The organism is Pseudomonas sp. Emmai (assembly GCF_055179735.1).
In genome coordinates, this window is sequence record NZ_CM143685.1 from 6,370,344 (window position 1) to 6,425,961 (window position 55,618).

The window sequence follows — 55,618 nt, forward strand, 5'->3', positions numbered from 1 at the left end:
GGAACAATTTCCCCCATGCCTGGAACACCGAATATGAACAAAACCAATTTCGCACCATTGACCCAGTAGTAGCCCATTGCAATCAATCCATGCTGCCGATTTTATGGACTGAAGACGTTTTCTCCCGGACGCCGTGGCTGTGGCAAGCCTTGCAACAACAAGGCCTGCAACACGGCTGGTCGCAATCCTTCCATGACGAGGAAAGCGGTCTGTGCAGCATGCTGAGCCTGGCGAGAAGCCACTGCCCGATTACCGCGTATGAGCTGTATGAAAACCTCGGTTTCACGGTGTTCATTGGTCGTCATTTGCACACTCTGGCAGCCAAGGGCCTGCCGAAAAAAATACCGAGACCGAGTACGCCGCCGTTGTCGGTCCGTGAAGTCGAGGTGTTGCGACTGTCCGCCGACGGCAAGACCGCGTACGAAATCTCCAGAATCCTTAACCTGAGCGAGCGTACGGTGAATTTCCACGTGCACCGTGCCATCGAGAAACTGGGGGTCTGCAACAAGATTGCCGCGGTGTGCGCAGCGACAAGGGCCGGCGCCATCTGAAACCGCTTGATCCCGGGAAAACCTGCGGGTAATCCACTGGAAAAAAACGTACCATTTGCGATCCTTCCTGAGTGTTGACGTGTGAAACTTCACGCCGCAGTCCACTCGGTCGGTTCCGCCCGCTACATCGCCCCAGGGCCGCGGGATACCCGTTGATTTTCCAGAGCCCCCGCCCCATGCCCTTGCTCGAAACACCCTTCGCCCGACTCGACCTCATCCGCCAACCCGAACAGCAGAACGAACCGCTGCAAGCCTTCGATGCGGCTGACGAATACCTGCTCAATCATCTGGCCGAACAGCAACCGACAGCCGATGCGCGGGTACTGGTGCTCAACGACAGCTTTGGCGCGTTGGCTGCCAGCCTGGCGGGCAAGGTTCGGGTCACCAGCAGCGGCGACTCGTTCCTGGCGTTCCAGGGACTGGAAAAGAACCTGATCCGCAACGGCCTGGCTTTCGACGCCGTACCGAGCGTGCCAGCCAATGAAGCCTTCGTCGGACCATTTGACCGGGTGTTGATCCGGGTGCCAAAAACCCTCGCCTTGCTCGAAGAACAACTGATTCGTCTGCAAGGCCAACTGGCCCCGGGCGCCCAGGTGATTGCGGCGGCGATGGTCAAGCACTTGCCCCGCGCCGCCGGGGATTTGCTGGAGCGCTACATCGGCCCGGTTCAAGCCTCGTTGGCGGTGAAGAAGGCGCGGTTGCTGATCGCCACGCCCGAAGCCAAAACACCGGCCGTCTCGCCCTACCCTTCGCGCTACTTGCTCGATGATCCGGCGATTGAACTGCTCAACCACGCCAACGTGTTCTGCCGCGAAGGACTGGACATCGGCACCCGCGCCTTTCTCCCGCACTTGCCGAAGAACCTCGGCGCGGCGCGGGTGGCGGATCTGGGTTGCGGTAACGGCGTGTTGGCCATCGCCAGCGCCCTGCAAAACCCTGAAGCCCATTACACGCTGGTGGACGAGTCGTTCATGGCGGTGCAATCGGCCCGCGAAAACTGGCACGCGGCGCTGGGTGAACGCGAGGTGATTGTGCGCGCCGGCGATGGCCTGGCCGGGCAGGAACCGCAGTCGCTGGACGTGGTGCTGTGCAACCCACCGTTTCACCAACAACAAGTGGTCGGCGATTTCCTGGCCTGGCGCATGTTCCAGCAAGCCCGGGAGGCGCTGGTGGTCGGTGGCGCGTTGTACATCGTCGGCAATCGCCACCTGGGTTATCACAGTAAGCTGGCGCGGTTGTTTCGCGGCGTCGAACAAGTGGCGGCGACGCCGAAATTCGTCATTCTCAAGGCCCGCAAATAATCGCGCGCAAAAAAAAGCCCTCCGTCAGGAGGGCCACACAACCGTGCCGCGAGGCAACGGGATGGGAATTCAGTGGGTGGTCAGACCTGCGGCATTCATGAACATGCGCATCAGGCTGGCCACGATGAACAGCGCCACGACGCTGCCGGTCCAGATCATCGCCAACCATCCGAGCCGCTGCCACAGCGGCTTTTTTTCGGCCTGTTGAATGTCGTGCAGGGTGGGTTTGGTGGACATGCTGTCGATCCTCTCTTGAAGTGATGGCGTCTGTGAGGACGCCTTCGCAAGCAAGCTGTGCTCCTACAGGGGTTCCTGGCGTGGCGCCTGGGCTGGCGCCATCGCGGGCAAGCTTTGCTCCTACAGGGGTTCCTAGTGGTAACCGTCTTCGTGGGTGACCTTGCCGCGGAACACGTAGTAGCTCCAGAAGGTGTAGCCCAGGATGAACGGGATGATGAACAGCGTGCCCACCAGCATGAAGCCCTGGCTTTGCGGCGGTGCGGCGGCGTCCCAGATCGAGATCGACGGCGGCACGATGTTCGGCCACAGGCTGATGCCCAAGCCGCTGTAGCCGAGGAAGATCAGCACAAGGGTCAGCAGGAATGGCGTGTAGTGGGCGTTGCGAGCCACCGCGCGGATCAGGCCGTACATGGTCACCAGCACCAGGATCGGCACCGGCAGGAACCAGAACAGGTTCGGCAGGGTGAACCAGCGCGCTGCAATCTCGGCGTGGGCCAGCGGGGTCCAGATGCTGACGATGCCAATCACCGCCAACACCACGAACGCCAAGGGCCGCGCCAGGTTGTGCATCTGTTCCTGCAACTTGCCTTCGGTCTTCATGATCAGCCAGGTGCAACCGAGCAACGCGTAAGCAATCACCAGCGCCAGGCCGCAGAACATCGTGAATGGCGTCAGCCAGTCCAGTGAACCACCGGCAAACTGGCGATTGACCACCGGCAGCCCATCAATGAACGCCCCCAGCGCCACGCCCTGGAAGAAGGTTGCAGCCACCGAGCCACCGATAAAGGCCTTGTCCCACAGGTGACGCTTGTCGTCCTTGGCCTTGAAGCGAAACTCGAACGCCACGCCGCGGAAAATCAGCCCGATCAGCATGAAGATCAGCGGCAGGTACAACGCCGAGAGCACCACCGAATAGGCCAGCGGGAAGGCGCCGAACAACGCCGCGCCGCCCAGTACCAGCCAGGTTTCGTTGCCGTCCCAGACCGGTGCGACGGTGTTCATCATCACGTCACGGTCGGTCTTGCCAGGGATGAACGGGAAGAGAATCCCGATGCCCAGGTCGAAACCGTCCATGACCACGTACATCATGATGCCGAAGATGATGATCACGGCCCAGATCAGCGGAAGATCAATACCCATGATTCAAATCTCCTTGGTCGTGGTGTGATCAGCATCGGCGTGATCGTCGTCAGCCGCGGACAACGGACGGGCCGGCGTGCGTTTCTGGCCAGGCCCCCCCTCGTTGGTTTCCTTGCCTTCGTCGATCTTCGGCCCTTTGCGCACCAGGCGCATCATGTAGCCAAGACCGGCGCCGAACAGCGCGAAATACACCACCACAAACAGCACCAGCGTAATGCTCATCTGCGCGAAGCTGTGATTGGAGGACGCATCCGCCGTGCGCATCAACCCGTAGACCACCCACGGCTGCCGCCCGATTTCCGTGGTGAACCAACCGGCGAGGATCGCGATCAGGCCGGATGGGCCCATCCACAACGCCAGGTACAGGAACGGCCGGGAGGTGTACAACTTGTCACGTTTGCGCAGCCACAGGCTCCACAAACCAGTGAAGATCATCAGGAAACCGAGGCCGACCATGATCCGGAACGACCAGAACACGATGGTCGAATTCGGCCGGTCTTCGGGTGGGAAGTCCTTGAGTGCCGGCACCTGTTTGTCCAGGGAGTGGGTCAGGATCAGGCTGCCCAGGTAAGGAATCTCGACCGCGTATTTGGTCTTCTCGGCTTTCATGTCCGGCCAGCCGAACAGGATCAGCGGGGTCGGTTCATCGCCGACGTTTTCCCAGTGCCCTTCGATCGCGGCGATTTTCGCCGGTTGATGCTCAAGGGTATTGAGGCCGTGGAAGTCGCCGATCACGGCCTGGATCGGCGCCACGATCAAGGCCATCCACATCGCCATCGAAAGCATGGTGCGGATCGCCGGGTTGTCTTTGCCGCGCAGCAAGTGCCAGGCTGCCGAGGAGCCGACGAAGAACGCGGTCGCGACGAATGCCGCCGTCGCCATGTGCATCAGGCGATAGGGGAACGACGGGTTGAAGATCACCGCCAGCCAGTCGACCGGAATCACTCGGCCGTCGATGATTTCAAAGCCTTGTGGCGTCTGCATCCAGCTGTTGGACGCGAGAATCCAGAACGTCGAGATCAGCGTGCCGACGGCCACCATGACGGTGGAGAAAAAGTGCAGGTTGCGTCCGACCTTGTTCCAGCCGAACAACATCACGCCGAGGAAACCGGCTTCGAGGAAGAACGCGGTGAGCACTTCATAGGTCAGCAACGGCCCGGTGACGGCGCCGGCGAAGTCCGAGAAACGGCTCCAGTTGGTGCCGAACTGATAGGCCATGACGAGGCCGGAGACCACGCCCATGCCGAAGTTCACGGCAAAGATCTTCGACCAGAAGTGGTACAGATCGCGGTAGGTGTCGTTGTTGGTTTTCAGCCACAGCCCTTCGAGTACCGCCAGGTAACTCGCCAGGCCAATGGTGATGGCCGGGAACAGGATGTGGAACGAGATGGTGAACGCGAACTGCATCCGGGCGAGATCAAGTGCCTCCAAACCGAACATAAGTCTTCCTCTGTCAGGTAATACCGGCTGTAGGGCTTATGACCCTGCACCCACTCTGCCCCCACGGATATGGAGTGTGGCGAATTCCAATTCGTTCTTTTTTTAGAAACATCACAACGTAGGGAGTCTGGCCATCAGGCCGCCGGATCAATTCCTTGCGGGGTCTTGATCTGGATCAAGCAACGTAGAAAGAGTAGTCCCATTTTTGGCGATGGACGGTGTGGTCTTTTGACGCGTGACAGGTTGCCTCATTGCTCTGCTTACGTGCTGAAACACATTCACTGCGGGAGCAGGCTTGTTGTGGCGAGGGAACTTGCTGTGGTTGTGGTTGTGGTTGTGGTTGTGGTTGTGGTTGTGGCGAGGGAGCTTGCTCCCGCTTGAGCGCGAAGCGCTCACAAGGTCTTGGGGCCGCTTCGCAGCCCAGCGGGAGCAAGCTCCCTCGCCACAGCAAGCCCCCTCGCCACAGTGATCGGCGCTGGGTTATGGAGATCGATGTCTAGCTACCTAAAATTTTTGTCAGCGCAACTTCTTGTTACAGCTTGGTGATAGTCTCACCCCTCCCCTCGCTTAAGACCTGCCGTCAGATGCCCAGCCAAGCGCCCCTGCTGTTACGTCATCACCGTCCTTTCATTGCGTTCTGGCTGGCTCGGGTGTTTACCGCCAGCGGTTTCCAGATGCTCACCGTGGCCATCGGCTGGAACCTGTACCAATTGACCGGCAACGTGCTGGACCTGGGCCTGGTGGGTTTGGTCGAGTTCGCCCCGCGGGTGCTGTTCATGTTGCACACCGGGCATGTCGCCGACCGTTACGACCGACGCAAGGTCGCGGCGATCTGCCAGTCCCTGCAAGCCTTGATCGCCCTGTCCCTGGCCATCGGCAGCGCCACCGATCACGTCACCCGGGAAATGATCTTCATCCTCGCGTTCCTGCTCGGTGCCGCGCGCTCGTTCGAGATGCCGACCACCCAGGCCCTGCTGCCGAGCATCGTGCCCAGCGCCCTGTTCCCCCGCGCCGTGGCCGCCGCCCAATCGGCACAGCAATCGGCCACCATCGTCGCTCCGGCACTTGGCGGTTTGCTCTACGCGTTCGGCAGCGTCTGGGTCTACGGCCCGACGGTCATTCTGTACATCATCGCCTGCTGCTTGATGCTCAACCTGCCGGCCCGGCAAACGCCACTGAACAAGGGCAAGGCGACGATGGATTCGCTATTGGCCGGGATTCGTTTCATCCGCAGCCGTCCGGACATTCTCGGGGCGATTTCCCTGGATCTGTTCGCCGTGCTGTTGGGCGGCGCGACGGCGTTGCTGCCGGTATTCGCCAAGGACATTCTGCTGACCGGCCCTTGGGGCCTGGGCCTGCTGCGTTCGGCACCCGCGGTGGGCGCGCTATTGATGTCGTTGTTCCTGGCTCGATTTGCCGTGGAACGTAAAGTCGGGCGGGTGATGTTCACCGCCGTCGGCATCTTCGGCGTCGCGACCATCGCCTTCGGCCTGTCCACTTCGTTCTGGTTCTCGCTGGCGGTGCTGGTGGTGCTGGGCGCGGCGGACATGATCAGCATGGTGATCCGCGCCTCCTTCGTGCAACTGGAAACCCCGGATGAAATGCGCGGCCGGGTCAGCGCCGTGAACGGCCTGTTCATCGGCGCTTCGAACCAGTTGGGCGAGTTCGAATCCGGCCTCACCGCCCATTGGTTCGGCACCGTGCCGGCCGTGGTCATGGGCGGCATCGGCACGCTGGTGGTAACCGGCACCTGGATCAAACTGTTCCCGACCCTGGCCAACCGCGACCGCATGCATGTGGCCAAGGAAGAAGCCAAGGTCTAGAGCAACTTATCGAGGGTGATGGGGAAGTCCCGCACCCGTTTGCCGGTGGCGTGATAGATCGCATTGGCCACCGCCGCCGCCACGCCGACGATGCCGATCTCGCCGACGCCCTTGGACCCGAGGGCGTTGACGATCTCGTCGTTTTCTTCGACGAACAGCACCTCAATGTCGCCGATATCGGCGTTAACCGGGATGTGGTACTCGGCCAGGCTGTGGTTCATGTGCCGGCCCAGGGCGTGGTCGGTTTGCGTCTCTTCGTGCAACGCCATGCCAATGCCCCATACCACGCCGCCGAGAATCTGGCTGCGGGCCATTTTCGGGTTGACCACCCGGCCGGCGGCGATGGCGCTGACCACTCGGTTGACCTTCACCGTGCCTAAATCCTCATCCACCAACACCTCGACGAACACCGCCGAGTGGGTGGCCGTGGCGTAGGCGTCGCGTTTCTGGTCGGGTTGGGCGTCAACCTGGACCTCCAAAGTTTCTTCGCCGCTGTCTCTGGCGAGTTCCGCCAGCGAAACCCGCGCGTCACCGAAGGACAACTGCCCTGCCTCGAACGTCGCCTGCTCCAGCGTGACACCGCCGAAGGCCGGACAGGTCTGGCGTGCCACCGCCAACAGTTTTTCCTTGAGTGCTTCACACGCCTGCTGCACCGCTGTTCCGACCGACGACACGGTGAACGACCCACCCTGCAACGGCGCGGTGGGCAATGAAGAGTCGCCGAGGATAAAGGTGACGTCCTTGTGCGAAACGCCCGACGCCTGGGCGGCGATTTGCGTCATCACCGTGTAGGTGCCGGTGCCGATGTCCGTGGTCGCGCTGCTGACGGTGAGTTTGCCATTGTGATCAAGCGATGCCTTCGCGCTGGCTTTCTGTTGCATCGCTTCCCAGACCCCGCCGGCCATGCCCCAGCCCACCAGTTGTCGGCCTTGGCGCCTGCTGCGCGGCTCCGGATCACGCGCTTCCCAGCCGAAACGTTTCGCACCTTGGGCATAGCATTCGCGCAGTTCTTTGCTGGAATAGGGTTTGTCTTCGTTCTGATTGCGCTCTGAATAGTTGATCAGGCGCAGTTGCACCGGATCGATGGCCAGGGCACAGGCCAGTTCATCCATCGCGCATTCCAGCCCAATCAGCCCCAGCGCCGCACCGGGGGCCCGCATGTCCAGCGGCGTGAATACGTCCAGCGGCACCAGTTTGTAAGTCAGTTGCACGTTGTCGCAGTGATAGAGCATGCCGCTCCACTCCACCACATGTTCGGTGAAGTCCTCGAAGCGCGAAGTCTGGCCGATGGCGGTGTGGGCCACCGCGAGCAAGCGTCCGTTGGCCGCCGCGCCCAGTTGCAGACGCTGCAAGGTGCGGGGGCGATAGCCGAAGGTGAACATCTGCTGGCGCGTCAACGTCACTCGCACCGAACGTTTGAGGTGCAACGCCGCCATCACCGCCAGCGGCAGCTGATATTGCGGGCGCAGCCCGGAACCGAAAGCGCCGCCGACATAGGCGGCGAAAATCCTGACCTGCTCTTTTTGTAATCCGAAGACCTTTTGCACGTAGGACTGACAGTTCTGCGGGCCTTGGGTCTTGTCATGGATGTGCAAGCTGCCATCGGCCTGGAACAACACCGTACTGGCGTGGGGTTCCATCGGATTGTGGTGTTCGATGGGGGTGCTGTAGCTCAGGTCCAGGCTCATGGCCGCGCCGGCAAACTCGGCCTGAAAATTCCCACGGGGTTTCGGGAGTTCGGCGGGTGCCGGGTGGGCTTCGTCCTGCAGGCTCAGCAGATCGGTCTGATGCGGCTCGGCCTCGTACTCGATGTCGATCAATGACCCGGCGTAACGCGCCAGCTCAAGGTTATCCGCCACCACCAGCACCAGCGGCTGACCGCTGTACAGCACCCGATCGTTGTACAAAGGACGAAACGGCGAGCCCTCGGCCGAGTCGGCGTCTTCGTAGTCTTTGTCGTAACTGGCGATCTTCGGGCGGTTGCCGTGATCGATCACCGCGACCACGCCGGGCAGCGCGAGGGCTTTGGACGCGTCGATGCGGGCGACCCGACCGCGGGCAATGCGGCTGGACACTACACTGCCGTGCAGCAGGCCGTCCTCGGGAAACTCCCCGGCATAACGCGCCTGGCCGGTGACTTTGAGATGACCGTCGACGCGATCCAGCGGCTGGCCCATGGGCTTGGTGAAGGTAGACATCAGGCTTGCACTCCCGGCGCGGCATCGCTCAAGGCGCGGATGATGGCCCGGCTTGCCAGTTTGACTTTGAACCCGTTGTGTTCGAGGGGCTGCGCGTTTTGCAGTAACGCGTCGGCAGCAGCCGTGAAGGTTTCGCGGCTGGCCGGTTTGCCCACCAACCATTGCTCGACCGCTTCGTCACGCCACGGTTTGTGGGCGACCCCGCCGAGGACAAGACGTGCCTCGCGAATCACCGGCCCGTTCATTTCCAGCGCCGCGGCCACCGACACCAGCGCGAACGCGTAGGACGCACGGTCGCGAATCTTCAGGTAATGGCAGTGCTCGGCGAAACCGGCGGCGGGCAGTTCAATGGCGGTGATCAGCTCATCGTCGGCCAATTGGTTGTCGCGCTCGGGGTGGTCACCGGGCAGGCGATGAAAGTCAGCAAACTCGATGGTTCTTGCGCCATTGCGCCCGTGCACATGGACCACCGCCTCCAAAGCCGCCAGTGCCACGCACATATCGGACGGATGGGTGGCCACGCATTGCACGCTGGCGCCGAAAATTGCATGAATCCGGTTCAATCCGTCCCGTGCCGGGCAGCCACTGCCGGGTTCGCGTTTGTTGCACGGCACATTGGCGTCGTAGAAGTAGTAGCAGCGGGTGCGTTGCAGCAGGTTGCCGCCGGTGCTGGCCATGTTGCGCAATTGCGGCGAGGCGCCGGCCAGAATGGCTTGGGACAGTAGCGGGTAACGCTGTTCGATCAACGGGTGCCAGGCCAGGTCGGCGTTGCTGACCAATGCACCGATCATCAGCCCGCCGTTTTGCGTTTGCGTGACCTCACGCAATGGCAGTCCGGTGATGTCGATCAGATGTTCTGGGCGGGTGAGGTTTTCCTTCATCAAATCCAGAAGATTCGTACCGCCGGCGATGAATCGAGATGCGGGACCGGCTAGGTGCACAGCGTCCTCTACTGAATTGGGTTTGCTGTAGTGGAAGGGCGTCATTGGTCGCCTCCTTGCTGGCAGGCGGGCAAGGCTTCTTCAATGGCATCGCAAATATTGCTGTAGGCGCCGCAGCGGCAGAGGTTGCCGCTCATCAATTCCTTGATCTGCTGCGTGGTCTGCGCCCGGCCTTCATTGGCCAGCCCCACCGCCGAACAGATCTGCCCCGGCGTGCAATAACCACACTGAAAGGCGTCGTGCTTGATGAAGGCTTGCTGCATCGGGTGCAGCGCCTCGCCATCGGCCAGGCCTTCGATGGTGGTCAACTCGGCGCCGTCGCACATCACCGCCAGGGTCAGGCAGGCATTCACCCGCTTGCCGTTGAGCAATACCGTGCAGGCCCCGCACTGGCCGTGGTCGCAGCCCTTTTTGGTGCCAACCAGATCCAGTTGCTCGCGTAGCAGGTCCAGCAATGTGGTCCACGGCAGCACATCAAGCTCACGGACCTGGCCGTTGAGCCGCAGGCGCAGCGGATGACGGGTGAACACCGACGGCGCAGCGTCGGGAGTGATCGCGCTCATAAACACCTCACGGTTGGTCGTACCTTCGCGGCGTTTTGGCAAACCGCCGTCATTAAGGGGTACGACTTCGGGGGTGGGATGGGCGTTCAAAGGAATTGATCTGTGGCGCAATACCACTCAAAGCACAAAAGTGCCGACCAAGTGCGATACATAGATACCGCATCGAGTGTAATGTATCGCCTTACACTTCCCCCATGATCAAATCCTTTCAGCACAAAGGCCTTCGTGGCTTCTATGAAACCGGTTCGACTCGTGGGATTCGTGCAGACCCTGCGAAACGGCTGTCCCGAATGCTGCAGTTCATGGACCGCGCATTGGTGCCTGGCGATCTTGATCTTCCAGGATGGCGGTTACACCCGCTCAAAGGAGAACTGGCCGAATATTGGTCGCTCAGCGTATCGGGGAACTGGCGGGTTATTTTTCGTTTTATTGGCTCGGATATCGAACTGGTCGACTATCTGGACTATCACTGACAGGAGGCAGGACCATGCCCATGCACAACCCGCCGCACCCTGGCGAAACATTGTTGCAGGACGTCTTACCCGAGCTTGGCATCAGCGTCACTGAATTGGCCCGCCATCTCGGTTTTGCCCGGCCACACCTTTCCAGGGTGTTGCACGGCCACGCGCCGATCAGCCCGGACCTGGCGGTACGTCTGGAACGGGCAGGCATCGGTAAAGCCAGAATGTGGCTCGGGGTTCAAACCGACTACGACCTCTGGCAGGCGGAACATCGTGAGCAGCCGGCTATCGAGCCCATTGCCGCCCACGTCTGATCGTTTCTAAACCAGCAACTCCCCCGCCACTGCCGCTCGAATGGCTTTACCACAGAGTTGTTCCACCAGCGCCAGCGCAAACGGCAACGCGGCGCCCGAGCCTTGGGCGGTGATGCAGTTGCCGTCGACCACCACCGGTTGATCGACGAAGGTGCAGCCTGACAATTGATGGCTGGCGGAGGGCAGGCAGGTCATGCGGCGTTGACGCAGAACCCCGAAGGCTTGCAGCGCCAGCGCCGGGGCTTCGGCGATGCCGGCGAACAGGCGCCCGGCGGCGGCCTGGTCCTTGATCAGTTGTTCCAGGGGTTGGTGCGCCGCCAGGTGTTGCGCGCCAACGGCGCCGCCGGGCAGGGCAATCAGGTCGAACGGTTGGGCCAGCAGGTCTACCAGCATGGCGTCGGCGGTCAGGCGAGTGCCGCGAGCGCATGTGAGCATGCGCCGGCCCTCGATGCTGGCCACCACCACTTCAATCTGAGCGCGGCGCAGCACATCAATCAGGGTCACGCATTGCAGGTCATCGATGCCCTCGGCGAGGGTAATCAGGGCTCTAAAGGTCATGGGCACGGTCCACGGGATGATTCTTAAAGCGTAGTCAGCTTTAGTGTCCCTTGTTCGTGTCTGCCGTTACTTGATGTAAAGCTGCGTCGAAACGACGTTGCCCGGCGCGTTGATCGAGCGGTTACTGAAGCTGAACGTCCCTTCCTGCCTGCCCCCCAAGTCAAAGACGTACAGCGTGCCGACGACCCTTGTCTCGGTGGCGGTGCATTCGGTCGGGTTGCCATTGCCATAGGCACAGACTTTTTGCTGCGCCCCGGCGAGGTTGAAGCCGTCGAGCTGGACGGTCGGCTTGCGGCCATACCCCATCTCCAGCACATACACCTTGATGTCTGCGCCGCCGTGGTCGCATGTCGTGCGCTCTTGTCCGGCGGAAATGTTTTCAATCCCGCACGCCGCCGACTGCACCTTGAGCACCTGAACGTTGGTCAACGGCGGTGCCGACGCTGCCATCACGGCAGGCGCACCCGCCATACACGCGAAAAACAGCCCCAACGACCGAACGATGTTGCGCTTGTCACCCACCATGAACACTCCCCCAAAACAGGCGCGCAGTATGGCGCAGTTCAGCCAACCGCAAAACATCGCCGACGATCGCAGCCATTACCCCACGCGGCTGGTATGATGCGCGGCTTTTTCCGACCCACAGAAAATTCCCGGGCGCCTTGGGCGGTCTGTGCTTTGCTGTTGAGGTCGATACATTCACGGCGCCCTGCGCGCCACGGGGAGCAGACATGCTGGAAAGGCTGTTTCAACTCAAGGCACATAACACCAACGTGCGCACCGAGATTCTGGCGGGCGTCACGACCTTCCTGGCCATGGCCTACATTCTGTTCGTCAACCCGAGCATTCTCGGCGAGACCGGCATGGACAAGGGCGCGGTGTTTGTCGCGACCTGCCTGGCCGCGGCCTTCGGCTCGACGGTGATGGGCCTGATCGCCAACTACCCGATCGCGCTCGCGCCGGGCATGGGCCTGAACGCGTTCTTCACGTATACCGTGGTCCTGCACATGGGCCATACCTGGCAAGTGGCGCTGGGTGCGGTGTTCATTTCGGCCGTGTGCTTCTTCCTGCTGTCGATCTTCCGCATCCGCGAATGGATCATCAACAGCATCCCGCTGCCCCTGCGGTCGGCGATTGCCGCCGGTATCGGTCTGTTCCTGGCCTTGATCGCCCTGCACAACGCCGGCATCGTGGTCAGCAATGAGGCGACCATGCTCGGCCTCGGTGACTTGAAAAAACCGGCTCCGATCCTCGCGACCCTGGGTTTTGCCCTGATCGTCGCCCTCGAAGCCCTGAAGGTTCGCGGCGCGGTACTGATCGGCATTCTGGCGGTGACGGTCGTCTCCATCGCGATGAATGTCACCCCGTTCGGCGGCGTGATGTCGATGCCACCGTCGCTGGCCCCGACCTTCCTGCAACTGGACATCAAAGGCGCATTGGACATCGGTCTGGTCAGCGTGATTTTCGCCTTCCTGTTCGTCGACCTGTTCGACAACTCCGGCACCCTGATCGGCGTCGCCAAGCGCGCCGGCCTGATGGGCAAGGACGGCCACATGCCGAAAATGGGTCGTGCGCTGATCGCCGACAGCACCGCGGCCATGGCCGGTTCGCTGCTGGGCACCTCGACCACCACCAGCTACATCGAATCCGCCGCTGGCGTGAGTGCCGGTGGTCGTACCGGTTTGACGGCTGTCGTGGTGGCGATCCTGTTCCTGCTGGCGCTGTTCTTCTCGCCATTGGCCGCCAGTGTTCCAGCCTTTGCTACCGCACCGGCACTGCTGTTCGTCGCCGTGCTAATGACTTCCGGCCTGGCCGAAATAGACTGGGACGACATCACCGTGGCCGCACCGGTCGTGGTCACTGCCCTGGCCATGCCGTTCACCTATTCCATCGCCAACGGCATCGCCTTCGGTTTCATTTCCTGGACCGCGATCAAGTTGCTGTCCGGGCGTGCCCGTGAGCTGAACCCGGCGCTGGTGATTCTGTCGATTCTGTTTGTGATCAAGTTGGGTTGGTTCAGCGCATGACTTTTGATTCCCAGGCCTACGCCGTACAGCTCGAAGAAAAGGTCACGCGCCTGCGTGACCTGCTGGCCCCGTTCGGTGCGCCAGAACCTGAAGTGTTCGACTCGCCGCTGCAAAACTTCCGCCTGCGCGCCGAGTTTCGCCTGTGGCGCGAAGGCGGCGACCGTCACTACGCGATGTTTGCCCAAGATGACAAACGCACGCCGATCCTGATCGAAGAATTCCCGATCGCCAGCCTGCGCATCAATGAGCTGATGCCCAAGCTCAAGGCCGCATGGCAAGCGAGCGCGGCCCTGAGCCACAAATTGTTCCAGGTGGAGTTCCTGACCACCCTGGCCGGCGACGCGATGATCACCCTGTGCTACCACCGCCCGCTGGACGAGCATTGGCACACTGCCGCGTCGAAACTGGCGGCGGACCTCAACGTCAGCATCATCGGTCGCTCCAAGGGCAAACGCGAAGTCATTGGCCACGATTACGTGGTCGAGCAATTCGAAGTCGGCGGCCGCACCTTCAGCTATCGCCAGCCGGAAGGCGCGTTCACCCAGCCCAACGGCACCGTGAACCAGAAGATGCTCAACTGGGCCTACGACGCCATGGGCGATCGCACTGACGATTTGCTGGAGCTGTATTGCGGCAACGGCAACTTCACCCTGCCGCTCGCTACCCGCGCGCGCAAAGCCCTCGCCACTGAAATCAGCAAGAGCTCGGTCAACGCGGCGTTGAGCAACCTCAGCGAAAACGCGGTGGATAACGTCACCCTGGTGCGTTTGTCCGCCGAAGAACTGACCGAAGCCTTGAACGAAGTGCGGCCGTTCCGACGCCTGCACGGCATCGACCTCAAGAGCTACGAATTCGGCAGCGTCTTCGTCGACCCGCCCCGTGCCGGCATGGACCCGGACACCTGCGAACTGACCCGCCGCTTCGACAACATCCTGTACATCTCCTGCAACCCGGAAACCCTGGCGGCCAACATCGCCCAACTGCACGACACTCACCGCATTACCCAATGCGCGATGTTCGACCAGTTCCCGTGGACCCATCACATGGAATCCGGGGTGTTGTTGACTCGGCGGTGATCGCAGGTGCCCGATACAAATCAGCCGTCTTGATGACGGCTTTTTTGTGGGTGGTGTTTACGGGATGACTTCGACCTTGCGCGGGCGACCGCCCTTTTTGCCATTAGCCCGGGCCGCTTCAGCCTTCGCGGCGCTGCTTTGCCGGCCATTGCGCGAGGAAACAACCGAAGCGGCCATATTCATCAGGGGCTTGCTGGCGGAAATCATCCCGGCGATGGAGACGTGCAGGTCCTTTTCCTCATGAAAAAGTGCAGTGCCGCAGAGGCCTACTTTCAGATCGGCATAATCCTCGGCTTCAAAACCATCGAATTCCAGGTAGTGCTTCACGGGCAGTAAAACGCCAGAGCCATCTTCGAAGCGGACCGTAAGGCACTCCTCCTGAAACGTCACCGCTGTCGCCTGCAAGGCGCTTTTATGGCGAATTTTCCCCCGCTCAATTGCCTCATCCAGTACTGCTTCAGTGACTGGCCGGTCTACCTGCATTTTCGCTTTAATCGTTTTCAAAGTTCGATCTCCACACCCTCCGGCGCGCCGATCAGGGCCAGTAGGGTCTTGTTCTTATCGGGCTCGTAACACGCTGAGCCAATCACGTAGGTTGTGCTTGTGATCCTTTTCATCACCACGACTTCGTTGTCCTGCGAATCCCAAAGCTGATTGTCGAGGCATGCCGTTTGCAACTTGTCCCACCAAATACTGCGCGCACGGCGCAGGTGTACAGGTTGCCTGAGTCCGTAACGCAAGCCCTCAAGCACGGCGCCAGGTGGCCGGCGTGAATGCGGAACAACATCCCAAAGCTCGACACCGTTGTGCCAAAAGCTGAACTTGAAACGCGCGCTCCATGTCCCGCCGTCCACATGGGTGTGCGGCGGGCAGTGTTCGTCACGCAAGTTGATCAACATCGAAAACCCTTTGTAACTGAACAATCTCATGCTAACCCATCCGTTAGGTTTAATAAGCCGTAAGGCTCAACATTCCTTGAAATTCCGATAACTGGCACTGACTCTCCGAGTCAGCCACCTGAATTGAGCCTAGCTTTCGAGACCACGCGTGCCCTGCCCACGACGCCAAAAAATAGTTAACAAACCTTTCGCAGTAACACGCTGTATTAATGCGCAGGCATTTGATAAATACAGAGCTCCAGCCTTCATCTGATCCCCGGCGTAACCAATCATGCAACGACACTTCGACGATCTTCAGCTCGGCAGCATCGAACTGTTTTGCCTCGCCGCCGAAGCCGGCAGTTTTACCGCCGCGGCGCTGGTGGCCGGGGTGACGCCCGCCGCCGTGAGCCGTTCGGTGTCGCGCATGGAGGAACGCCTGGGGGTGCGGTTGTTTGCCCGCACCACGCGCAGCGTCAAGTTGACTGACAGTGGTCGACGTTATTACGAGGAATGCCGTCAGGCGCTGGCGCAGCTGGTTGAAGCTCAGCGGGAGGTCATGGGCCAGCAGCAGGAACCGTCCGGCACCCTGCGCATCAGTATTCCTACGACCTACGCCCACCATCGAATCCTGCCGTTGTTGCCGGAGTTTCGGGCGCGGTTTCCAGCGGTGAAGGTTGAAACCCACATCAGCAATCGCAACATCGATTTTGTCGGCGAAGGCTATGACATGGCGATTCGTGTGCGGGCCATCCCCGATTCCGGTTTGATTGCGCGGCCTCTGGAAGACGCGGCGCTGGTGATGATCGCCAGCCCCGATTACCTGAAACGCGCCGGGGTGCCGCAATCCCTGGATGATCTGCAGCAGCACGAATGCATCCAGTACGAACTGCCCAGCAGCGGGCGGCGGATTGCCTGGTTGTTCAATGACAGTGGCGTGCCGCTGGAGATTCTCGCCGACGGAAATCTCAGTTGTTCCGACGATGTGCTGGGGGGCGTGACCCTGGCGAAACACGGTGCCGGGTTGTTTCAGACCTATCGCTTCATCGTCGAAAACGAATTGGCCGATGGCTCGCTGGTGGAGGTGCTCAAGCCGTATGGCGGGCGCTCGCGGCCGTTCACCCTGCTCTATCCGCAGAGTCGGCATATGCCATTACGGTTACGGGCGTTTATCGATTTTCTGGTTGAGCGTTTGCCTCGCTAAGCAACAACCGTCCGATCACCGAACACAAAAACCCGCCCCTCCACCTCTTCAATTGACCAAAGTAACCGTCTAGTACAATTTATCTCCACAGGCTGAACCCTACAGCCAACGCCAACAATAATAAGTGGAGAGACCCCGATGCCCCCTATCGTTCTGGTGCTCAACGGCCCGAACCTGAACCTGCTCGGCACCCGTGAGCCGGCGACCTACGGCCACGAAACCCTGGCCGACATTTCCGCCTTGTGCGGGCGCTCTGGCGAAGAGTTCGGCCTGGCCGTGGAGTTTCGCCAGACCAACCACGAGGGCGAATTGCTCGACTGGATTCACGCCGCTCGCGGACGTTGCGCCGGGATCGTCATCAACCCGGCGGCCTGGACCCACACGTCGGTGGCGATTCGCGACGCCTTGGTGGCCAGTGAACTGCCGGTGATCGAAGTTCACCTGTCCAACGTCCATGCCCGCGAACCGTTCCGTCACCACTCCTTTGTCTCGGCCATCGCCACGGCGGTAATGGCCGGTTTCGGCAGCCACGGCTATCGTTTGGCGCTGGAGCATTTCAGCCATCGTTTGCAGGGGTGAACGCCATGTCTCAGAACGACGTTGTACTGGCCGGACTGATCGGCGCTGGCATCCAGGCCTCGCGCACGCCGACGCTGCACGAGCATGAAGGCGATGCCCAGGGCCTGCGTTATCTGTATCGCCTGATCGACCTTGATCAGTTGAAACTCGACCTCAATGCCCTGCCCGATCTGCTGATGGCCGCCGAACGCTTGAACTTCACCGGGCTGAACATCACCTTTCCGTGCAAGCAGGCGATCATCCCGCTACTCGACGAACTGTCCCCAGAAGCCCGGGGGATTGGTGCGGTCAACACGGTGGTGCTCAAGGATGGCAAACGCGTCGGCCACAACACCGACTGCCTGGGGTTTGCCGAAGGGTTTCGCCGGGGCCTGCGGGACGTTGCCCGTGAGCGCGTGGTGCAAATGGGCGCCGGGGGCGCGGGTGCGGCAGTGGCCCATGCGTTGTTGAGTGAGGGCGTGCAGCAGCTGAGCATTTTCGATGTGGATGACAGTCGGGCGCAGGCGCTGGCGAACAATCTCAATCAGCATTTTGGTGCGGGTCGGGCGGTGGCTGGGCATGATCTGGCGAGCACGCTGGCGGTGGCCGATGGTCTGGTGAACACCACGCCGATGGGCATGCAGAAACTGCCGGGCACGCCGGTGCCGGTGGCGTTATTGAGGGCTGATTTGTGGGTGGCGGAGATTGTGTACTTCCCGCTGGAAACCGAACTGCTGCGCAACGCTCGCGCGCTGGGTTGCCGGACGCTGGATGGTGGGACCATGGCGGTGTTTCAGGCGGTGAAGGCGTTTGAATTGTTTAGTGGGGTGGTGCCGGATGCGCAGCGGATGTTGGCGCATTTTAAGAGTTTGAATGGGTGATAGACCGGGGGGGGGGCTGCTTCGCAGCCCAACGGGGGCAAGCCCCCTCGCCACAGGTCAGGCCTGCAGATAGCGCAAAACCGACTCGCAGATCATCGCCCGATGACGCTGCTTGATGCCTTCATCCGGCAGGTCGACCTGAAAAATCTCACCCAGCGTATGGCGGTTCGACACGCGATAGAAGCAGAACGAGCTGATCAGCAAATGCACATCCAGCGGCTCCAGGCCCGACCGGAACACACCCTCTTCAGCCCCGCGACGCAGGATCTCGTTCAGTGAATCGAGGATGGTGTTGTTCATCGCCTTGATCGCATCGGAGCGCTTCACGTACTCGGCGTTGTGAATGTTCTCGATGCTGACGATGCGCACGAAATCGACGTTGCGGTCGTGGTGATCGAAGGTGAATTCCACCAGGCGCCGAATCGCTTCCACTGGCGCCAGCTCGGCCAGGTGCAGACGGTTTTCGGTGCTGCGGATATCGCCGTAGAGTTTCTCCAGCACCTCGACATACAGCTGCTCCTTACTGCCGAAGTAGTAATAGATCATGCGTTTGGAGGTGTGGATGCGCTCGGCGATCGCATCGACGCGCGCACCGGAAAGCCCTTGCTGGACGAACTCGACGATCGCCTCTTGCAGGATGTTCTCGCGGGTCTTTTCCGGGTTGTTCTTGCGACTCTTGCGAGGCTCGACAAGCGGTTCGCCGGGGGCGATGGAGCGTTCTGAAGTTATTGTCATTGCGGGCTCACGGCCATCACTGCACAGGCTGGCGATTATGGGCCGCGCCGCACAGTGAAGGAAGCTGCGCGGCCGCCGTTTAACCCCGTGTTTACGATTTTCCTACAACTTTGCCTGACGTACGGCACCACTTCGGGATTTGGCCATGGCCGCCAGCCGCACCGCCACGTTGGCCGCGCCATAACCGGCGTAGCCGTTCTTGCGCTGGATGATCTCGAAGAAGAACCGCCCTTCGAACGGCTCGGTGTACACATGAAACAGCTCGCCGCCCTGGGCATCGCGGTCGTACAGCACGTTGAAGTAGGCCAGTTCGCTGAGGAATTCGTCATCGAAATCGAAACGCGCGGCGAGGTCGTCGTAGTAGTTGAGCGGGATATCCAGCAGCGGCACGCCCGCCTCTTTCGCCCGGCTGACTTCGGCGAAGATGTCGTCGCAGTCGAAGGCGATGTGATGCACCCCGGAGCCGCGATAACTCGACAGCGCGTGTGAGATCGCGGTGTTGCGATTCTCGGAAATGTTCAGCGGCAAGCGGATCGAACTGTCACGGCTGCGCAGCGCCCGGCTCTTCACCAGACCGTAGGGATCGGGCAGCACCACTTCGTCGTCGGCCTCGAAATCCAGCAGGCTTTTATAGAACAGCACCCAACTGTCGAGGCTGTCCGCCGGCAGCGCCATGGCCATGTGGTCGATGCGTTTGAGGCCGCCGCTGGCCGTAGCGGTCGGTTGCAGATTGAAGTCGGTGCCGTAGACATCGGCGTCCTGATCCACCAGGTAAATCAGGCTGCCGTCCGGTGCGCGCACGGCGGCGAGTTCCAGTTCATTGGGGCCGACCAGTCCGCGATAGGGCTGGCCCTTGTAGGCGACGGCGCGGGCCAGGGCACTGGCGCTATCGTTGACCCGCACCGCCGTGGCGCACAACGATGGGCCGTGGGCCTCGAAAAAGCTGTGGGCGAACGAGTACGGTTCGGAGTTGAGGATCAAATTGATATCGCCCTGACGCAGCAGGCTGACGCTCTTGGAACGATGCTGCCCGGCCTTGACGAAACCCAGGCGTTCCAGCCAGTGCGAGAGCTTGGCGCCGAGGCTTTCATCCACGGCGAATTCGAGAAACTCGATGCCGTTGTATTCGCTGGCCTTCGGGGTTTCGAACAGGATATCGACAGGTTGGTTTTGCGGCTCCAGACGCTGGCGGGTCTTCTCTTCCAGGTACAGCAACGAGCGCAAACCGTCGGCGGCGTTGGCCCGGGGTGGCGCGGCGCGGAAGCCGTCGTTGAAAATCTCCAGCGACAGCGGTCCGGTGTAGCCACTCTGGATGATCGGCGCGAGGAACCCCGCCAGGTCGAATTCGCCCTGGCCCGGAAAACAGCGGAAATGCCGGCTCCACTCCAGCACATCCATGGCCAGGATCGGCGCGTCGGCCATTTGCACGAAGAAGATCTTGTCGCCGGGAATCTCGGCGATGGCGCTTGGATCGCCTTTGAGCGACAGCGTGTGGAAGCTGTCGAGCAAGACGCCAAGACTCGGATGATCGGCCTGGCGCACGATGTTCCACACCTGTTGATAAGTGTTCACATGCCGGCCCCAGGCCAGTGCTTCATAGCCGATGCGCAAGCCACGGGCACCGGCCCGTTCGGCGAGCAGGCGCAAATCATCGATCAGGATCTGTTCATCACCGATCGAGTCAGCCGCCGCGTTGCTGCACACCAGCACCAAGTCGGTGCCGAGTTCCTGCATCAGGTCGAACTTGCGCTCAGCCCGCTCCAGATTGCGCGGCAGGCGATCGCGACGGCAACCTTCGAAATCACGGAAGGGTTGAAACAGGGTGATAGCGATGCCGAGATCGGCGCACATCTGTCTGATTTCACGGGGACTGCCGTCGTAATAAAGCAGGTCATTTTCGAAAATCTCCACCCCGTCAAACCCGGCGGCGGCGATGGCTTCGAGTTTTTCCGGCAGGGTGCCGCTCAAGGAAACGGTGGCAATGGAACGCTGCATATTTCGACTCCCGGTGGTTTGCACGCGATCCCTGTAGGAGCAAGGCTTGCCCGCGATGGCGATCTTGGGGACGCCATCGCGGGCAAGCCTTGCTCCTACGGAAGCGGCATTTTTCTTGGAATAAATTATTGGCCGCAAGCTCCCGTACAGCAATTCAAAGTGTACTAGCCAGTTAGTTTTATGTGCGATTATCGAACACAATGGCCCTTGGCGAATTGACGATTTTTTGTCCACTGCCCAACATCCACTGCACATTGAGCCCGGACATCCATCCCCTCGGCTCGGTTACCCAAGACCCAGAACACCACATAAAAATAATCGGTGGCCTACATGACTCCTTCACAAAGCTCTCCCATGGAGCGTTCCTCCATGACTCCTGCCAGCGCTGGCATCGGCGCCAAGATCCGCGGCGCCATGGCGGTCGGCAAAACCCGTTGGGGCATGTTGGCGCTGGTGTTTTTCGCCACCACCCTGAACTACATCGACCGCGCCGCCCTCGGCGTCATGCAGCCGATCCTGGCCAAGGAAATGAGCTGGACGGCGATGGACTACGCCAACATCAACTTCTGGTTCCAGGTCGGCTACGCCATCGGCTTTGTGTTGCAAGGCCGGTTGATCGACCGGGTCGGGGTCAAGCGCGTGTTCTTCTGCGCGGTGCTGCTCTGGAGCCTGGCCACCGGCGCCCATGGCCTGGCGACGTCCGCTGCGGGCTTCATGGTCTGTCGGTTTATTCTCGGTTTGACCGAGGCGGCGAACTACCCGGCCTGTGTGAAAACCACCCGGTTGTGGTTCCCGGCCGGCGAACGCGCGGTGGCCACCGGCATCTTCAACGCCGGGACCAACGTCGGCGCGATGTTCACCCCGATGCTGTTGCCGCTGATCCTGCATGCATGGGGTTGGCAGGCCGCGTTCCTGTGCATGTCGGCACTGGGCGGGATCTGGCTGGTGTGCTGGGGCTTGAAGTACTTCAACCCGGAAGAGCATCCGAGCGTCAAACAATCGGAACTGGACTACATCCAGCAAGAAGTCGAACCGGAACAAACCCGCGTACCGTTCTCGAAAATCCTGCGCATGCGCGGCACCTGGGCCTTCGCCCTCGCCTACTCGATGACCGCGCCGGTGTTCTGGTTTTACCTGTACTGGCTGCCTCCGTTTTTGAATCAGCAATACAACCTGGGCATCAACGTGACTCAGATGGGCATCCCGCTGATCATCATTTACCTGACGGCGGACTTCGGCAGTGTCGGCGGCGGCATCCTGTCCTCGTTCCTGATCGGTCGCGGGATCAACCCGATCAAGGCGCGGCTGATGTCCATGCTGCTGTTCGCCTGCTGCATCATCGGCGTGATCATGGCCGCCGGCTCCAGCAACCTGTGGGTCGCGGTGGCGGCGATTTCCCTGGCCATCGGCGCGCACCAGGCCTGGACCGCGAACATCTGGAGCCTGGTGATGGACTACACGCCCAAGCACATGATGAGCACGGTGTTTGGCTTCGGCGGGATGTGCGCGGCGATTGGCGGGATGTTCATGACGCAGTTGGTCGGCCACATCCTCACCGTCACCAACAACAACTACACCGTGCTGTTCACTCTGATTCCGGCGATGTACTTCATCGCACTGATCTGGATGTACTTCATGGCACCGCGCAAGCTTCCTACCGTCACCGACTGAAACGCCCTACCCCGGCAGGCCTGATTCCAGGCCTGCCGCTATCGACGACTCTGCTGCCACGCCGCCGCCAACCCGCTGCAACAAATCACCGCGATCCCGACCACCGTGGTCAGGGTCGGCGTGTGGGAGAACAGCAGCCAACCGAGCAGTCCGGCAAACACAATCTGGCAATAACCAAACGGCGCCAGCAATGCCGGGGCGGCGTGGCGGAAGGCCTGGGTCAGAAACAAGTGCGCGGTCATCCCGCAACTCCCCAGCGCCAGCATCAACAACCCATGCCCCAGCGTCGGTACTTGCCAGAAGAACGGCACCAGCGCACTCATCACCAACGTGTTGCACAACCCGGCGAAGAAGTTGCTGGTGGTCGGGCTGTCGATCTGGCTGAGCTTGCGGGTCAGCAATTGATAGAAGCAGAAAAACATCGCCGAGCAGAACGGCAGCAACACCGCCGGGGTGAACAGTTCACCGCCGGGGTGGACGATGATCAGCACGCCGACAAAGCCGCAAATCACCGCGATCCATTGCCCGCGCGTGACGTGTTCCTTGAGCAGCGGCACCGACAATGCGGTGACCAGCACCGGCGCAAGAAAGTTGACCGCCGTGGCTTCGGCCAAGGGAATGTACAAAAGACCGGTGGTGAAAAACAGGCTGGTGCCCAGCAGGCACAACGCTCGCGCCAACTGCAGCAAAGGGCGTTTGGTGCGCAGGACACGCAGCCCGGACTGCGGCAGAAAAATCCCGGCCATCAACAAGGTGTGCACTAGGTATCGGGCCCAGACCACCATGACAATCGGGTAAAAACCGGAGAGGTACTTCGATATCGCGTCATGGCTGGAGAAGAGGAAGGTCGCCGCGACGATCAGCAAGATCCCTTTGAAGGGTTTGTTTACACCGGAGAGGGGGGTGCTGAGCGTCATGGCAATCCTTTGGAATTTTAATTCCAACAATTTAGAACCTGGTTCCAGATTCTTACACAGGGTAACGAAAAAAGTGTGCGAACAACGCCCTGCTCTTTGTAGGAGCGAGGCTTGCCCGCGAAAGATCACACGCGGTTTACCAACCCTTACACATTTGGCCCACACCGTTTTCGCCGTTGCGGTTATTCATGGCGACGGCGATACACGCCAATCAATCCATGGAGGAACCGCACACATGTTATGGAACAAGGCTAGACCCAGCGACAACGTCAACGACACCCGTCAGGGCAAGGATGCCCGCCAACTCACAGGGAAAGCCTTCGGTGCCGGACTGGCTGTCACCGCATTGGCCAGTGCAGGAATGTACTCGGCATTGAGTACGACACCGGGCGTAGTGCCTGTCGGTTCGGACACACCCGCTTACTACACTGCCCCCCACCCCGCCGCAGATCGGGACCTGTTGTTCGTTCAATCCGTACTGGGCGATACCGAAGACACCTGGACACAACTTTTTGCGCAGACGGGTCGCCACTACCCGCCTCCCAGGCTGACGCTGTTGAGCAATGACATCAACTCCCGATGCGGCATTGCCAACGCCGGTAGCGGCCCGTTTTATTGCCCGGACGATCAGCAGGTCTATCTTGATCTGGCGTTCTTTTCACAGATGGCGCAACGGTTTTCGGTGTTCGGCGAGTTCGCCCAGGCATATGTTCTCGCTCACGAAATCGGCCACCACGTGCAGCTTGAACTGGGGATCTCCGAGCCTTTCGAGAAAGCATTGGCTACGCGGCAACCAGTGGCTGGCGACGGTGGCCTGGAAGTCCGGGCAGAGTTGCAGGCCGATTGCCTCGCCGGTGTCTGGGCGCACCATGCGCAAAAACGCCTGGAGTGGCTGGAGCCCGGGGACATCGACGCGGCCCTGCATGCCGCCGCCGTGTTCGGCGACGATGCGCTGCAACGCGCCCAACACGCCCAACACGCCCAACACGCCACGATACGACCGCAGACGTTCAGTCATGGCACGTCAGAGCAGCGGGCGAACTGGTTCAAAACCGGGTTCGCCACGGGCCGGATCGACACCTGCGATACCTTCAACCGCGCAAACCTCTAAGACCTTCCCGCCGATGAAACCGCTAATGTCAGTGCACAGCACAGAACCGCCGGCGCGAAAGGCTGTCTGACGACCGGACTGGCGCCACGCCGACCCACCAGCAACACTCATCAGCACGCTTCTTCACCCGGACAAGAAAGAGGAATTCCCCATGCTATGGAAAAAAGGCCGACGCAGCGACAACGTGGTCGACGCCCGAGGTGATGATGTCGGCGGTGGGGGCGGCGGAATGCGCTTTGGTGGCGGCAAGGGCCTGAGCCTGACGGCGATCCTGCTGATCGTCGGGATCGGCTGGATCACCGGCCAGGACCCGATGCAGATCCTCGGGCAATTGACCGGGCAGATGAGCGAGCAGTCGGCACCGACCACCAGCCAGACCCGCAAGGCGCCACCGGCCAATGATGAAGGCGCCGAATTCGTGCGCTCGATCCTCGGCGATACCGAAGACACCTGGGGCCAGATTTTCCAGCAGGCCGGCAAGCAATATAAGAACCCGACCCTGGTGCTGTTCAGCAACCGGGTGAACTCGGCGTGTGGCCTGGCCACTTCTGCGACCGGACCGTTTTATTGCCCGGCGGACCAGAAGGTGTACCTGGACATGGCGTTCTTCCAGGAGATGTCGCAACGCTTTTCCGCCGCCGGCGACTTCGCCCAGGCCTACGTGATCGCCCACGAAGTGGGACACCATGTGCAGACGTTACTCGGCGTTTCCGCGAAAATTCAGACCGCTCGCCAGCAAGGCCGGCAGATGGAAGGCGATGGTGGTTTACTGGTGCGCCAGGAACTTCAGGCCGATTGCCTTGCCGGAGTCTGGGCCAACAACGCGCAAAAGCGCTTGAACTGGCTGGAGCCCGGCGACATCGAGGAAGCCTTGAACGCCGCCAACGCCATTGGCGACGATCGCTTGCAGCAACAAGGTCAGGGCCGGGTCGTACCGGACTCCTTCACCCACGGCACGTCAGCGCAAAGGGTGCGCTGGTTTAAAACCGGTTTTGCCCAGGGCCAGGTCGGCCAGTGCGATACCTTCGCGGCGAAAAACTTGTAAATGCATAGATGGCTGCTGGTTTTGTTGATCGCCTGGGGCAGCGCCCAGGCTGACGAGCACGGGGTCAAAGAGATCAGCCCCGGACGCCTGCTGTTGAAAGAAGGCGAGATGGCGGTGGGGATGGGGCCGGCACCGAGCAAGATCGAACGGGTGCTGATCGTCATCCACGGTCGATTGCGCAACGCCGAAACCTACCGGCGCAGCGCCGAGCAAGCCGCCGAACAGGCTGGGCAGAGTGCGAACACCTTGGTAATCGCCCCGCAGTTCCTCAATGAGACAGACGCCGTGCGCCATCCCCTGGCTGACACGGTGTTGCGCTGGAAGGGCAATGACTGGATGGCCGGCGGTTTATCCACCGCGCCGTTTGCGGTGAGTTCCTTCGCAGCCCTCGACCAGATCATCGAGCGCATCGCCGACCGCCGCCAGTTTCCGGACGTGAAGCAAATCGTCATCGCCGGTCATTCCGGTGGCGGCCAGGTGGTGCAGCGCTACGCCCTGCTGGCCCACGACCAACCGGCGCTCACGGCAGCCGGGGTGAAAATCCGTTATGTGGTGGCCAACCCGTCGTCCTACGCCTACTTCAATGAGCAGCGGCCCGTGGCGTTCGACCATGCGCGGTGCACCGGTTTCAATCGCTGGAAGTATGGTCTGACCGACATGCCGATCTATGCCGGTGGGCAAACGGCCTCGCAGATTGAAGGCAGTTACATCAAGCGTGATGTGATTTATCTGCTCGGCCAGCAAGACACCGACCCGCAACACCCGGCGCTCGACAAAGGCTGCGAAGCCGAGGCCCAAGGGGCTTATCGGCTGGTGCGCGGGCATAACTTTTTTGATTATTTGCTGCGGCGGAATCCACAGGGCGTGAATCAGCGCCTGGTCGAAGTGCCCGGGGTCGGGCATAACGGGGATGGGATGTTCACGTCGCCTGAGGGGCAGAAGGTGTTGTTCAGTCAGTGAGATTTGTGTTGTCTGATCGGGCCTCTTCGCGGGCAAGCCTCGCTCCTACAGTTGGAAATGCATTCCCCTGTAGGAGCGAGGCTTGCCCGCGAAAGCGATTAATCAAACAACAAATCTCTTAAGCCGAAAGCATCCGCCGCAACTCAACACAATCCGCCGCATGCCAATCCGCCAATTCCGGCCACGGATTTTCCGGCAGATTCACCAGCACCGTCCGCGCCCCCGCCGCTCGGCCGCAATCCAGATCGAAGCGGTAATCACCGACCATCACCATCTCGCTCGCGGGCACGTTCCAGGCTTCGGCCAGTTTCAGCAAACCACCGGGATGAGGCTTGGGCGGCGCTTCGTCACGGCCCAGCACATCCTCGACCGCGAAGCAGTCAGCCAGGCCAATCGCTTGCAGCGTCACATGCGCCAGCTCCCGCGCATTGCGGGTGAGGATGCCGAGGCGATAACCGCGCCCGGCCAGTTCACGCACCAGCTCCACTGCGCCCGGCGCTGGTTTTGAACCCAATGCCAAATCCCGTTCATGTTCCAGCAACCACGCGTGTTTAGCCGCGCCTTCTTCGGGTGGCAATGCGGCGAGGTGGGTCAGGATGTCGTCTTCGACCGGGATCCCCAGCGCCACGCGGATCGCCGCGAAATCATGCACCGCCACCGTCAGGGTGCCGTCCATGTCGAACACCCAGTGCCGCACCTCGGCCAGGCTCATGCCCAATCCTTGCGATGACGAATCAGGCCTTCCTGAGTGACGGACGCCACCAGTTGACCGGCGCGGTTGAACACACTGCCGCGAGAGAAACCACGGGAATTGCCGGCCCACGGACTGTCCATGGCGTAGAGCAACCAGTCATCGGCGCGCAGGTCAGAGTGGAACCACAGCGAGTGGTCGAGGCTGGCGACCTGCATGTCTTTCTGCCACACCGATTTACCGTGGGGCAGCAGCGAAGTGGTCAGCAGCCCGAAGTCCGAGGCGTAGGCCAGCAGGTATTTGTGCAGCGCCGGCGAATCGGCCAAGGCACCGTCGGCGCGAAACCACACGTACTTGATCGGGTCGGAAGCTTGCGGGTTGTAGGGATCTGTCTCGGTCACCGGGCGGAATTCGATCGGCTTCGGGCAGAGCAATTTCTCGCGCATGTGTTCCGGAATCAAATGCGCGCGTTGCTGGGCCAGTTCCAGTTCCGAAGGGAGGTTTTCCGGGCCGACCACTTGCGGCATTTCGGTCTGGTGCTGGAAGCCTTCTTCGTCGTACTGGAAGGACGCGCTGCACGTGAAGATCGGATGGCCCTTCTGGATCGCCGTCACTCGACGAGTACTGAAACTGCCGCCATCGCGCACCCGATCCACTTGATACACCACCGGCAACTTCGCATCGCCCGGACGCAGGAAATAACCGTGCATCGAGTGCACATGCCGCGTTTCTTCAACGGTCTGACTGGCCGCCGACAGGGACTGGCCGAGCACCTGGCCGCCGAACAACTGACGGAAACCCAGGTCCTGGCTGCGGCCGCGGAACAGGTTTTCTTCAATCGGTTCCAGGGTCAGCAGGTCAACCAGATCTTCCAACACTTGGCTCATTCAGGCTCTCCTCACACAAAGCAATGCCGCGCAGTCATAGCTGCGGCGGTCGATTCAGTTAATGGCCCAGGCCAACATGGGGGCCATTGTAAACATCTGTGTCTGCTTATCCATGCAGGGTTTGTAGCCATTGCTCACGGGTGATGCGATATAGCACATGGTGACGCAGCGGATGATCGGCCGCGAGCTTCGGGTGGTCGAAGTCATCGGCTGAATCATGGTGCATGCCAATCGCCTGCATGACTTTCTCCGACGGCAGATTGGTTTGCGTGGTGAAGGCCACGACCTCTTTCAAGGCCAACCGGTCGAAGCCGCAGCGCAGAGCGGTCCACGCCGCTTCACTGGCATAACCCAGGCCCCAGTGTTCGCGGGCCAGGCGCCAGCCGATTTCGGTGGCCGGGACGAACGGCGCGTCGAAGTTGACCACCGCCAACCCGGTAAACCCGATGAACTGGCCGGTGTCCTTGCGCTCCAGCGCCCAGAAGCCGAAACCGTGCTCGGCAAAATGCCCACGAATCCGCCCGATCAACGAAGCGCATTCCAGGCGGCTCAGCGCGGCCGGGAAATAACGCATCACTTGTGGATCGGCACACATCGCCGCAAATTCCGGCAAATCCTCATCGCTCCACTGCCGCAAGAGCAGTCGCGCGCTTTCGAGTTCCAGTATCGGCTCCATCGTGCCCCTCCGTTTCCATCCTTTGAGTCTACATCGCTGGTAGGATCGTTCACTTATTCCTACACGCCGCCGTTGAAATTCTGACAATGCCCCTGCCGCTGATCTACCACGAAGACTACAGCCCCGAGTTCCCGGCGGAGCACCGCTTCCCGATGGACAAGTTTCGCCTGCTGCGCGATCACCTGGTGGACAGCGGCCTGGTCCGGGACGCCGATTTGCTGCGTCCGGAACTCTGCCCTGCCGAGATTCTCGCCCTCGCACATGACCCTGCGTATATCGAACGCTACATGAGCGGCGAGTTGTCCCGCGAAGACCAGCGGCGCCTCGGCCTGCCGTGGAACGAAGCGCTGGCCCGCAGAACGGTGCGGGCGGTCGGCGGTTCGTTGTTGGCCGCCGAGCAAGCGCTGGAACATGGGCTGGCCTGTCACCTGGCCGGCGGCACTCATCATGCCCACTACGATTACCCGGCGGGGTTCTGCATCTTCAATGACCTGGCGGTGATCAGCCATTACCTGCTGGAAAGCGGTCGGGTAAATCGGGTGTTGATCTTCGATTGCGACGTGCACCAGGGCGACGGGACTGCACGAATCCTGCACAACACCCCGGACGCAATCACCGTTTCCCTGCACTGCGAGAAGAATTTTCCTGCACGCAAAGCCGAAAGCGACTGGGACATCCCGCTGCCCAAGGGCATGGGCGATGCCGATTATTTGCAGGTGGTGGACGACGCGCTCAACTACCTGCTGCCGCTCTACCAGCCGGACCTGGTGCTGTATGACGCCGGCGTTGATGTGCACAAGGATGACGCGCTGGGTTACCTGAAGCTGACTGACGAAGGCGTCGCCGCCCGGGATGAAAGCGTAATGCGCCACTGCCTGGGCCGGGACATTCCGGTGGTCGGGGTGATCGGTGGCAGCTACAGCAAGGACCGCCAGGCCCTCGCCCGGCGTCATGGCATCCTGCATCACAGCGCGCAACGGGTCTGGCAGTCATCAGGTTGTCATTGAGCTGTGAATCTTTACCCACAATGCCTGTGGAACTGCCTGTGGATAACCTGAGTGAAAGCGCCTACAGGCCCCACCCCCTATAGCTTACAAAGGACTGATTGTTTTTTGACCAGCCTTTACCAGCACGCCCACGTCGATGGGTGCTGATAGAATGCGCGGCTTATTCCGCCACGCCGCAGCTCTCGCCATGACCCCATCCGCCCCAGCCCTCCCCCCTCACGTCGCCATCATCGGCGGTGGCCCCGCCGGCCTGATGGCCGCCGAGGTGCTGAGCCAGCGCGGAATCAAGGTCGACCTGTACGACGGCATGCCTTCGGTGGGGCGAAAATTCCTCCTGGCCGGCGTCGGCGGCATGAACATCACCCATTCCGAAGCCTACCCGGCCTTCCTCTCGCGCTACGCCGAACGAGCGCCGCAGATTGCCCCGCTGCTGCGATCCTTCGGTGCCGATGCCCTGTGCCAGTGGATTCATGAGCTGGGTATCGAAACCTTTGTCGGTAGCTCCGGCCGGGTTTTTCCTACAGACATGAAAGCCGCTCCCCTGCTGCGCGCCTGGCTCAAACGCCTGCGCGACAGTGGCGTAGTTATCCACACCCGCCATCGCTGGCTCGGCTGGAATGAACACGGCGATTTACGGATCGCCAGCCCCGACGGCGAAATCACCGTCAAACCCGACGCCACCCTGCTCGCCCTCGGTGGCGGCAGTTGGTCGCGCCTGGGTTCGGACGGCGCCTGGATGCTGCCGCTGGAGCAGCGCGGCGTAGGACTCGCGCCGTTGCAGCCAAGTAATTGCGGCTTCGAGGTGCAGGCCTGGAGCGAATTGATGGTCAGCAAATTCGCTGGTGCACCGCTGAAAAATATCGCCATCGGTTTGAATGACGACGTTCCGCGTCTGGGCGAATGTGTGATCACCGCCACCGGGATTGAGGGCAGCTTGATCTACGCGTTGTCGGCGCCGATCCGCGAAGCCATCAACCTGCACGGCTCGGCGACTATTCATATCGACCTGTTGCCGGGTCGGCCTGTGGATAAAGTTGAGATTGCGTTGCGCAAACCCCGTGGCTCACGCTCCGTGTCCAAACACTTACACAGCCAACTCGGAATCGACGGCGTTAAAGCGGCGTTGCTACGCGAACTGACAGGCGCCGAGTGTTTTGCCGATCCGGCATTGTTGGCCAAAGTGATCAAGGCATTGCCACTGACACTGATGAAAACCCGGCCACTGGACGAAGCCATCAGCAGTGCGGGCGGTGTGACGTTCGAAGCGATGGACGAACGCCTGATGCTCAAGCAACTGCCTGGCGTGTTCTGCGCGGGGGAAATGCTCGACTGGGAAGCACCGACGGGGGGCTATCTGCTGACCGGGTGTTTCGCCAGTGGCCGGGCGGCGGGATTCGGGATAGCAGACTGCCTTAAAAGCTGCGGCAAGTTTTAAGCGGCAAGCTGCAAGTTAAAAGCGGCGTGGCTTTTCAGCTTGCCGCTTGTAGCTTGCAACTTATAGCTGCTCTTATGGCTTCTTCTTACGCGGCCCAGTGTTAAACACCGGTACTTTGCGCACAGGCTTGAGCGAAGGCTCCACCGCCGAAGCATCCCCACTCTCAACCCACTTGCCCAAGTTGCGCTTACCGCCACCGGAGGTCTTTGGCTTCTTCGGTTTTTTCGGCTTCTTGACGACCTGACCAGTGGAATCGGTATCCGGCACCCGATGCTCAGGCTCGAAATCCTGCTCGGTCTGGCGGGTCAAGGTCTGACGGGTCAACATCTCGATGGCCGACAGCTGATTCACCTCATCGGCACACACCAACGAAATCGCCTCGCCAGTGGCACCCGCACGCCCGGTACGACCGATGCGGTGGATGTAATCCTCAGCCACGATTGGCAGGTCGAAGTTGACCACCAGCGGCAGGTCTTCAATATCCAGACCACGGGCCGCGACGTCGGTGGCCACCAGAATCTGAATCTCACTGGCCTTGAACCGATCCAGCGCCCGCTGACGCGTCGCCTGAGGTTTGTCGCCATGGATACCGTCGGCGTTAACGCCCAGGCCCTGGAGTTTTTCCACCAGCGCGTCCACGCCGTTGCGGGTCTTGGCGAACACCAGCACCTGCTTCCACTTGCCTTTGCGCAGCAAATGAATGAACAGCTCAGGCTTGCGCTTCTTGTCCACCACCACAACCCATTGCTTGACGGTGTTGGCCGCCACGTTGCGCGGGCTGACTTCAATGCTCAGCGGGTCGTTGAGCATTTGCCCGGCGAGCAAGCGGATGGCGTCGGAGAACGTGGCGGAGAACAACAGCGTCTGGCGCTGCTTCGGCAGCACGCGGTAGATGTTTCCCAGTTCCTCGGAGAAGCCCAGATCGAGCATGCGATCAGCTTCGTCGAGGATCAGGGTTTGCAGCTGATTGAACTTGAGCGCCTTCTGGCGATACAGGTCAAGCAAGCGACCCGGCGTCGCCACCAGCACATCGACGCCTTTGCGCAGCTTCATCATCTGCGGGTTGATGCTGACGCCGCCGTACACCGCATAAGTGCTCAACGGCAGGTTCTCGGCGTACTGGCGCACGGCTTCATGAACCTGTTCGGCCAGTTCGCGGGTCGGCACCAGGATCAGGGCGCGTACCGAGTTGGACGCCACTTTCGGCCCTTCCATGGCCAGCAACTGCAGCAGCGGCAGCGCGAAACCGGCGGTTTTGCCGGTGCCGGTCTGGGCCGCAGCCATCAGGTCGCGACCGGCCAGCACCGCCGGAATGGCTTGCGCCTGGACCGGCGTAGGCGTCTGGTAGCCGAGCGTCTCAAGAGAGCGCAGCAAGGGTTCGATCAGGCCAAGGGAGGCGAAAGTCATGGGATTACCGTAGGAAAAAGCGGAGCGGGTGTGCGATGGCGCGCAGTTTACCCTAATTCACACGGGATTCTGTTGGTGCAACCGCCACAGGTCGCACCGGACCGCGACGCCACTGCGGCAAGCCGATCAACACCACGGCGCTGATGATCACCGCCATCGCTATCGCTTCCTCGATCCCGATGGTCTCGCCGACAAACACGATCCCCAGCAATACCGCCACCGCCGGGTTGACGTAGGCATAACTGGTGGCCGCCGCCGGACGCACGTTTTTCAACAGGTACATGTAGGCGTTGAAGGCGATGATCGAGCCGAAGCCGATCAGGTAAGCCAACGCGGCCCAGCCTTCCATCGGCGGCAGGCTGTCCAGGTGTTCGCCGCTGACCGTGCTGCCGATCAGCAACACCACGCCACCCACCAGCATTTCCACGGCACTGGCCATAGCGCCTTGAGGCAAAGGTAAGTGTTTGCTCCACACCGAGCCGAAGGCCCAGGTCGCGGCGGCGAACACCAGCAACGCCGCGCCGAGCGGGCTCGATTGCAGGTTGGAACCGAGGTTGAGCATGGCGATGCCGATCAGCCCGAGCACAATCCCGGCCCATTCGAGACGGGTATTACGCGCACCCCAAAAATAGCCGAAGAGCAAGGTAAACAACGGCACCGTCGCCACCGCCAACGCCGCCACACCCGACGCCACGCCCGTGTGCTCGGCCACGCTCACCGCGCCGTTACCGAAACTGAGCAGCAAAATCCCGATGATCCCCGCCGCTTTCCACTGCGCCCAGGTCGGCGCCGGCGCCCCGCGCCAGCGCAAGAAGGCGTACATCAGCGTGCCGGCAATCACAAAACGAATCCCGCCGAGCATCAAAGGAGGCCAGTACTGCACGCCGATGCGAATCACCAGATAGGTCGAGCCCCAAATCACATACAACGCGAAAAAAGCGGCGATCAACGGTAAGGGAAAGCGACGTAAGCCAGGCATTGGGCAGCTCGTAGGCAGGACAAGGAGACTGGATATTCTAGAAAGGCCAAGGCGTAAAAATAAGTTACAAAACCTGTTTATCGCACCGGTACACTTTTCAAAGCACGGATTCCTGTAGGAGCCGAGCTTGCTCGCGATAGCGGTTTGTCAGTCGACTTCAATGCTGACTGACACGCAGCCATCGCGAGCAAGCTCGGCTCCCACAGGGGGATTTGCGGGGTTGTCAGATTACGCGTGCGCCGCTATATCCGGCGCCCAATAAACACGGCATGTCTTTCAGACGAACCCAGGGCTCGGTCCGCCAATGCAGCAGGCTCAAGGTTCCACCCGCCCATTCCATCAAGCGCAAACTCGGGGCCTGATTCGAGGCTACCCCGCCACCGTCGCGCAGCATCGGCACTACGTGATGGGTCAACCAACGCCGCAGATGCCGGTTCTCCGGGCAGTAGTGATAGACCAGCATCGCGTAAACGCCGGACTCGCTCAGCATCAGCGTTTCCAGGGGGGCGTCGCTTCCGGACAAACACATCATTCGGCGTTGATCGGCGTCGAGCTTGAGGGCGTGTCTGCCGTTAATGTCCACGCCCATTAATCGGCCGATATCCCGGGCGCAAAACCAGGCTTCTGCGTGGAGCAAGAGTGCTCGCAATTGGATGTGATGGCGGATGAAGGTTTGGGGGATGAAAGGAACTGGGGGATTGGGGGTAACTTTAGGCATGGCAGTCTCATATAGAAAGTTAGAGCTGCCAGCATCACTTGCAGATGATGGGTGGCAGCTGTGCGCGGGTCTGCAAGACCGAGTAGAGACCAATCCCGGCAGACCCGAAGGTCTCCCGCACACAGCTACCATAAATCGATGTTCGCTCATTAAAGCGGCGCGATTATAGGTGCGCATGTGGTCTCGTAACAAACTCTCGGCGGGCTTGCAGTCCCGATCGCTGAATTGGCAGCGACGGACAAAAGGTTATCGATGCCCTAGATCATGGGCAAGACAGACATTCCCTAAAATTCGGTAGGACCGATCATCGAATCAGAGGCGTCGTTAAACACACCACTCAACGGACACGTTGGGGCAACTGGAAGGAAGGTAGTGCGGCGGATGACGCCTTCGCGGGCAAGCCTTGCTCCTACGGGTTCGAGGCGATCCCGAATGTCGAGCACACCATAAATCTGTAGGAGCGAGCGGTGCGACGATTCGACTTGCCCGCGAAGAGGCCCGCCAGCCAAACGCAAAAGGTCGCAGCCTTAGATCGTTCCCATGCTCCGCGTGGGAATGCAGCCAGGGACGCTCCGCGTCCCAAGAGCGTCCGGTGAGGCATTCCCACGCAGAGCGTGGGAACGATCATAGGCAGGGGGTCAGTCAGAACCCGCGATGGCGCTTGAGGTTTTAGATCGTTCCCACGCTCTGCGTGGGAATGCAGCCAGGGACGCTCCGCGTCCCAAGAGCGGACGCAGAGCGTCCGGTGAGGCATTCCCACGCAGAGCGTAGGAACGATCATAGGTAGGGTGTGAGTCAGAACCCGCGATGGCGCTTGAGGTTTTAGATCGTTCCCACGCTCTGCGTGGGAATGCAGCCAGGGACGCTCCGCGTCCCAAGAGCGGACGCAGAGCGTCCGGTGAGGCATTCCCACGCAGAGCGTAGGAACGATCATAGGTAGGGTGTGAGTCAGAACCCGCGATGGCGCTTGAGGTTTTAGATCGTTCCCACGCTCTGCGTGGGAATGCAGCCAGGGACGCTCCGCGTCCCAAGAGCGGACGCAGAGCGTCCGGTGAGGCATTCCCACGGGTCGCGTGGGAACGATCATAGGCAGGGTTTCAGTCAGAACCCGCGATGGCGCTTCAGGTGTTCGTTGATCTTCGCCGCCGGCACTTTCTGCAAGCTGACCAGCAGATCATGGGACAACTCGCGCAACCCGTGCTGCTGGCGCAGTTGCTCAGCCAAATGCGTCGTCAGGTTGGCCGCCATTTCCGCATCCGCCATCGCCCGGTGAGCCTTGCCGGTGTTGGGCAAACTGGCAAACGTGGTGAGGGTCCCGAGCTTGTGATTCGGCGCCGCCGGCATCAACCGTCGAGCCAGCAATAGCGAACAGGCAAAGTTCTGCAACCGCGTACGCTTGATCCGCCCAAGCTCAAAATCCCAGAACTTCTGGTCGAACGCGGCGTTGTGCGCCAGCAACGGTGTGGTGCCGACGAACTCGTTCACCTCGTTCATCACCTGCTCGGCCGACGGCGCGGTGCGCAGCATGGCGTTGCTGATGCCGGTGAGTTGTTCGATGAAGGCCGGCACGCGCACGCCAGCGTTCATCAGGCTCTGGTAACGCTCGACGATGCGCCCCTGTTCAAGGATCACCACGGCAATTTCCGTGGCCCGGCAGCTGCTGCTCGGGGAGATCCCGGTGGTTTCAAAGTCGATGACGGCTATGCGTTCCAAACCTGTTTCTACTCCGTAAAAATCAATTCTTGAGCAGCAACGCGCCTTCGATCGGCACGTAGCGGCTGGCGGCGCGGATCAGCGAGTTGGCGGTCAGGCCCGGCACGCCGTAAGCCACGGCTTGCACGCCGTGTTTGCTGATGATGCGCTCCAGCAACATGTCGAAATCTCCGTCGCCGGAGGCCAGCACCACTTCGTCGACGTGATCGGCGGCGTCCATGATGTCGAGGGTGATGCCCACGTCCCAGTCGCCCTTGGCCGAGCCGTCGCTGCGCTGGATGTAGGGCTTGAGCTTCACCACGAAACCGAGGTTGCGCAGGATCTGCTGGAACTGCTGCTGTTTGCTGTCACCGCGATCGATGGCGTAGGCATACGCCTCGACGATCTCGCCCTGTTTGCTGATGTCAGCCCACAACGCGGCATAGTTGAAGTGGCAACCATAGGCCTGACGCACGGTGTAGTAGAGGTTTTGAACGTCGGCGAACACTGCGATTTTCTTCATCGCATTTCCCTCTTGGCGCACAGGCGCAGGCTTGAATCCGGCACTAGGCCCGAAAAGTCGCCCAGTATGCCAGCCCGGAGGTTTGTTCCGCGAATAATCGGCCCGGGGCGTTTGCGCGCCCCGGACGAGTGGTGGGTCAGATGAAGGAGTCGTCGTCATCGCCGCCGAAGAATGACGAGCTGTCATCGCTGTAGTCGGCGTCAGTGAAATTGCCCTGGTCGCTGGAATCGTTACCGGCCACGTTCTGGTCGTTGTTCCAGTCATTGCCGCTGTGGTCGTTGACCTGGGCCGGCTCTTCCTTGATGACTTCGACGATTTCCTGCGGCTGCTGATTACTGTGGAACAGGCTGCTGATGCCTTGCGCCAGCATCACGCCACCGGCCACGCCGGCCGCGGTTTTCAGCGCGCCGCCGAGGAAGCCACTACCCACCGGCGCCTGTTGTTGCGGCGCGTAGTTCTGTTGCGGGGCACCGAAGTTTTGCTGGGGCGGTTGTGAGTTGAACGACGGCCGTGCCGGTTCACGCCAACCGCCGGTCGATGGCGGCGCGCTTTGCGTCGGCGCAGGCTGCGGATCGCGGGAACCGCCGCCGAAGATACTCGACAGGAAACCACCGCCGCCCGGGGCCGGCGCGGCTGCCTTGGCCTGTTGCAGTTCGGCCTGCAATTGCTGGATCTGCTGGGCCTGTTGCTTGTTCTGTTCATCGAGGCTTTTGATCGCAGCCTCTTGCACCAGAATCGCCTGGGTCATGAAATAGCCCGCGGCGGGCTGGCGAGTCAGGTGCTCCTTGATCCGCGTCTCGGCCTGGGCGTCGCGCGGGGCTGAGTCCGTTTCGGCCTGTTGCAGCCGGGAAAACAGTCCATCGATCAGGGTTTGTTCTTCGCTGTTCATGGCGACCTCGTAGATTGCCGGGAATATCGTCACCCTCATCCACTGTGGATAAGGTGCCTGACAGTAATGGGGCTGCAACAGGATGTTTCAATGGCCTTTACCTAACGTTTACGTTTGCGCCCCTCAGGGTTTCATCGGTTAAAGTGTGGGACGGCTTTTAACCTGCGATACCAACTGATGAATCCGTTCGAAGTGCTGCGTGACTCCCTGTATTTCTCCAAGCGCAATCTGAGCCAGATCGTGCAACTGTGCCTTCCGCTGGTGATTCTCGAGGCGTTCCTGCAACAAATCGTCGACAACACCGCCGGCCCGGACGGGTTTCCTGGTTACAGCATGATTGTCGGTTTGCTGGTGTATCCGCTGTACACCGGCGCATTGATTCTGTTTCTCGACGCCCGCAGCCGTGGCGAATCCCCGCGCATCCGCGACTTGCTGGCCGCCTCTGCCACGTTGTGGCCGCGCTTCGCCCTGCTCACCGTGCTTAACACGTTGCTGATCCTGACGGGCCTGGCGCTGTATTACCTGCCGGGCATCTGGCTGATGGTGACGCTGGCCTTCGCCGAGTACCTGCTGGTGCTGCGCGGCCTGACGCCATTGGCGGCGATGAAGGAAAGCCTGCGCCTGACTCGCGGCCATTTCCTGCGCATCCTCGTCTGCATCCTGGCGGTGATGGCGCCTTTATGGCTGCTCAAGGGTGCCAGCCTGGAGGTCTACCCGGAGCCACAGAACCCGGTGCTCGGCTTGCTGATCGACAGCGCCCACAGCTTCCTGCAACTGTTCACCAGCGTGGTCCTGTTCCGCCTGTTCATGCTGATCGGCGAAGCGCCTGACAAAAACGACGGAACGGTCTGACCGCTCTGCCCTTGGGCGCGGGCGCCGCTCTCGGGTATGCTCGGGGTCATCTTTGTAACGCTATAAGCCGAGCCAATGACCCGTCTACTGCGCTACACCCTGCTGGGCCTGCTGCTGATCGTCGGTCTGGCCGGCCTGTTGATCTACAGCGTGACCTGGCGCCCCGAAGCCAAGGAAGTGTTGCCGGTCAGCTGCAACGCCAAGGCGCCGACCCTGGTGCCCGGCCAAGCCTTGAAGGTGATGACCTGGAACGTCCAGTACCTGGCGGGCAAACGCTATGTGTTCTGGAACGACCTGGCCCAGGGCGATGACGAAAAACCCACTCCCGAAGACATGGCGTTCAGCCTCGATGAAGTGGCGCGGGTGATTCGTGACGAGCAACCGGACATCGTGTTGCTGCAAGAGCTCGATTACGGCGCCAAGGCCAGCGACTATCAGGACCAGTTCAAACTGTTGCAGGAACGGGTCGCCGACCTGTTCCCATGCAGCGCCCACACCTTCGACTGGAAAGCCGACTTCGTTCCCGAGCCGCACATCTTCGGCAGCGTCGGCCGGCAACTGGCAACTTTGAGTCGCTACCAGATCGAACATGCCGAGCGGCTGCAATTACCGGTGGCGCCCGCCAATTTCATCAGCCGTCAGTTCAAGCCAAAAAATGCCTTGCTGGTGACCTATCTGCCATTGAGCGATGGCGGGCAGATCGCGGTGCTCAACACTCACCTGGACCGCGTTATCCAGCCCGACGACACCCTGCAAGCGCAGGTGACGGCAGTGGCCAAGGTCCTCGACAAGTACGAAAGCCGTGGCACGCCGTGGCTGATTGGCGGGGATTTCAATCTCTTGCCCCTGGGCCAGTACCGACGCCTGCCCACCGAGCAACGCACGGCCTACTCCGCCGACAGCGCCCTGCATGTGCTGTGGGACAAATACCCGATGATCCCCACCAACAACGAAGCCAGCGGTGTCGACCGGGCGCAGTGGTTGACCCATTACCCGAACGATCCCGGCTTGAATGGCCCGGACCGCACGGTTGATTACCTGTTTTACAGCCCGCGGATCAAACGGGTCGAGGCGACGGTAAGGCAGGACGATACGCTGCGGATTTCCGATCATTTGCCGGTGATTGCGCGGTTTTTGTTGCCGGCAGCACCGTAGATCAATGGTGGCGCGGGGGCTTGCCCCCTCGCCACAAGAAACCTCACCCTTAAAAAATCATCATGACTTACGCGGCTTGATCCGCGCCGTCGCCTCGGCCACCAACGGATCATCCGGCCAGTAATGTTTCGGATACCGCCCCTTCAAATCCTTCTTCACCTCGGCATAGGTGCTGCGCCAGAAGTTCGCCAGGTCCTGGGTCACCTGCACCGGCCGCCGCGCCGGGGACAACAGGTGCAGCTTGACCACCTGCCGCCCACCGGCGATGCGCGGGGTCTCGGCCAGGCCGAACAGTTCCTGCAAACGCACCGCCAGAATCGGCGGCTGCTCGCTGTAGTCCAGACGAATCGATGACCCGGACGGCACGCTCAAATGATGCGGCGCCAGTTCGTCCAGCCGCTGGGGCAATGGCCACGGCAGCAGGTTATGCACGATGCTCGACAGGTCCAGATTGGCGAAATGACTGAGCCGCGAGACTTTGCCCAGGTACGGCATCAACCAGTGTTCAAGATTTTTCAGCAGCGCGGCGTCACTGACATCCGGCCATTCGCTCTCGCCCTTGCCTGCGAGATCCAACTGGCGCAACAACGCCACCCGCGCCTGCCACTGACGCAGCTCCGGAGTCCAGGGCAACAACTCCAGACCTTTGCGCCGCACCAGATTGACCAGCGCCTGACTGCGCGCGCTTTCGTCGAGGCCGGTCAAGGGTTCGCGGCTGAGGATCAATTCACCGACCTTGCGCTGGCGCTCGGCCCGCAGCACGCCTTCGCGCTCATCCCAATCCAGTTGATCGACGCAGCGCACTTGCTCGGCCAGCACTGAGTCGAACAGCGCCGGATCGAAATCCGCCGCCAGATAAATCCGCTCTTCACGCTGGCCCTGACGACTGCCGAGGTCGGCGATTACCAGCCAGGGCTGCTTCATCAAGCTGTCGGCCTCGGCGAACAGCGCCGCCCGGCCATTGGCCAGCCGATATTCCGCGCCACCGGCCCGTCGCTGTTGCGCAACCCGGTCCGGGTAGGCCAGCGCCAGCAATGCGCCGAGCCAGCGTGGATGATCGGGATCGCTGACTGGCTCCGAGGCTTTACCGCGCAAGTAGCCGCGATACTGCCGCGCCAGTTGCCGGGCTCGTTGTACCCCGCCCTGAGCCCCGCGCGCGGCGCGCTCTTCACCGGACAACAGCACCAATCGGCTGTGCAGGTCGGCGCCAGCGCCACGCAAAATATCGCGCTCACCCAGCAGTGCGGCGACATCGCACGCCATGTCCGCCAGACCGAGCGCCTGACCGCGCAGCAGCAAATGCGCGATCCGAGGATGCGCCGGCAATTGAGCCATGGCTTGACCGTGACGGGTCAACGCTTCGCCGTCCAATGCGCCGAGGCGGTCGAGCAAATCCTGAGCCTGTGCATAAGCCGCAGCGGGCGGCACGTCGAGCCAGACCAATTGACCCGGTGTCACGCCCCAGCGACCGAGCTGCAACGCCAACCCGGCGAGGTCCGCCGAAAGAATTTCCGCACTGGCGTACGCCGCCAGTTGTTCATGCTGATCCTGCGACCACAGGCGATAACACACGCCCGGTTCCAGACGCCCGGCCCGACCTGCACGCTGCGTGGCGCTGGCGCGGGAGATGCGCTGAGTATCGAGGCGGGTCATGCCGCTGCCGGGATCGAAACGCGGCACCCGCGCCAACCCGGCATCGATCACCACGCGCACGCCGTCGATGGTCAGGCTGGTCTCGGCGATGTTGGTGGCCAGCACCACTTTGCGAAAACCTGCCGGTGCCGGGTCAATCGCGGCGCGTTGCGCGGCCAGGTCGAGTTCACCGTGCAACGGGCAAAGCAGCACCTGTGTGCTATTGCCCAAGGCATCGGCCAGTTGCTGATGCACCCGCCGGATCTCCGCCTGCCCCGGCAGGAACACCAGCACGCTGCCGGTTTCATCGTTCAAGGCTTCGAGGATGGTTTGCACCAGCCGTGGTTCGATAAATTCGCCAGGCTGGAACGGCCGGCCCCAGCGCATCGCCACCGGGTACATGCGCCCTTCGCTGCTCAGGATCGGCGCGTCATCGAGCAAGCCGGCCAGACGTTCGCCTTCCAGGGTGGCCGACATCAAGAGGATTTTCAGTGGCTGGTCTTCGCGAAACAGCTCGCGGCCATTGAGGCTCAGGGCCAGCGCCAGATCCGCATCCAAGCTACGCTCATGGAACTCGTCAAAGATCAGCAGCCCCACGCCATCCAGCGCCGGATCATCCTGCAAGCGCCGGGTAAGAATGCCTTCCGTCACTACTTCGATGCGGGTATTGGGGCCGACTTTGCTGTCGAGACGAATGCGATAGCCAACGGTTTCACCCACCTTTTCACCCAGCTCGCTAGCCAAACGCTCCGCCGCCGCCCGCGCCGCCAGTCGCCGTGGTTCGAGCATCAGAATGGTCTGCCCCGCCAGCCACGCCTCGTTGAGCAAGGCCAATGGCACGCGCGTGGTCTTACCGGCGCCGGGCGGTGCTTCGAGCACGGCTTCGTGGCGTGTCGCCAAGGCTTCACGCAGGGCGGGTAAAACTTCATCAATCGGCAAAGAAATCATGCTGGCTCCCAAACAGAGCGGCGAGTATAACGGCGAACTGCTTGGCGTTAATCACAGTCCTAATTCATACAGACGCCCATTCGTTTTCAAATGACCCAGGAGATTTCATATGCGTATCCCCTTTCGCCTGATTGGCGGTGTTCTGGTCGCCACCCTGCTGACCCAAGTGACTGCCTGCGGATCGATTTTCTACCCGGACCGTCGCGGCCAGATCGACGGCAAGATCGACCCGGCCATCGCGGTGCTCGATGCCGTGGGCCTGTTGTTCTACGTCATCCCTGGCTTGATCGCCTTCGCCGTGGACTTCGCCACTGGCGCGATTTACTTCGAACCGGGCAAGACCGCCCAGGTAGCGCCGGAAAAACTCAAGGAAGCGATCGGCCCGGACGGTCAGGTCGATAACCGCAAGTTGCAAACTATTCTGGAAACCGAACTGGGCCGCAGCTTCCCGCTCGACGACCCACGCCTGATCCAGCACAAGGGCAGCACCCAGCAACTGGCCATGTTCGGCCTGCAACCTGCCGCATAAGGAAGCGCTTCACCCATGAGCACCAGTCTCGAACACGCTCGCCTGCTGCGGTTGGCGACCCGCGCCTCCGTGGCGGTGGCTTGCACGCTGATCATTGCCAAAGCCATTGCCTGGTGGCTGAGCGGTTCGGTGAGCATGCTCGCCGGGTTGACCGACTCGGCCCTCGACGGCATCACCTCGCTGCTCAACCTGCTGGCGGTGCATTACGCCTTGCGCCCGGCGGATGACGATCATCGCTACGGCCACGGCAAGGCTGAATCGCTGTCGGGCATGGCCCAGGCGTTGTTTATTGGTGGCAGTGCGGTATTGATTTCGTTGCAGGCGATTGAGCGACTCAAGCATCCGGAACCGGTGGGCGCGCCGTGGATCAGCATCGGGGTGATTATTTTCTCCCTCGCACTGACCGTGGCGTTGCTGATGTTGCAGCATCGGGTGATCAAGGCCACCGGCTCCAACGCCGTGCGCGCCGACTCGCTGCATTACCGTTCTGACCTGATGCTCAATGGCAGCATCCTGGTGGCGCTGGTACTGGCCGGGTTCGGCTGGCATCAACTGGACGCGTGGTTCGGCCTGGGGATTGCGGTGTATATCCTCTGGAGCGCGGTGCATATCGCCCGGGAAAGTTTTGCGGTGCTGATGGATGAAGAACTGCCGCCGGATGTCAGCCAGCACATGCTGGAGCTGGCGTGCGCCGTACCTGGAGTGCTGGGGGCGCATGATTTGCGCACGCGGATTTCCGGAAACCACTGGTTTGTGCAGTTGCACCTGGAATTGCCGGGGGAGCTGACGTTGTCAGTCGCGCACGGCATCAGCGATCAAGCCGCCGACGCCATCCACGCCGCCTACCCGCGAGCCGAAGTGCTGGTGCACGCTGACCCGATAAGAGCAGCTGCAAGCGGTAAGCTTTAAGCTGCAAGCTGCAAGCTGCAAGCTGCAAGCTGCAAGCTGCAAGCTGCAAGCTGCAAGCTGCAAGCTGCAAGCTGCAAGCTGCAAGCTCCAAGCTCCAAGCTCCAAGCTTGCCGCTTAAAGCTTGAAACCTGCAGCTGCTTTTATTCCACTTGATAACCGCGACTGCTCAGGCAGTTGCCCTGGGCCTGGCGGTAGGCTTGCACGACTGACGGATCAGGCTGGTACGTCGCGGTTTGCGGATTGAAGCCGCTTTGCTGCACCGCGTATTGCGAGCACTCGTAACCGTCCTGGGCGACTTGCTCCGGGGATTGGCCGTTGGCCGGATACGCGGTGACGTCAATGCCGTTGCTGGTCGGTTGCGGTTGCGGCGCGCCTGTCGGCGGCTCGACCACTACGTAATCCTGAGTGCTTTCTTCGTAGGCATAGTAGGAACCGGCGGCGAGGAACAGCAGCGCGCCGCCGATCCATACTTCACGGGCGTAGTCGGGCATGTAATGCACACGAATCCCGCGTGGCGGCTGAACCACTACGTAACGCGGACCTTGTGGGCGATACCAGTAGCCGCCGGAGTAGAAGTAGTCCTGGCCACGGTACGGCACACGGAAGTTGCGGTCCGGGAAGCGATCGACCATCTGACCGGGACGATACTGCGGGCCTGGGCCCCATCCGTTGCCGTGCCCGTTCGGGCGACCTTCCCAGCGATGGTCATCGGGACGCGGGCCCTGATTGCCGTTCTGCCAGTGCTGGTTGTTATCGTTGCGGCGCGGGATGTCCTGATAGTTGCCGTAGCGCGGCTGCTGGGTCTGGCGCACGGTGTCGGGCCGACCCTGGATCGGCAGGCTATTGGCCGGGAGTTGCGGCGGCGGTGGCGCCGGACGAACCTGGGTGTTGGCGTCGTGCGGCTGACGGTTCTGCCATTGGCCGTCGTTGCGGTTCTGGCCGTTGTGCTCGAACTGACGACTGTTGTCGCCGCGAATGATCTCGTTGTTCTGCGGACGCGGCTGATTTTGCTGCGGGTTGTTTTGCGGCCGGGGCTGGTTCTGATTGTCGCCGCCATGCCCCTGATTATTACCCTGATGCTCCGGCCCGCGCTGCCCGCCATGGGGGCTGCGGCTTTCCTGATCATCGGCGAGCGATTGCGCGCTGACACTTACACACAGCAAACCAACACCGGCCAAACGCCAGATGCGCGACTTCATGCTCTTCCTCACTGCGGGTTAGGGCTTGTACATGAGACTGGGAAAGCACAGGCCGGTTCTGCAACAGGTTATCAGTCACGCAACTTATTTATTGAGCAATAAAAAAGGGAGACCCGTCGGCCTCCCTTTGAGAACTTCGTCCGTGCTCGACGCTTATGACGTCGGCTCACCTCACGCCGTCTTCTGGACAGTGTGTAGCTCGGAGGCCGGCACATCCCCGGTGGGGGTGGCGGCCGCGACTGGCCTGATTGGGCGAGTCGCTGTGGACTGTTTGTCCGAGCAGTGATTCTGTTAATAAGAATAGGCCTGGGGCGCTGGCAGAGGATTGCTAAGATTGCTCAAATAAACATCACTTGCGCAATTTTTAACCCTGGATAGATAATCCGCCGCAATAGTTACGACAAAGGACTGATTGATGAGCAAACTCGACCGTTACGACCTGAGCATTTTGGCGGAATTGCAGCGTGACGCGCGCATCTCCAACCAGGAACTGGCCGAACGCATCGGCCTGTCGCCTTCGCCGTGCTCGCGCCGCGTCAAACAGCTGGAAGACGACGGCTACATCTCCCGCCAGGTGGCCCTGTTGGACCGCAAGATGCTTGGCCTGAGCCTCACGGCCTACGTGCTGATCGGCATGGACCGCCACACGCCTGAACGTTTCGAGAATTTCGAAGCAGCGATCCGTACCTTGCCGCAGGTACTGGAATGCAGCCTGGTGACGGGGATGGATGCGGACTATCAGCTCAAGGTGGTGGTGCCGGACATGGATCACTACCAGAAACTGCTGCTGGGGCATCTGACCCGAATTGAAGGGGTGACCAGCGTGCGGTCGAGTTTTGTGTTGAATCAGGTGTTGAACAGCACCGAATTACCGTTGACGCATCTGCGCAGTTGATCGAGTTGCAGATCGTTCCCACGCTCTGCGTGGGAATGCAGCCAGTGACGCTCTGCGTCACGATTCAAGAGCGGAACGCAGAGCGTGGGAACGATCAGTGTCCGGGGCGACGAATAACCGCGACACACTGCCGCAGGTCAATGCCCGCCTCACTCGCCGTGCCGTATACTCGCCCCCGCCCTTTTAGCCTCGCCCGCGCTGGAGATGTTCGATGGATCCTGCAGTATTCGAAGAGTGGATGATGACTGGCTTGGTCAGCATCCTGATTATTTTCATGGGTTTCATCGTCTGGGACCTGGCGAAGAAATCCAAGGCTGGCAAGTTCGGCACCATGATTCTGTTCTTCGTGCTGGGCCTGGGGATCTTCGCGTTCATCATTAAAAGCGTGGTCATCGCCTACATCGAAACCAGCTCATAACCGCGCCGGTACTTCCTTCCACTGGCCCTGATCGAGCCCTTCGATCGTCCAGTCGCCAATCCTGACCCGCACCAGACGCAACGTCGGCAAGCCGACCGCCGCGGTCATGCGCCGCACCTGACGGTTGCGCCCTTCACGAATCACCAATTCCAGCCAACAGGTCGGCACGCTTTTGCGAAAGCGCACCGGCGGATTGCGCGGCCACAGCTCCGGCTCTTCCAACTGCCGCGCTTCGGCGGGCAAGGTCATGCCGTCGTTCAGCTCGACGCCATCGCGCAGGCGTTGCAACTGCTCGGCGTTCGGCTCGCCTTCCACTTGCACCCAATAGGTCTTGGCCAGTTTGTGTTTCGGGTCGGCGATTCGCGCTTGAAGCTGGCCGTCGTTGGTCAGCAGCAGCAAACCTTCGCTGTCGCGGTCCAGTCGTCCTGCCGGGTAAATGCCGGGAATCTCGATGTAATCCTTGAGCGTCGCCCGCCCTTCTGCGTCGCTGAATTGCGTCAGCACATCGAACGGTTTGTTGAACAGAATCAGTTTCGGCTCGGCCGGTGGCGCTTTGGCGACACGGCGCGGGGCGGATGACGAGGTATTCGCGCCAGGGCGGCGGGAAACGGGACGTGGAGGACGCGACATGGGGAAAGGAACATCTAACGGTCAGGGCTGCTAATGCTAGGGCGTGCCATCGATTATTGCCACAGCAGTGGAAATAATCGATGGCACGCCCTGCCCCAACCGCTAAATGACCATGACAACTGTTATCGGAACGGCGGCTCGTCGAAGCTGCGCAGTTTGCGCGAGTGCAACGAGTTGAGTTCGGTGCGCAACAGATCCACCGCCTCGATGCCGATCTTCAAGTGCTGGCTGACCGCGCGTTCATAGAAAGCGTTGGCCGAACCCGGCAGCTTGATTTCGCTGTGCAGCGGTTTGTCCGAGACGCAGAGCAACGTGCCATACGGCACCCGCAGGCGATAACCCTGGGCGGCGATGGTGCCGCTTTCCATGTCCACGGCCACGGCGCGGGACAGGTTGATCAGCGGTCGTTCCTGCGCCCAGCGCAATTCCCAGTTCCGGTCGTCGTAAGTCAGCACGGTGCCGGTGCGCAGGCGTTTCTTCAGCTCATCGCCCTTCTCGCCGGTGATGTTGGCCGCCGCTTGCTGCAAGGCCATCTGCACTTCGGCCAGGGCCGGGATCGGGATGTTCGGCGGCACCACCCGGTCGAGAATCCCGTCGCGACGCATGTAGGCGTGAGCCAGCACGTAGTCGCCAATGGTCTGAGACTGACGCAGGCCGCCACAGTGGCCGATCATCAGCCAGCAATGTGGACGCAGCACGGCCAGGTGGTCGGTGATGTTCTTGGCGTTGGACGGGCCGACGCCGATGTTCACCAACGTCACGCCGTGGCCATCGCTGGCGATCAGGTGATAGGCCGGCATCTGGTAGCGGTGCCAAACCACGCCCGCCGCAATTGCGGAAGCTTCGCCATGGTCCATGCTTTTTTCAATGATCACATTGCCGGGCAAGACCATGCGCACGAAACGCGGATCGCTGCGCAATTGCTCCAGGCCATGCACGATGAATTGGTCAACGTAACGATGGTAGTTGGTCAGCAGGATCCACGGCTGCACATGCCGCCAGTCGCTGCCGGTGTAATGCACCAGCCGGCGCAGGGAGAAATCCACCCGCGCCGCATCGAACAGCGCCAACGGCAGCGGATCGGTGTTTTCCCAGTCGTACAGGCCATCGGCGATGCCGTCGGTGGCGGCGGACAGGTCGGTACTCGGGAACACCCGCGCGAGCGTGGCTGCGGTGACGCCGGAACCGGCCAGTTCATCGCCTTGCTCGACTACGTACGGATACGGAATGTTCTGCTGGCTGACGCCGACTTCCACCGTGACGGTGAAGTCGTGCATCAGCGGCACCAGTTGTTCCAGCAGGTATTTACGGAACGCCGCCGGGTGGGTGACGGTGACGCTGTAGGTCCCCGGCAACTGAACCTTGGCGTAGGCGCGGGTGGTTTGTGGCACTTCGCCCTGGCAGAGGTAGGTCAGGCGCAGCTCGGGATAACGAAACATCGCCCGCTGTTCGGCGTCCGGTTCGATACGATCCTTGAGGTAACGCTTGAGCGCCTGATTCAGCGCAGAGGTGGCCTGCTCATGCAGGGCGGCGAGCCGGTCGACGGCTTGTTCGGCGGTTTGAACAACAATAAACGCTTCGGTCACGATCAGCTTCCTGTGTTCTGACATGCAGACCTTCATCTTGCCTGCATCGTCGCTTCACGGGAACAGTGGCGTGAGGATGGCGACCCACCCTCTCCAACCACAGGGTATCGGTGTGCCTTTGATTGGATTATCAAAAGCCTTGCGGGGTCGAGCGCGCCACGATTGCTTCCACGTCCAGCCCACGCGGCAACGCGCCATACACCCTTCCCGCCTGACCCAGCCGACTGGCGATAAACCCGTCACTGACCGCCGCATTCCCCGCCTCCAGCAACAACCTGGCCTGCAAGCCCAGCGCAATGTCTTCAGTCAGCTGCCGGGCGCGGTATTGAATGTCGCTGGTGTCCTTGAACGCCGCCTGCAATTGGCTGATGTGCGCGGCCAGGCGTTTGTCGCCGTGGCCATCGCCCAACTCGCTGAACAGCACATCCAGCACGCCTGGCTCTTTCGACAAGGCCCGCAGCACGTCGAGGCATTGCACGTTGCCGGAACCTTCCCACGTCGAGTTCACCGGCGCCTCCCGGTACAAACGCGGCAGGATGCTTTCTTCGACATACCCGGCACCGCCCATGCATTCGGCGGCTTCGTTGATCATTCCGGGGGCACGTTTGCAGATCCAGTATTTGCCCACCGCCGTTACCAGCCGGGCGAATTTGGCTTCATGGCTGTCATCCAGATGATCCAGCGCCTTGCCCATGCGCAAGCTGAGCGCCAAAGCGGCTTCGCTTTCCAGGGCCAGGTCGGCCAGCACGTTTTGCATCAGCGGTTGTTCGCTGAGCAGCTTGCCGCCGACCGTGCGGTGGGCGCAGTGATGGCTGGCCTGGGTCAGAGCCTGGCGCATCAGGGCGCTGGAACCGACCATGCAATCGAAGCGGGTCATGGCGACCATTTCGATGATGGTCGGCACGCCCCGGCCTTCCTCGCCGATCATCCACGCCAGGGCGCCACGGAACTCGACTTCGCTGGACGCGTTGGAGCAATTGCCGAGTTTGTTTTTCAGGCGCTGGATGTAGAACTGATTGCGCGTGTCGTCTGGGCGATGGCGTGGCAGCAGGAAACAGGTCAGGCCCTTGTCGGTCTGGGCCAAGGTCAGGAACGCATCGCACATTGGCGCCGAACAGAACCACTTGTGCCCCACCAGTTCATAGGCCTGGCCCGGACCGCTGGCGCCCACCGGATAAGCCTTGGTGGTGTTGGCCCGCACGTCGGTGCCGCCCTGTTTCTCGGTCATGGCCATGCCGATGGTGACGCCGGCCTTGTGGGCCATGCCGACGTTACGCGGGTCGTATTCGGTGGCGAGGATTTTCGGTAGCCACTGCTCGGCCAGACTCGGTTGCAGGCGCATCGCCGGGACGCTGGCGAAAGTCATGGTCAGCGGGCAACCGCTGCCGGCCTCGGCCTGGCTGTGCAGGTAACTCATGGAGGCGCGCGCAACGTGGGCGCCGGATTGCGGATGCGCCCAAGGCAACGAGGTCAAACCGTGCTCGACCGCCGTGCGCATCAGTTCGTGATAGGCCGGGTGAAATTCCACCAGATCGATGCGATGACCATAACGGTCATGGCTGACGAACACCGGTTTGTTCTGATTGGCCAGGAACCCGGCTTCCATCAGCGGCCCACCGGCCAACGCGCCATACGCGTCGATCCGTGATTCGGCCCAACCGGCGCCAAAGCATCGCGACCACTCCTGCAACGGCAGGTCGATGCGAAACAGGTTGGTGCCGTCCAGAGACGGTGGCTGGTTGGTGACTTCGTGGGTTTCGGCGAACTGATGCAGGTTCATGACGGGGCTCCTTTGGTCAGCCAGTAATCCAGTTAAGCACCGGCCCTTGGATGATCAAAGTGTCATATCCGCCCAATTACCGGCGCTTTCACCCTAGCTCGTAACAAAGTACTCGCCGGTATAACGCGGCCTGCAAGTCCTCGAACTTCACCGGTTTGCTCAGGTAATCAATCACCGCGCCGGTCGGGCAGACTTCCCGATTAACGCCCAGGGCCACCATGAACACCGGCAACTCGGCCCCCCCCGGCAAGCCACGGATCTGGCAGCAGAGGGAAGCACCGTCCTGAGCCGGCAGCTGACAATCGAGCACCACTGCATCGAAGGTTTCGCGCTGCAAATGGTCGAGCGCGGCCGCGCCGCTGTCGGCGGATCGCACCCGGAACCCGAGCTTGAGCAACATCCCGCGCATGACCAGTTGATTGATGCTGTTGTCATCCACCAGCAGCACCGTGCAGTCCTGGGGCTGCCGCAGACGCGGGAGGTCACGGGTCGTCGATGGCGTTGGCGTGCGCTCGACCGGCGGCAACGCGACTTCGATATCGAGCTGGAAGCGGCTGCCGCGTCCCGGTTCGGAGCGGTGGGTCAGGCGCCCGCCGAGCAATTCGACCAATTGCCGGCAGATCGCCAGGCCAACCCCCAAACCACCGTATTCGCGGGTCATCGAGCCGTCGAGCTGGAAGAAGCGCTGATACATCGTCGCTTCTCCCAAATCGGTGAAGCCAATGCCGGTGTCGATCACCGCAAAGGACAGCGCCAACCGCCCCTCCTCCATCGTCTGGCCGGTCACTCGCAGCGCAACACCGCCGACCCGAGTGAACTTGATCGCGTTGTCCAGCAGGCATTCCAGGCATTGCATCAGTTTGCTGCGGTCGCCGAGCAGGCGATCGGGCAGCCCCGGCGTGACCTCGACCTTGAGGTCCAGCGACTTGCCGGACGCATTGCCTTCGAACTGCACACGCAAGGCCTCGACCGCGCCGCGCAAGCTGAAAGCTTCCGGGTAAGCCTTGAGCTTGCCGGCCTGCAACTCGGTAAGGGTGAGGATGCCGTTGACCATGCGCATCATGTCCCGCGCCGAACCGGCGGCGGTTTGCTGGTATTGCTCCAGCTCCGGGTCCATCTCGACGGTCTGCATCAATTCCAGCGAACCGATCACCCCGTTCATCGGCGTGCGCAGTTCGTGGGTCAGGGTCGCGAGGAATTCGTCCTTGAGCTTGTTGCTGCGGGCCAGTTGCTGGTTGAGCACTTCCAGCTTTTGCCCGGCATCGAACAGGGTTTGTGCTTGCTGCTCACGCATGGCGTTGATGCGATCCGCCAGGGCCAGGGACAGCAGCGCGACTTCAATCGCCGAGCCGATCTGGCTGGCGTACATGGTCAGGAACACGTTCGGCAGGTAACCGAGCACCATCAGGGTATTGACGATGCCGCCGAGCAAAAACGCCGACCAGGCAATGATGAAATAACGCGCCACCCGCAGGCCCCGGGCCCAGGCGAAGATCCCGGCGGCAAAAATCACCACGGTAAACAGCAGCGCGAGGGTCGTGGCCAGGCGCAGGGCCAGAGCGTAACTGGTCATCAGCGACAAGCCGACCACCACCGCGCCAAACGCGATCAGTGCCAACAGCACGCGATCGAGCCAGCGGCTGTGTTCCTTGGTTTGCAGGAAGCTGCGGGCGAACTGGCTGCCGAACAGCCCGGCGCAACCGATGAAGAACGGCGTCGCGGCGTTGGCCCACCACGGGTTGTCCGGCCAGAAATACTCCACCGCCGCGCCGTTCACCGACAGCTGATACAAGCCGAACGAGGCGATGTAGAAGATGTAATAGAGGTAACTGGTGTCGCGCACGCTGAGGAAGATGAACAGGTTGTAGACCACCATCCCCAGCAATACGCCGTAGATCAGGCCCAACACATACAGGCGCACCGGTTGCTCTTCGAGGTACGCGGTGCTCGACCACAAGGTCACCGGCGCCTGGATCGAGCCTTCGCTTTGCAACCGCAGGTACACGGTTTGCGCCTGGTCGGGTTTGAAATTCAGGTTGAACAGGTAGTTGTTCTGGCGGATTTCGCGACTGGCAAACGGCAGCGCATCGCCGGTGCGTCGGATCAGTTGATAGTCGCCAGCGGCATCGGGCAAATACAGATCAAGGTGATCGAGGGGCGGATAGGCCAGTTCCAGCAACCAGGTCCGTTGCGTCTGCGGATTGGTCGGACGGTAGTGCAGGTCGATTTTCAGCCAGAACACCGAACGCGAATAACCGGCGTTGAGGGTGGCTTTATCGTGGGTCTTGAAGTTGCCGGCGGCGGCTTGCGCACGGACATCGGCGATGCTCGCCTGACCGCCCGCGTCTTCGTACACCTGCAGGGTTCGACCCAGGGGAAGGCTCTGGGTGAACTCGTCAAATTCAACGGCGCTCGCCAGGAGGGGCAAGCACAACAGCAACATCAGCAAATAGCGCATTTAAGCCCCAGCGTGGCCTGTCCGGTCCTGTCAGGAAGCCCCCCATTCCTTTTGAGTAGACGTAAAACCGGTATTACCTGTTATTGGTTTGGATCCACTCTAGCATAGCCGTTGATGGCCATTGAGCACCATTGAAATTTTTCCGGTAGAGGCTCTAGCACGGGCGTTCCAGCGCAGGGTATTGAGATAGAGCTGTTGGTCTGGTCAGAATATGACAATGATCCCGATCCACTGAACCTTTGTGGCGAGGGGGCTTGCCCCCGTTGGGGTGCGAAGCGCCCCCATTTGCCTTCTGCCTGGAACACCGCTTCTGCAGGTTTGCGACTGCTTCGCAGCCGAACGGGGGCAAGCCCCCTCGCCACACTGTATCGGCAATTCCTGGTGTCACTGCACCCGAAAAAACAGCATTGGTGGTAAGCTCGCGCACCATGAATATCTACAGCTCTCGCCCCGTTGTCCTCTGTCTCTCCGGCCACGACCCAAGTGGTGGCGCCGGCTTGCAGGCAGATATCGAAGCCCTGCTCGCCCAGGGTTGTCATGCGGCCCCGGCCGTCACCGCCCTGACCGTGCAAGACACGGTCAACGTCACGGATTTCCGCGTCCTCGACCGTGAGTGGGTGTTGGCCCAGGCCAACGCCGTGCTCAACGACTCCGAAGTCGCGGCCGTGAAACTGGGCATGCTCGGTTCCCTGGAAATGGTCGACACCGTGGTCGAACTGCTCTCGGCGCACCCGCATTTGCCGGTGGTCTGCGACCCGGTGCTGCGCGCCGGTGGCGGCGGACGCCTGGGCAAGGACGAAGTCGGCTACGCCATGCGCGAACGCCTGCTGCCTCTGTCCATCATCGCCACCCCGAACCTTCCCGAAGCGCGCATCCTCGCCGAACTGCCCGACGGCACCGCGGACGAATGCGCGGAAAAACTCCTGCCGTTCGTCAAACACCTGCTGATCACCGGCGGCCATGGCGATGAACACGAAATCCACAACCGCCTGTACAGCCGCGACGGTCGTCGCGAAACCTTTACCTGCCAGCGTTTGCCCGGCAGTTATCACGGCTCCGGTTGCACCCTGGCCAGCGCGTTGGCCGGTCGTCTGGCCCAGGGCGAAAACCTCGCCAGTGCCGTGCAGACCGCGCTTAACTACACGTGGCGTACCCTGCGCGATGCCGAGCAACTGGGCAAAGGCCAGTTCGTGCCGCGCCGCCTGCCGCTGGATTTCTGTTCCTGACTTTTGATGCGTGAAGCGCCGAGGCTTGTCCGATGAAACTACGTGGCCTGTACGCCATTACCGATAGCCAGTTGCTGGCCGGTAAATTTCTTTCGTACGTGGAGGCGGCGCTGGAAGGTGGCGTCGTCCTGCTGCAATACCGCGACAAGAGCAGCGACGAGGCCCGCCGCCTGCGCGAGGCCCAAGCCCTGCGGGACTTGTGTGATCGCTACAAGACTCAACTGATCATCAATGACGACGCCGAACTGGCCGCACGCCTGAACGTCGGCGTGCACCTGGGCCAGACCGACGGCCCGCTGACCCCGGCCCGCGCCTTGCTCGGTCGCCAGGCCATCATCGGTTCGACCTGCCACGCGCAACTCGAACTCGCCGAACAAGCGGCCAAGGAAGGCGCGAGTTACGTCGCCTTCGGCCGCTTCTTCAACTCCAACACCAAACCCGGTGCCCCCACCTGCAGCCTCGATTTGCTCGACCAGGCCCGCAGCAAACTGCACCTGCCGATCTGCGCGATCGGCGGCATCACCCTGGACAACGCCGCGCCGCTGGTGGCCCACGGCGTCGATCTGCTGGCGGTGGTGCATGGCCTGTTTGGCGCCGAGAGCACGGCTGAAGTCACCCGCCGCGCCCGCGCCTTCAATGAATTACTGAAAGTCTGATTAGAGAGCCCGATCATGTCTCGTTCCGAAACCCTGTTTGCCGATGCCCAGAAACACATTCCCGGTGGCGTGAATTCCCCGGTTCGCGCGTTCAAGAGCGTTGGCGGCACGCCGCTGTTCTTCAAACACGCTGAAGGCGCCTACGTCACTGACGAAGACGACAAGCGTTATGTGGATTACGTTGGCTCCTGGGGCCCGATGATCCTCGGCCACAGCCACCCGGACGTGCTCGACGCCGTGCGTAAACAGCTGGAACACGGCTTGTCCTACGGCGCACCGACCGCGATGGAAACCGAGATGGCCGACCTGGTCTGCTCGATCGTGCCGTCGATGGAAATGGTGCGCATGGTCAGCTCCGGCACCGAAGCGACCATGAGCGCGATCCGCCTGGCCCGTGGTTTTACCGGCCGCGACGCGATCATCAAGTTCGAAGGCTGCTACCACGGCCACTCCGACAGCCTGCTGGTCAAGGCCGGCTCCGGTCTGCTGACCCAAGGCGTACCGAGTTCGGCGGGTGTCCCTGCTGACTTCGCGAAACACACCCTGACCCTGCCGTTCAACGACATTGACGCCGTGGAAGTCATGCTCGCCGAAGTCGGCCAGACCGTGGCATGCATCATCGTCGAGCCGGTGGCCGGCAACATGAACTGCGTACCGCCGGCACCGGGTTTCCTCGAAGGCTTGCGGACCCTGTGCGACAAGCACGGCGTGGTGCTGATCTTCGACGAAGTGATGACCGGTTTCCGCGTGGCACTCGGCGGTGCCCAGGCGCACTTCGGCGTGACCCCGGACCTGAGCACCTTCGGCAAGATCATCGGCGGCGGCATGCCGGTCGGCTGCTTCGGCGGCAAGCGCGAAATCATGTCGCACATCGCGCCACTGGGCCCGGTGTATCAGGCAGGCACCTTGTCGGGTAACCCGCTGGCCATGGCCGCCGGCCTGACCACCCTGCGCCTGATCAGCCGTCCGGGCTTCCACGCCGAACTGAGCGACTACACCAGCCGGCTGCTCGATGGCCTGCAACAGCGCGCCGATGCGGCGGGCATCCCATTCGTGACCACCCAGGCGGGCGGTATGTTCGGCCTGTACTTCAGCGGTGCCGACGACATCGTGACCTTCGATGACGTGATGTCCAGCGACGCCAACCTGTTCAAGCGCTTCTTCCACTTGATGCTGGAAGGTGGCGTATACCTGGCGCCGAGTGCCTTCGAAGCCGGCTTCACCTCGATTGCCCACGGCGAAACCGAGTTGAAACT

The 55,618-nt window shown here is 61.3% G+C and carries 53 protein-coding genes (2 of these 53 only partly in view); 25 read left to right on the top strand and 28 right to left on the bottom strand.

Going from position 1 to position 55,618, the window contains the following annotated elements:
* Both ACY4LX_RS29260 and ACY4LX_RS29265 read left to right on the top strand, forming a co-directional pair.
* On the top strand, window positions 1–551 hold the 3' portion of the coding sequence (locus ACY4LX_RS29260) for an autoinducer binding domain-containing protein (RefSeq protein WP_463258528.1). 163 nt of this gene lie to the left of the window's left edge; the window shows 551 of its 714 coding nt (coding positions 164–714); its start codon lies off the left edge, out of view; its stop codon occupies window positions 549–551.
* Window positions 552–727: 176 nt separating this feature from the next.
* Window positions 728–1,852 (top strand): methyltransferase, encoded by a 1,125-nt coding sequence (locus ACY4LX_RS29265; protein ID WP_463258529.1) that lies wholly within the window; start codon window positions 728–730, stop codon window positions 1,850–1,852.
* 69 nt (window positions 1,853–1,921) lie between these two features.
* Here ACY4LX_RS29265 and ACY4LX_RS29270 read toward each other — a convergent pair whose 3' ends face one another.
* The 3 genes from ACY4LX_RS29270 to ACY4LX_RS29280 all read right to left on the bottom strand — a co-directional run bounded on the left by ACY4LX_RS29270 (window position 1,922) and on the right by ACY4LX_RS29280 (window position 4,669).
* Window positions 1,922–2,089: a DUF2474 domain-containing protein gene (locus ACY4LX_RS29270; RefSeq protein ID WP_149660997.1), complete on the bottom strand. Its 168-nt coding sequence runs from the start codon at window positions 2,087–2,089 to the stop codon at window positions 1,922–1,924.
* A 132-nt stretch (window positions 2,090–2,221) separates the two neighbouring features.
* Window positions 2,222–3,229: a cytochrome d ubiquinol oxidase subunit II gene (gene cydB / locus ACY4LX_RS29275; RefSeq protein ID WP_149660996.1), complete on the bottom strand. Its 1,008-nt coding sequence runs from the start codon at window positions 3,227–3,229 to the stop codon at window positions 2,222–2,224.
* A gap of 3 nt (window positions 3,230–3,232) precedes the next feature.
* Window positions 3,233–4,669: a cytochrome ubiquinol oxidase subunit I gene (locus ACY4LX_RS29280; protein WP_463258530.1), complete on the bottom strand. Its 1,437-nt coding sequence runs from the start codon at window positions 4,667–4,669 to the stop codon at window positions 3,233–3,235.
* A gap of 584 nt (window positions 4,670–5,253) precedes the next feature.
* Here ACY4LX_RS29280 and ACY4LX_RS29285 point away from each other — a divergent pair.
* The gene (locus ACY4LX_RS29285) at window positions 5,254–6,492 is read left to right on the top strand and encodes an MFS transporter (RefSeq protein ID WP_463258531.1); all 1,239 of its coding nucleotides are present in this window, start codon (window positions 5,254–5,256) and stop codon (window positions 6,490–6,492) included.
* Here the strand turns inward: ACY4LX_RS29285 and ACY4LX_RS29290 are convergent.
* From ACY4LX_RS29290 to ACY4LX_RS29300, 3 genes are read right to left on the bottom strand one after another with little or no spacing between them, the layout of a single operon-like run.
* Window positions 6,489–8,690: a xanthine dehydrogenase family protein molybdopterin-binding subunit gene (locus ACY4LX_RS29290; RefSeq protein ID WP_463258532.1), complete on the bottom strand. Its 2,202-nt coding sequence runs from the start codon at window positions 8,688–8,690 to the stop codon at window positions 6,489–6,491. The two genes, ACY4LX_RS29285 and ACY4LX_RS29290, sit on opposite strands and share 4 nt — an antisense overlap.
* The gene (locus ACY4LX_RS29295; protein WP_463258533.1) at window positions 8,690–9,676 is read right to left on the bottom strand and encodes an FAD binding domain-containing protein; all 987 of its coding nucleotides are present in this window, start codon (window positions 9,674–9,676) and stop codon (window positions 8,690–8,692) included. Before ACY4LX_RS29295 ends, ACY4LX_RS29290 begins: the two co-directional genes overlap by 1 nt.
* The gene (locus ACY4LX_RS29300) at window positions 9,673–10,194 is read right to left on the bottom strand and encodes a (2Fe-2S)-binding protein (protein ID WP_149660991.1); all 522 of its coding nucleotides are present in this window, start codon (window positions 10,192–10,194) and stop codon (window positions 9,673–9,675) included. The genes ACY4LX_RS29295 and ACY4LX_RS29300 overlap by 4 nt, the downstream gene beginning before the upstream one ends.
* A 194-nt stretch (window positions 10,195–10,388) precedes the next feature.
* Between ACY4LX_RS29300 and ACY4LX_RS29305 the strand changes: the two genes are divergently transcribed.
* Both ACY4LX_RS29305 and ACY4LX_RS29310 read left to right on the top strand, forming a co-directional pair.
* The gene (locus ACY4LX_RS29305; RefSeq protein WP_463258534.1) at window positions 10,389–10,667 is read left to right on the top strand and encodes a type II toxin-antitoxin system RelE/ParE family toxin; all 279 of its coding nucleotides are present in this window, start codon (window positions 10,389–10,391) and stop codon (window positions 10,665–10,667) included.
* A 14-nt stretch (window positions 10,668–10,681) separates the two neighbouring features.
* The gene (locus ACY4LX_RS29310) at window positions 10,682–10,969 is read left to right on the top strand and encodes a HigA family addiction module antitoxin (RefSeq protein ID WP_149660989.1); all 288 of its coding nucleotides are present in this window, start codon (window positions 10,682–10,684) and stop codon (window positions 10,967–10,969) included.
* A gap of 6 nt (window positions 10,970–10,975) precedes the next feature.
* On the opposite strand, the gene ACY4LX_RS29315 is transcribed toward ACY4LX_RS29310, so the two are convergent.
* Complete coding sequence (locus ACY4LX_RS29315; protein WP_463258535.1) at window positions 10,976–11,527, bottom strand: DJ-1 family glyoxalase III; 552 nt, start codon at window positions 11,525–11,527, stop codon at window positions 10,976–10,978.
* A gap of 66 nt (window positions 11,528–11,593) precedes the next feature.
* Entirely contained in the window at window positions 11,594–11,998 is a 405-nt protein-coding gene (locus ACY4LX_RS29320; RefSeq protein WP_463260653.1) for a DUF4879 domain-containing protein, read from the bottom strand.
* Between the two features lie 260 nt (window positions 11,999–12,258).
* Between ACY4LX_RS29320 and ACY4LX_RS29325 the strand changes: the two genes are divergently transcribed.
* A complete protein-coding gene (locus tag ACY4LX_RS29325) occupies window positions 12,259–13,554 on the top strand; it encodes an NCS2 family permease (RefSeq protein ID WP_463258536.1) in 1,296 nt (431 codons plus the stop codon).
* Window positions 13,551–14,630, top strand: coding sequence for a tRNA (uridine(54)-C5)-methyltransferase TrmA (gene trmA, locus ACY4LX_RS29330; RefSeq protein WP_149660985.1), 1,080 nt, complete (start codon window positions 13,551–13,553; stop codon window positions 14,628–14,630). Before ACY4LX_RS29325 ends, trmA begins: the two co-directional genes overlap by 4 nt.
* 57 nt (window positions 14,631–14,687) lie before the next feature.
* Here trmA and ACY4LX_RS29335 read toward each other — a convergent pair whose 3' ends face one another.
* Complete coding sequence (locus ACY4LX_RS29335) at window positions 14,688–15,134, bottom strand: DUF2442 domain-containing protein (protein ID WP_463258537.1); 447 nt, start codon at window positions 15,132–15,134, stop codon at window positions 14,688–14,690.
* On the bottom strand, window positions 15,131–15,559 hold the full coding sequence (locus tag ACY4LX_RS29340; protein ID WP_149660983.1) for a DUF4160 domain-containing protein: 429 nt from the start codon (window positions 15,557–15,559) through the stop codon (window positions 15,131–15,133). Before ACY4LX_RS29340 ends, ACY4LX_RS29335 begins: the two co-directional genes overlap by 4 nt.
* 241 nt (window positions 15,560–15,800) lie before the next feature.
* Between ACY4LX_RS29340 and ACY4LX_RS29345 the strand changes: the two genes are divergently transcribed.
* The 3 genes from ACY4LX_RS29345 (at window position 15,801) to ACY4LX_RS29355 (ending at window position 18,151) form a co-directional block, all read left to right on the top strand.
* Window positions 15,801–16,712: a LysR family transcriptional regulator gene (locus ACY4LX_RS29345; protein WP_149660982.1), complete on the top strand. Its 912-nt coding sequence runs from the start codon at window positions 15,801–15,803 to the stop codon at window positions 16,710–16,712.
* 138 nt (window positions 16,713–16,850) lie between these two features.
* On the top strand, window positions 16,851–17,291 hold the full coding sequence (gene aroQ, locus ACY4LX_RS29350; protein WP_149660981.1) for a type II 3-dehydroquinate dehydratase: 441 nt from the start codon (window positions 16,851–16,853) through the stop codon (window positions 17,289–17,291).
* A gap of 5 nt (window positions 17,292–17,296) precedes the next feature.
* Entirely contained in the window at window positions 17,297–18,151 is an 855-nt protein-coding gene (locus tag ACY4LX_RS29355) for a shikimate dehydrogenase (RefSeq protein ID WP_463258538.1), read from the top strand.
* Window positions 18,152–18,208: 57 nt separating this feature from the next.
* Here the strand turns inward: ACY4LX_RS29355 and ACY4LX_RS29360 are convergent, their stop codons facing one another.
* Complete coding sequence (locus ACY4LX_RS29360; protein WP_149660979.1) at window positions 18,209–18,886, bottom strand: TetR/AcrR family transcriptional regulator; 678 nt, start codon at window positions 18,884–18,886, stop codon at window positions 18,209–18,211.
* Window positions 18,887–18,988: 102 nt separating this feature from the next.
* Window positions 18,989–20,881, bottom strand: a complete 1,893-nt coding sequence (quiC, locus tag ACY4LX_RS29365; protein ID WP_463258539.1) for a 3-dehydroshikimate dehydratase QuiC — start codon at window positions 20,879–20,881, stop codon at window positions 18,989–18,991.
* Window positions 20,882–21,235: 354 nt separating this feature from the next.
* Between quiC and ACY4LX_RS29370 the strand changes: the two genes are divergently transcribed.
* A complete protein-coding gene (locus tag ACY4LX_RS29370) occupies window positions 21,236–22,552 on the top strand; it encodes an MFS transporter (RefSeq protein ID WP_463258540.1) in 1,317 nt (438 codons plus the stop codon).
* A 38-nt stretch (window positions 22,553–22,590) separates the two neighbouring features.
* On the opposite strand, the gene ACY4LX_RS29375 is transcribed toward ACY4LX_RS29370, so the two are convergent.
* Window positions 22,591–23,469, bottom strand: a complete 879-nt coding sequence (locus tag ACY4LX_RS29375; protein ID WP_149662063.1) for a DMT family transporter — start codon at window positions 23,467–23,469, stop codon at window positions 22,591–22,593.
* A 235-nt stretch (window positions 23,470–23,704) separates the two neighbouring features.
* Here ACY4LX_RS29375 and ypfJ (ACY4LX_RS29380) point away from each other — a divergent pair, with 235 nt between their 5' ends.
* The 3 genes from ypfJ (ACY4LX_RS29380) (at window position 23,705) to ACY4LX_RS29390 (ending at window position 26,585) form a co-directional block, all read left to right on the top strand.
* Window positions 23,705–24,580 carry a KPN_02809 family neutral zinc metallopeptidase gene (gene ypfJ, locus ACY4LX_RS29380; protein WP_463258541.1) on the top strand — a complete coding sequence of 292 codons (876 nt, stop codon included), beginning with the start codon at window positions 23,705–23,707 and terminating at the stop codon, window positions 24,578–24,580.
* Window positions 24,581–24,731: 151 nt separating this feature from the next.
* Window positions 24,732–25,625, top strand: coding sequence for a KPN_02809 family neutral zinc metallopeptidase (gene ypfJ, locus ACY4LX_RS29385; protein WP_149662065.1), 894 nt, complete (start codon window positions 24,732–24,734; stop codon window positions 25,623–25,625).
* On the top strand, window positions 25,626–26,585 hold the full coding sequence (locus ACY4LX_RS29390) for an alpha/beta hydrolase (protein ID WP_149662066.1): 960 nt from the start codon (window positions 25,626–25,628) through the stop codon (window positions 26,583–26,585).
* 118 nt (window positions 26,586–26,703) lie between these two features.
* On the opposite strand, the gene ACY4LX_RS29395 is transcribed toward ACY4LX_RS29390, so the two are convergent.
* The 3 genes from ACY4LX_RS29395 to ACY4LX_RS29405 all read right to left on the bottom strand — a co-directional run bounded on the left by ACY4LX_RS29395 (window position 26,704) and on the right by ACY4LX_RS29405 (window position 28,839).
* Entirely contained in the window at window positions 26,704–27,297 is a 594-nt protein-coding gene (locus ACY4LX_RS29395; RefSeq protein WP_463258542.1) for an HAD family hydrolase, read from the bottom strand.
* Window positions 27,294–28,163, bottom strand: coding sequence for an acyl-CoA thioesterase II (gene tesB / locus ACY4LX_RS29400; RefSeq protein ID WP_463258543.1), 870 nt, complete (start codon window positions 28,161–28,163; stop codon window positions 27,294–27,296). Before tesB ends, ACY4LX_RS29395 begins: the two co-directional genes overlap by 4 nt.
* A gap of 106 nt (window positions 28,164–28,269) precedes the next feature.
* On the bottom strand, window positions 28,270–28,839 hold the full coding sequence (locus ACY4LX_RS29405; protein ID WP_123404763.1) for a GNAT family N-acetyltransferase: 570 nt from the start codon (window positions 28,837–28,839) through the stop codon (window positions 28,270–28,272).
* 86 nt (window positions 28,840–28,925) lie between these two features.
* On the opposite strand from ACY4LX_RS29405, the gene ACY4LX_RS29410 reads away from it, so the two are divergent.
* A complete protein-coding gene (locus ACY4LX_RS29410; RefSeq protein ID WP_463258544.1) occupies window positions 28,926–29,846 on the top strand; it encodes a histone deacetylase family protein in 921 nt (306 codons plus the stop codon).
* Between the two features lie 187 nt (window positions 29,847–30,033).
* Complete coding sequence (locus tag ACY4LX_RS29415) at window positions 30,034–31,281, top strand: TIGR03862 family flavoprotein (protein WP_463258545.1); 1,248 nt, start codon at window positions 30,034–30,036, stop codon at window positions 31,279–31,281.
* Window positions 31,282–31,353: 72 nt separating this feature from the next.
* On the opposite strand, the gene ACY4LX_RS29420 is transcribed toward ACY4LX_RS29415, so the two are convergent.
* From ACY4LX_RS29420 to ACY4LX_RS29445, 6 genes are all read right to left on the bottom strand, one after another.
* Window positions 31,354–32,688: a DEAD/DEAH box helicase gene (locus tag ACY4LX_RS29420; RefSeq protein ID WP_149662072.1), complete on the bottom strand. Its 1,335-nt coding sequence runs from the start codon at window positions 32,686–32,688 to the stop codon at window positions 31,354–31,356.
* 52 nt (window positions 32,689–32,740) lie between these two features.
* Window positions 32,741–33,667, bottom strand: a complete 927-nt coding sequence (yedA, locus tag ACY4LX_RS29425) for a drug/metabolite exporter YedA (protein ID WP_149662073.1) — start codon at window positions 33,665–33,667, stop codon at window positions 32,741–32,743.
* A 223-nt stretch (window positions 33,668–33,890) separates the two neighbouring features.
* A complete protein-coding gene (locus ACY4LX_RS29430; RefSeq protein WP_463258546.1) occupies window positions 33,891–34,385 on the bottom strand; it encodes a BRO-N domain-containing protein in 495 nt (164 codons plus the stop codon).
* A 1,101-nt stretch (window positions 34,386–35,486) separates the two neighbouring features.
* Entirely contained in the window at window positions 35,487–36,098 is a 612-nt protein-coding gene (locus tag ACY4LX_RS29435) for a 3'-5' exonuclease (protein WP_133837620.1), read from the bottom strand.
* 22 nt (window positions 36,099–36,120) lie between these two features.
* Window positions 36,121–36,600: a LabA-like NYN domain-containing protein gene (locus ACY4LX_RS29440; protein ID WP_054616703.1), complete on the bottom strand. Its 480-nt coding sequence runs from the start codon at window positions 36,598–36,600 to the stop codon at window positions 36,121–36,123.
* 136 nt (window positions 36,601–36,736) lie between these two features.
* Window positions 36,737–37,489, bottom strand: a complete 753-nt coding sequence (locus ACY4LX_RS29445; RefSeq protein WP_463258547.1) for a DUF2076 domain-containing protein — start codon at window positions 37,487–37,489, stop codon at window positions 36,737–36,739.
* Window positions 37,490–37,666: 177 nt separating this feature from the next.
* Between ACY4LX_RS29445 and ACY4LX_RS29450 the strand changes: the two genes are divergently transcribed.
* The gene (locus ACY4LX_RS29450; RefSeq protein WP_463258548.1) at window positions 37,667–38,341 is read left to right on the top strand and encodes a YciC family protein; all 675 of its coding nucleotides are present in this window, start codon (window positions 37,667–37,669) and stop codon (window positions 38,339–38,341) included.
* 75 nt (window positions 38,342–38,416) lie between these two features.
* Window positions 38,417–39,496: an endonuclease/exonuclease/phosphatase family protein gene (locus ACY4LX_RS29455; protein ID WP_463258549.1), complete on the top strand. Its 1,080-nt coding sequence runs from the start codon at window positions 38,417–38,419 to the stop codon at window positions 39,494–39,496.
* A 60-nt stretch (window positions 39,497–39,556) separates the two neighbouring features.
* Here ACY4LX_RS29455 and hrpB read toward each other — a convergent pair whose 3' ends face one another.
* On the bottom strand, window positions 39,557–42,076 hold the full coding sequence (gene hrpB / locus ACY4LX_RS29460; protein ID WP_463258550.1) for an ATP-dependent helicase HrpB: 2,520 nt from the start codon (window positions 42,074–42,076) through the stop codon (window positions 39,557–39,559).
* A 109-nt stretch (window positions 42,077–42,185) separates the two neighbouring features.
* Between hrpB and ACY4LX_RS29465 the strand changes: the two genes are divergently transcribed.
* Together ACY4LX_RS29465 and ACY4LX_RS29470 are read left to right on the top strand one after the other, a co-directional pair.
* Window positions 42,186–42,605, top strand: coding sequence for a polyribonucleotide nucleotidyltransferase (locus ACY4LX_RS29465; protein WP_092277683.1), 420 nt, complete (start codon window positions 42,186–42,188; stop codon window positions 42,603–42,605).
* 15 nt (window positions 42,606–42,620) lie between these two features.
* Window positions 42,621–43,514: a cation diffusion facilitator family transporter gene (locus ACY4LX_RS29470; protein ID WP_463258551.1), complete on the top strand. Its 894-nt coding sequence runs from the start codon at window positions 42,621–42,623 to the stop codon at window positions 43,512–43,514.
* Window positions 43,515–43,654: 140 nt separating this feature from the next.
* Here ACY4LX_RS29470 and ACY4LX_RS29475 read toward each other — a convergent pair whose 3' ends face one another.
* Window positions 43,655–44,713: a DUF6515 family protein gene (locus ACY4LX_RS29475; protein WP_149660864.1), complete on the bottom strand. Its 1,059-nt coding sequence runs from the start codon at window positions 44,711–44,713 to the stop codon at window positions 43,655–43,657.
* 415 nt (window positions 44,714–45,128) lie between these two features.
* Between ACY4LX_RS29475 and ACY4LX_RS29480 the strand changes: the two genes are divergently transcribed.
* Window positions 45,129–45,608 carry an Lrp/AsnC family transcriptional regulator gene (locus tag ACY4LX_RS29480; protein ID WP_007937367.1) on the top strand — a complete coding sequence of 160 codons (480 nt, stop codon included), beginning with the start codon at window positions 45,129–45,131 and terminating at the stop codon, window positions 45,606–45,608.
* A gap of 211 nt (window positions 45,609–45,819) precedes the next feature.
* Window positions 45,820–46,026 (top strand): DUF2788 domain-containing protein, encoded by a 207-nt coding sequence (locus ACY4LX_RS29485; RefSeq protein WP_133837610.1) that lies wholly within the window; start codon window positions 45,820–45,822, stop codon window positions 46,024–46,026.
* On the opposite strand, the gene ACY4LX_RS29490 is transcribed toward ACY4LX_RS29485, so the two are convergent.
* From ACY4LX_RS29490 to ACY4LX_RS29505, 4 genes are all read right to left on the bottom strand, one after another.
* Window positions 46,021–46,656, bottom strand: coding sequence for a pseudouridine synthase (locus ACY4LX_RS29490; protein ID WP_463258552.1), 636 nt, complete (start codon window positions 46,654–46,656; stop codon window positions 46,021–46,023). The two genes, ACY4LX_RS29485 and ACY4LX_RS29490, sit on opposite strands and share 6 nt — an antisense overlap.
* Before the next feature lie 122 nt (window positions 46,657–46,778).
* Window positions 46,779–48,278, bottom strand: a complete 1,500-nt coding sequence (amn, locus tag ACY4LX_RS29495) for an AMP nucleosidase (protein ID WP_178129222.1) — start codon at window positions 48,276–48,278, stop codon at window positions 46,779–46,781.
* A 94-nt stretch (window positions 48,279–48,372) separates the two neighbouring features.
* On the bottom strand, window positions 48,373–50,022 hold the full coding sequence (locus tag ACY4LX_RS29500; protein WP_463258553.1) for an acyl-CoA dehydrogenase family protein: 1,650 nt from the start codon (window positions 50,020–50,022) through the stop codon (window positions 48,373–48,375).
* A gap of 88 nt (window positions 50,023–50,110) precedes the next feature.
* A complete protein-coding gene (locus ACY4LX_RS29505; protein WP_463258554.1) occupies window positions 50,111–52,480 on the bottom strand; it encodes a 7TM diverse intracellular signaling domain-containing protein in 2,370 nt (789 codons plus the stop codon).
* A 428-nt stretch (window positions 52,481–52,908) separates the two neighbouring features.
* On the opposite strand from ACY4LX_RS29505, the gene ACY4LX_RS29510 reads away from it, so the two are divergent.
* The 3 genes in view from ACY4LX_RS29510 to hemL are tightly spaced (at most 32 nt apart) and all read left to right on the top strand, a layout consistent with a single transcriptional unit that may run on beyond the window.
* Complete coding sequence (locus ACY4LX_RS29510) at window positions 52,909–53,706, top strand: hydroxymethylpyrimidine/phosphomethylpyrimidine kinase (protein ID WP_054052463.1); 798 nt, start codon at window positions 52,909–52,911, stop codon at window positions 53,704–53,706.
* Window positions 53,707–53,738: 32 nt separating this feature from the next.
* Window positions 53,739–54,362, top strand: a complete 624-nt coding sequence (gene thiE / locus ACY4LX_RS29515) for a thiamine phosphate synthase (RefSeq protein ID WP_149660870.1) — start codon at window positions 53,739–53,741, stop codon at window positions 54,360–54,362.
* Window positions 54,363–54,377: 15 nt separating this feature from the next.
* Window positions 54,378–55,618 carry the 5' portion of a glutamate-1-semialdehyde 2,1-aminomutase gene (gene hemL / locus ACY4LX_RS29520; RefSeq protein ID WP_149660871.1) on the top strand. The gene runs 43 nt beyond the window's last position, so the window shows 1,241 of its 1,284 coding nt (coding positions 1–1,241); it begins with the start codon at window positions 54,378–54,380; its stop codon lies beyond the right edge, outside the window.

Bases quoted from the DNA above. Each gene is read 5' to 3' on its own strand.
- ACY4LX_RS29265 (WP_463258529.1), top strand. From the start codon at position 728: ATGCCCTTGCTCGAAACACCCTTCGCCCGACTCGACCTCATCCGCCAA.
- ACY4LX_RS29270 (WP_149660997.1), bottom strand. From the start codon at position 2,089: ATGTCCACCAAACCCACCCTGCACGACATTCAACAGGCCGAAAAAAAG.
- cydB (WP_149660996.1), bottom strand. From the start codon at position 3,229: ATGGGTATTGATCTTCCGCTGATCTGGGCCGTGATCATCATCTTCGGC.
- ACY4LX_RS29280 (WP_463258530.1), bottom strand. From the start codon at position 4,669: ATGTTCGGTTTGGAGGCACTTGATCTCGCCCGGATGCAGTTCGCGTTC.
- ACY4LX_RS29285 (WP_463258531.1), top strand. From the start codon at position 5,254: ATGCCCAGCCAAGCGCCCCTGCTGTTACGTCATCACCGTCCTTTCATT.
- ACY4LX_RS29290 (WP_463258532.1), bottom strand. From the start codon at position 8,690: ATGTCTACCTTCACCAAGCCCATGGGCCAGCCGCTGGATCGCGTCGAC.
- ACY4LX_RS29295 (WP_463258533.1), bottom strand. From the start codon at position 9,676: ATGACGCCCTTCCACTACAGCAAACCCAATTCAGTAGAGGACGCTGTG.
- ACY4LX_RS29300 (WP_149660991.1), bottom strand. From the start codon at position 10,194: ATGAGCGCGATCACTCCCGACGCTGCGCCGTCGGTGTTCACCCGTCAT.
- ACY4LX_RS29305 (WP_463258534.1), top strand. From the start codon at position 10,389: ATGATCAAATCCTTTCAGCACAAAGGCCTTCGTGGCTTCTATGAAACC.
- ACY4LX_RS29310 (WP_149660989.1), top strand. From the start codon at position 10,682: ATGCCCATGCACAACCCGCCGCACCCTGGCGAAACATTGTTGCAGGAC.
- ACY4LX_RS29315 (WP_463258535.1), bottom strand. From the start codon at position 11,527: ATGACCTTTAGAGCCCTGATTACCCTCGCCGAGGGCATCGATGACCTG.
- ACY4LX_RS29320 (WP_463260653.1), bottom strand. From the start codon at position 11,998: ATGGCGGGTGCGCCTGCCGTGATGGCAGCGTCGGCACCGCCGTTGACC.
- ACY4LX_RS29325 (WP_463258536.1), top strand. From the start codon at position 12,259: ATGCTGGAAAGGCTGTTTCAACTCAAGGCACATAACACCAACGTGCGC.
- trmA (WP_149660985.1), top strand. From the start codon at position 13,551: ATGACTTTTGATTCCCAGGCCTACGCCGTACAGCTCGAAGAAAAGGTC.
- ACY4LX_RS29340 (WP_149660983.1), bottom strand. From the start codon at position 15,559: ATGAGATTGTTCAGTTACAAAGGGTTTTCGATGTTGATCAACTTGCGT.
- ACY4LX_RS29345 (WP_149660982.1), top strand. From the start codon at position 15,801: ATGCAACGACACTTCGACGATCTTCAGCTCGGCAGCATCGAACTGTTT.
- aroQ (WP_149660981.1), top strand. From the start codon at position 16,851: ATGCCCCCTATCGTTCTGGTGCTCAACGGCCCGAACCTGAACCTGCTC.
- ACY4LX_RS29355 (WP_463258538.1), top strand. From the start codon at position 17,297: ATGTCTCAGAACGACGTTGTACTGGCCGGACTGATCGGCGCTGGCATC.
- ACY4LX_RS29360 (WP_149660979.1), bottom strand. From the start codon at position 18,886: ATGACAATAACTTCAGAACGCTCCATCGCCCCCGGCGAACCGCTTGTC.
- quiC (WP_463258539.1), bottom strand. From the start codon at position 20,881: ATGCAGCGTTCCATTGCCACCGTTTCCTTGAGCGGCACCCTGCCGGAA.
- ACY4LX_RS29370 (WP_463258540.1), top strand. From the start codon at position 21,236: ATGGAGCGTTCCTCCATGACTCCTGCCAGCGCTGGCATCGGCGCCAAG.
- ACY4LX_RS29375 (WP_149662063.1), bottom strand. From the start codon at position 23,469: ATGACGCTCAGCACCCCCCTCTCCGGTGTAAACAAACCCTTCAAAGGG.
- ypfJ (WP_463258541.1), top strand. From the start codon at position 23,705: ATGTTATGGAACAAGGCTAGACCCAGCGACAACGTCAACGACACCCGT.
- ypfJ (WP_149662065.1), top strand. From the start codon at position 24,732: ATGCTATGGAAAAAAGGCCGACGCAGCGACAACGTGGTCGACGCCCGA.
- ACY4LX_RS29390 (WP_149662066.1), top strand. From the start codon at position 25,626: ATGCATAGATGGCTGCTGGTTTTGTTGATCGCCTGGGGCAGCGCCCAG.
- ACY4LX_RS29395 (WP_463258542.1), bottom strand. From the start codon at position 27,297: ATGAGCCTGGCCGAGGTGCGGCACTGGGTGTTCGACATGGACGGCACC.
- tesB (WP_463258543.1), bottom strand. From the start codon at position 28,163: ATGAGCCAAGTGTTGGAAGATCTGGTTGACCTGCTGACCCTGGAACCG.
- ACY4LX_RS29405 (WP_123404763.1), bottom strand. From the start codon at position 28,839: ATGGAGCCGATACTGGAACTCGAAAGCGCGCGACTGCTCTTGCGGCAG.
- ACY4LX_RS29410 (WP_463258544.1), top strand. From the start codon at position 28,926: ATGCCCCTGCCGCTGATCTACCACGAAGACTACAGCCCCGAGTTCCCG.
- ACY4LX_RS29415 (WP_463258545.1), top strand. From the start codon at position 30,034: ATGACCCCATCCGCCCCAGCCCTCCCCCCTCACGTCGCCATCATCGGC.
- ACY4LX_RS29420 (WP_149662072.1), bottom strand. From the start codon at position 32,688: ATGACTTTCGCCTCCCTTGGCCTGATCGAACCCTTGCTGCGCTCTCTT.
- yedA (WP_149662073.1), bottom strand. From the start codon at position 33,667: ATGCCTGGCTTACGTCGCTTTCCCTTACCGTTGATCGCCGCTTTTTTC.
- ACY4LX_RS29430 (WP_463258546.1), bottom strand. From the start codon at position 34,385: ATGCCTAAAGTTACCCCCAATCCCCCAGTTCCTTTCATCCCCCAAACC.
- ACY4LX_RS29440 (WP_054616703.1), bottom strand. From the start codon at position 36,600: ATGAAGAAAATCGCAGTGTTCGCCGACGTTCAAAACCTCTACTACACC.
- ACY4LX_RS29445 (WP_463258547.1), bottom strand. From the start codon at position 37,489: ATGAACAGCGAAGAACAAACCCTGATCGATGGACTGTTTTCCCGGCTG.
- ACY4LX_RS29450 (WP_463258548.1), top strand. From the start codon at position 37,667: ATGAATCCGTTCGAAGTGCTGCGTGACTCCCTGTATTTCTCCAAGCGC.
- ACY4LX_RS29455 (WP_463258549.1), top strand. From the start codon at position 38,417: ATGACCCGTCTACTGCGCTACACCCTGCTGGGCCTGCTGCTGATCGTC.
- hrpB (WP_463258550.1), bottom strand. From the start codon at position 42,076: ATGATTTCTTTGCCGATTGATGAAGTTTTACCCGCCCTGCGTGAAGCC.
- ACY4LX_RS29465 (WP_092277683.1), top strand. From the start codon at position 42,186: ATGCGTATCCCCTTTCGCCTGATTGGCGGTGTTCTGGTCGCCACCCTG.
- ACY4LX_RS29470 (WP_463258551.1), top strand. From the start codon at position 42,621: ATGAGCACCAGTCTCGAACACGCTCGCCTGCTGCGGTTGGCGACCCGC.
- ACY4LX_RS29475 (WP_149660864.1), bottom strand. From the start codon at position 44,713: ATGAAGTCGCGCATCTGGCGTTTGGCCGGTGTTGGTTTGCTGTGTGTA.
- ACY4LX_RS29480 (WP_007937367.1), top strand. From the start codon at position 45,129: ATGAGCAAACTCGACCGTTACGACCTGAGCATTTTGGCGGAATTGCAG.
- ACY4LX_RS29485 (WP_133837610.1), top strand. From the start codon at position 45,820: ATGGATCCTGCAGTATTCGAAGAGTGGATGATGACTGGCTTGGTCAGC.
- ACY4LX_RS29490 (WP_463258552.1), bottom strand. From the start codon at position 46,656: ATGTCGCGTCCTCCACGTCCCGTTTCCCGCCGCCCTGGCGCGAATACC.
- amn (WP_178129222.1), bottom strand. From the start codon at position 48,278: ATGAAGGTCTGCATGTCAGAACACAGGAAGCTGATCGTGACCGAAGCG.
- ACY4LX_RS29500 (WP_463258553.1), bottom strand. From the start codon at position 50,022: ATGAACCTGCATCAGTTCGCCGAAACCCACGAAGTCACCAACCAGCCA.
- ACY4LX_RS29505 (WP_463258554.1), bottom strand. From the start codon at position 52,480: ATGCGCTATTTGCTGATGTTGCTGTTGTGCTTGCCCCTCCTGGCGAGC.
- ACY4LX_RS29510 (WP_054052463.1), top strand. From the start codon at position 52,909: ATGAATATCTACAGCTCTCGCCCCGTTGTCCTCTGTCTCTCCGGCCAC.
- thiE (WP_149660870.1), top strand. From the start codon at position 53,739: ATGAAACTACGTGGCCTGTACGCCATTACCGATAGCCAGTTGCTGGCC.